51 protein-coding genes, 2 rRNA genes and 2 pseudogenes (1 of these 55 running past the window's edge) are annotated in these 56846 nt (G+C 63.1%); 39 read left to right on the top strand and 16 right to left on the bottom strand.

Annotated features, from left to right (window positions below):
- The 4 genes from V6943_RS12490 to speA all read left to right on the top strand — a co-directional run.
- Positions 1-112 (top strand): 23S ribosomal RNA (locus tag V6943_RS12490); the annotation flags it as partial.
- A 156-nt stretch (positions 113-268) separates the two neighbouring features.
- A 5S ribosomal RNA gene (gene rrf / locus V6943_RS12495) occupies positions 269-384 on the top strand.
- A 331-nt stretch (positions 385-715) separates the two neighbouring features.
- Positions 716-1087, top strand: a complete 372-nt coding sequence (locus V6943_RS12500; protein WP_340553753.1) for a translation initiation factor Sui1 — start codon at positions 716-718, stop codon at positions 1085-1087.
- Between the two features lie 116 nt (positions 1088-1203).
- Complete coding sequence (speA, locus tag V6943_RS12505; protein WP_131650938.1) at positions 1204-3117, top strand: arginine decarboxylase; 1914 nt, start codon at positions 1204-1206, stop codon at positions 3115-3117.
- A 143-nt stretch (positions 3118-3260) separates the two neighbouring features.
- Here the strand turns inward: speA and V6943_RS12510 are convergent, their stop codons facing one another.
- Positions 3261-3602: a zinc ribbon domain-containing protein YjdM gene (locus V6943_RS12510; protein ID WP_340553755.1), complete on the bottom strand. Its 342-nt coding sequence runs from the start codon at positions 3600-3602 to the stop codon at positions 3261-3263.
- Positions 3603-3757: 155 nt separating this feature from the next.
- The gene (locus V6943_RS12515) at positions 3758-4240 is read right to left on the bottom strand and encodes an acyl-CoA thioesterase (protein WP_131650936.1); all 483 of its coding nucleotides are present in this window, start codon (positions 4238-4240) and stop codon (positions 3758-3760) included.
- Positions 4241-4537: 297 nt separating this feature from the next.
- Between V6943_RS12515 and V6943_RS12520 the strand changes: the two genes are divergently transcribed.
- The 3 genes from V6943_RS12520 to V6943_RS12530 all read left to right on the top strand — a co-directional run bounded on the left by V6943_RS12520 (position 4538) and on the right by V6943_RS12530 (position 7553).
- A complete protein-coding gene (locus tag V6943_RS12520; protein ID WP_340553757.1) occupies positions 4538-5218 on the top strand; it encodes a c-type cytochrome in 681 nt (226 codons plus the stop codon).
- Positions 5219-5382: 164 nt separating this feature from the next.
- Positions 5383-6927 (top strand): catalase, encoded by a 1545-nt coding sequence (locus V6943_RS12525; RefSeq protein ID WP_340553759.1) that lies wholly within the window; start codon positions 5383-5385, stop codon positions 6925-6927.
- Positions 6928-7007: 80 nt separating this feature from the next.
- On the top strand, positions 7008-7553 hold the full coding sequence (locus V6943_RS12530; protein ID WP_340553761.1) for an ankyrin repeat domain-containing protein: 546 nt from the start codon (positions 7008-7010) through the stop codon (positions 7551-7553).
- A 106-nt stretch (positions 7554-7659) separates the two neighbouring features.
- Here the strand turns inward: V6943_RS12530 and V6943_RS12535 are convergent.
- Positions 7660-8426, bottom strand: a pseudogene (locus V6943_RS12535) (phytanoyl-CoA dioxygenase family protein).
- Positions 8427-8735: 309 nt separating this feature from the next.
- Here V6943_RS12535 and V6943_RS12540 point away from each other — a divergent pair.
- Positions 8736-9266 carry a cytochrome b gene (locus V6943_RS12540; RefSeq protein WP_340553762.1) on the top strand — a complete coding sequence of 177 codons (531 nt, stop codon included), beginning with the start codon at positions 8736-8738 and terminating at the stop codon, positions 9264-9266.
- A gap of 50 nt (positions 9267-9316) precedes the next feature.
- Here V6943_RS12540 and V6943_RS12545 read toward each other — a convergent pair whose 3' ends face one another.
- Positions 9317-12964, bottom strand: coding sequence for an AAA family ATPase (locus V6943_RS12545; protein WP_340553764.1), 3648 nt, complete (start codon positions 12962-12964; stop codon positions 9317-9319).
- Entirely contained in the window at positions 12961-14193 is a 1233-nt protein-coding gene (locus tag V6943_RS12550; RefSeq protein WP_340553765.1) for an exonuclease SbcCD subunit D C-terminal domain-containing protein, read from the bottom strand. Before V6943_RS12550 ends, V6943_RS12545 begins: the two co-directional genes overlap by 4 nt.
- A gap of 517 nt (positions 14194-14710) precedes the next feature.
- Here V6943_RS12550 and V6943_RS12555 point away from each other — a divergent pair.
- Both V6943_RS12555 and V6943_RS12560 read left to right on the top strand, forming a co-directional pair.
- Positions 14711-15025, top strand: coding sequence for a hypothetical protein (locus V6943_RS12555; protein ID WP_340553767.1), 315 nt, complete (start codon positions 14711-14713; stop codon positions 15023-15025).
- Between the two features lie 230 nt (positions 15026-15255).
- Positions 15256-15471 (top strand): hypothetical protein, encoded by a 216-nt coding sequence (locus tag V6943_RS12560; protein WP_131650928.1) that lies wholly within the window; start codon positions 15256-15258, stop codon positions 15469-15471.
- 34 nt (positions 15472-15505) lie between these two features.
- Here the strand turns inward: V6943_RS12560 and V6943_RS12565 are convergent, their stop codons facing one another.
- Genes V6943_RS12565 through V6943_RS12580 form a run of 4 tightly spaced genes read right to left on the bottom strand, consistent with a single transcriptional unit; the run spans position 15506 to position 18109 of the window.
- Entirely contained in the window at positions 15506-16834 is a 1329-nt protein-coding gene (locus V6943_RS12565) for a sensor histidine kinase (protein WP_340553769.1), read from the bottom strand.
- Positions 16831-17496, bottom strand: a complete 666-nt coding sequence (locus V6943_RS12570) for a response regulator transcription factor (protein ID WP_340553771.1) — start codon at positions 17494-17496, stop codon at positions 16831-16833. The genes V6943_RS12565 and V6943_RS12570 overlap by 4 nt, the downstream gene beginning before the upstream one ends.
- Positions 17496-17801 carry a PepSY domain-containing protein gene (locus V6943_RS12575; protein WP_340553772.1) on the bottom strand — a complete coding sequence of 102 codons (306 nt, stop codon included), beginning with the start codon at positions 17799-17801 and terminating at the stop codon, positions 17496-17498. The genes V6943_RS12570 and V6943_RS12575 overlap by 1 nt, the downstream gene beginning before the upstream one ends.
- Positions 17801-18109: a PepSY domain-containing protein gene (locus V6943_RS12580; protein WP_181105156.1), complete on the bottom strand. Its 309-nt coding sequence runs from the start codon at positions 18107-18109 to the stop codon at positions 17801-17803. Before V6943_RS12580 ends, V6943_RS12575 begins: the two co-directional genes overlap by 1 nt.
- Positions 18110-18268: 159 nt before the next feature.
- Between V6943_RS12580 and V6943_RS12585 the strand changes: the two genes are divergently transcribed.
- Positions 18269-18628, top strand: coding sequence for a copper-binding protein (locus tag V6943_RS12585; protein WP_181105154.1), 360 nt, complete (start codon positions 18269-18271; stop codon positions 18626-18628).
- A 162-nt stretch (positions 18629-18790) separates the two neighbouring features.
- Positions 18791-19057, top strand: coding sequence for a PepSY domain-containing protein (locus tag V6943_RS12590; protein WP_181105152.1), 267 nt, complete (start codon positions 18791-18793; stop codon positions 19055-19057).
- A 128-nt stretch (positions 19058-19185) separates the two neighbouring features.
- Here V6943_RS12590 and V6943_RS12595 read toward each other — a convergent pair whose 3' ends face one another.
- Complete coding sequence (locus V6943_RS12595; protein ID WP_340553775.1) at positions 19186-20985, bottom strand: thiamine pyrophosphate-requiring protein; 1800 nt, start codon at positions 20983-20985, stop codon at positions 19186-19188.
- 255 nt (positions 20986-21240) lie between these two features.
- Entirely contained in the window at positions 21241-22035 is a 795-nt protein-coding gene (locus V6943_RS12600; protein ID WP_197445871.1) for a DUF899 domain-containing protein, read from the bottom strand.
- A 183-nt stretch (positions 22036-22218) separates the two neighbouring features.
- Between V6943_RS12600 and V6943_RS12605 the strand changes: the two genes are divergently transcribed.
- The 18 genes from V6943_RS12605 to V6943_RS12690 all read left to right on the top strand — a co-directional run bounded on the left by V6943_RS12605 (position 22219) and on the right by V6943_RS12690 (position 38254).
- On the top strand, positions 22219-23106 hold the full coding sequence (locus V6943_RS12605; protein WP_177493059.1) for an RluA family pseudouridine synthase: 888 nt from the start codon (positions 22219-22221) through the stop codon (positions 23104-23106).
- 123 nt (positions 23107-23229) lie between these two features.
- A complete protein-coding gene (locus tag V6943_RS12610) occupies positions 23230-24012 on the top strand; it encodes a DNA-formamidopyrimidine glycosylase family protein (protein ID WP_197445869.1) in 783 nt (260 codons plus the stop codon).
- Between the two features lie 63 nt (positions 24013-24075).
- Positions 24076-25347, top strand: a complete 1272-nt coding sequence (locus tag V6943_RS12615) for a cation:proton antiporter (protein WP_340553777.1) — start codon at positions 24076-24078, stop codon at positions 25345-25347.
- Positions 25348-25367: 20 nt separating this feature from the next.
- Positions 25368-25778 carry a DUF192 domain-containing protein gene (locus tag V6943_RS12620; RefSeq protein WP_340553779.1) on the top strand — a complete coding sequence of 137 codons (411 nt, stop codon included), beginning with the start codon at positions 25368-25370 and terminating at the stop codon, positions 25776-25778.
- 205 nt (positions 25779-25983) lie between these two features.
- Positions 25984-26829, top strand: a complete 846-nt coding sequence (gene phnC / locus V6943_RS12625; protein ID WP_340553781.1) for a phosphonate ABC transporter ATP-binding protein — start codon at positions 25984-25986, stop codon at positions 26827-26829.
- A gap of 64 nt (positions 26830-26893) precedes the next feature.
- Positions 26894-27904 (top strand): phosphonate ABC transporter substrate-binding protein, encoded by a 1011-nt coding sequence (phnD, locus tag V6943_RS12630; protein ID WP_340553783.1) that lies wholly within the window; start codon positions 26894-26896, stop codon positions 27902-27904.
- A gap of 51 nt (positions 27905-27955) precedes the next feature.
- Positions 27956-28750, top strand: a complete 795-nt coding sequence (gene phnE / locus V6943_RS12635) for a phosphonate ABC transporter, permease protein PhnE (protein ID WP_131650912.1) — start codon at positions 27956-27958, stop codon at positions 28748-28750.
- Positions 28751-28784: 34 nt separating this feature from the next.
- Entirely contained in the window at positions 28785-29489 is a 705-nt protein-coding gene (phnF, locus tag V6943_RS12640; RefSeq protein ID WP_340553784.1) for a phosphonate metabolism transcriptional regulator PhnF, read from the top strand.
- A complete protein-coding gene (gene phnG, locus V6943_RS12645; protein ID WP_340553786.1) occupies positions 29489-29941 on the top strand; it encodes a phosphonate C-P lyase system protein PhnG in 453 nt (150 codons plus the stop codon). The genes phnF and phnG overlap by 1 nt, the downstream gene beginning before the upstream one ends.
- Positions 29941-30540, top strand: a complete 600-nt coding sequence (gene phnH / locus V6943_RS12650) for a phosphonate C-P lyase system protein PhnH (protein ID WP_340553787.1) — start codon at positions 29941-29943, stop codon at positions 30538-30540. Before phnG ends, phnH begins: the two co-directional genes overlap by 1 nt.
- A complete protein-coding gene (locus tag V6943_RS12655) occupies positions 30540-31652 on the top strand; it encodes a carbon-phosphorus lyase complex subunit PhnI (protein WP_340553788.1) in 1113 nt (370 codons plus the stop codon). Before phnH ends, V6943_RS12655 begins: the two co-directional genes overlap by 1 nt.
- Positions 31653-31654: 2 nt before the next feature.
- Positions 31655-32530, top strand: a complete 876-nt coding sequence (locus tag V6943_RS12660) for an alpha-D-ribose 1-methylphosphonate 5-phosphate C-P-lyase PhnJ (protein WP_340554691.1) — start codon at positions 31655-31657, stop codon at positions 32528-32530.
- Positions 32527-33339, top strand: coding sequence for a phosphonate C-P lyase system protein PhnK (gene phnK / locus V6943_RS12665; RefSeq protein WP_340553790.1), 813 nt, complete (start codon positions 32527-32529; stop codon positions 33337-33339). The genes V6943_RS12660 and phnK overlap by 4 nt, the downstream gene beginning before the upstream one ends.
- Positions 33340-33814: 475 nt before the next feature.
- Positions 33815-34516 carry a phosphonate C-P lyase system protein PhnL gene (phnL, locus tag V6943_RS12670; RefSeq protein ID WP_340553791.1) on the top strand — a complete coding sequence of 234 codons (702 nt, stop codon included), beginning with the start codon at positions 33815-33817 and terminating at the stop codon, positions 34514-34516.
- Positions 34506-35651 (top strand): alpha-D-ribose 1-methylphosphonate 5-triphosphate diphosphatase, encoded by a 1146-nt coding sequence (locus V6943_RS12675; protein WP_181105123.1) that lies wholly within the window; start codon positions 34506-34508, stop codon positions 35649-35651. The genes phnL and V6943_RS12675 overlap by 11 nt, the downstream gene beginning before the upstream one ends.
- 11 nt (positions 35652-35662) lie before the next feature.
- Complete coding sequence (gene phnN / locus V6943_RS12680; RefSeq protein ID WP_197445860.1) at positions 35663-36220, top strand: phosphonate metabolism protein/1,5-bisphosphokinase (PRPP-forming) PhnN; 558 nt, start codon at positions 35663-35665, stop codon at positions 36218-36220.
- Positions 36211-36957 carry a phosphonate metabolism protein PhnP gene (gene phnP / locus V6943_RS12685; RefSeq protein ID WP_340553793.1) on the top strand — a complete coding sequence of 249 codons (747 nt, stop codon included), beginning with the start codon at positions 36211-36213 and terminating at the stop codon, positions 36955-36957. The genes phnN and phnP overlap by 10 nt, the downstream gene beginning before the upstream one ends.
- Before the next feature lie 43 nt (positions 36958-37000).
- Positions 37001-38254, top strand: coding sequence for an MFS transporter (locus V6943_RS12690; RefSeq protein ID WP_340553794.1), 1254 nt, complete (start codon positions 37001-37003; stop codon positions 38252-38254).
- A 7-nt stretch (positions 38255-38261) separates the two neighbouring features.
- Here V6943_RS12690 and V6943_RS12695 read toward each other — a convergent pair whose 3' ends face one another.
- Positions 38262-38729: an Lrp/AsnC family transcriptional regulator gene (locus V6943_RS12695; RefSeq protein WP_128121983.1), complete on the bottom strand. Its 468-nt coding sequence runs from the start codon at positions 38727-38729 to the stop codon at positions 38262-38264.
- Between the two features lie 239 nt (positions 38730-38968).
- Here V6943_RS12695 and V6943_RS12700 point away from each other — a divergent pair, with 239 nt between their 5' ends.
- From V6943_RS12700 to V6943_RS20465, 8 genes and pseudogenes are all read left to right on the top strand, one after another.
- Positions 38969-42439 carry an indolepyruvate ferredoxin oxidoreductase family protein gene (locus V6943_RS12700; RefSeq protein ID WP_340553798.1) on the top strand — a complete coding sequence of 1157 codons (3471 nt, stop codon included), beginning with the start codon at positions 38969-38971 and terminating at the stop codon, positions 42437-42439.
- A gap of 305 nt (positions 42440-42744) precedes the next feature.
- Positions 42745-43839 (top strand): Glu/Leu/Phe/Val dehydrogenase dimerization domain-containing protein, encoded by a 1095-nt coding sequence (locus V6943_RS12705; protein ID WP_340553799.1) that lies wholly within the window; start codon positions 42745-42747, stop codon positions 43837-43839.
- Positions 43840-44002: 163 nt separating this feature from the next.
- Entirely contained in the window at positions 44003-45412 is a 1410-nt protein-coding gene (locus tag V6943_RS12710; protein ID WP_340553800.1) for a sodium-dependent transporter, read from the top strand.
- Positions 45413-45798: 386 nt separating this feature from the next.
- The gene (gene hppD, locus V6943_RS12715; RefSeq protein WP_340553802.1) at positions 45799-46896 is read left to right on the top strand and encodes a 4-hydroxyphenylpyruvate dioxygenase; all 1098 of its coding nucleotides are present in this window, start codon (positions 45799-45801) and stop codon (positions 46894-46896) included.
- 151 nt (positions 46897-47047) lie between these two features.
- Positions 47048-47737 carry a maleylacetoacetate isomerase gene (gene maiA, locus V6943_RS12720; RefSeq protein WP_340553803.1) on the top strand — a complete coding sequence of 230 codons (690 nt, stop codon included), beginning with the start codon at positions 47048-47050 and terminating at the stop codon, positions 47735-47737.
- Positions 47738-47821: 84 nt separating this feature from the next.
- Positions 47822-49282 (top strand): sodium-dependent transporter, encoded by a 1461-nt coding sequence (locus tag V6943_RS12725; RefSeq protein WP_181105108.1) that lies wholly within the window; start codon positions 47822-47824, stop codon positions 49280-49282.
- A gap of 280 nt (positions 49283-49562) precedes the next feature.
- Positions 49563-50549 (top strand): annotated as a pseudogene (locus tag V6943_RS20460) (cache domain-containing protein); the annotation flags it as partial.
- Between the two features lie 141 nt (positions 50550-50690).
- A complete protein-coding gene (locus V6943_RS20465) occupies positions 50691-51455 on the top strand; it encodes a methyl-accepting chemotaxis protein (protein ID WP_445324141.1) in 765 nt (254 codons plus the stop codon).
- Positions 51456-51494: 39 nt separating this feature from the next.
- Here V6943_RS20465 and V6943_RS12735 read toward each other — a convergent pair whose 3' ends face one another.
- The 3 genes from V6943_RS12735 to V6943_RS12745 are packed head-to-tail and all read right to left on the bottom strand — an operon-like array spanning position 51495 to position 54957.
- Complete coding sequence (locus tag V6943_RS12735) at positions 51495-52439, bottom strand: alpha/beta hydrolase (RefSeq protein WP_340553807.1); 945 nt, start codon at positions 52437-52439, stop codon at positions 51495-51497.
- The gene (locus V6943_RS12740) at positions 52436-52750 is read right to left on the bottom strand and encodes a DUF2218 domain-containing protein (protein WP_340553808.1); all 315 of its coding nucleotides are present in this window, start codon (positions 52748-52750) and stop codon (positions 52436-52438) included. The genes V6943_RS12735 and V6943_RS12740 overlap by 4 nt, the downstream gene beginning before the upstream one ends.
- 56 nt (positions 52751-52806) lie before the next feature.
- The gene (locus tag V6943_RS12745; RefSeq protein ID WP_340553810.1) at positions 52807-54957 is read right to left on the bottom strand and encodes a TonB-dependent siderophore receptor; all 2151 of its coding nucleotides are present in this window, start codon (positions 54955-54957) and stop codon (positions 52807-52809) included.
- A 174-nt stretch (positions 54958-55131) separates the two neighbouring features.
- Between V6943_RS12745 and V6943_RS12750 the strand changes: the two genes are divergently transcribed.
- Positions 55132-56085 (top strand): helix-turn-helix transcriptional regulator, encoded by a 954-nt coding sequence (locus tag V6943_RS12750; RefSeq protein WP_340553811.1) that lies wholly within the window; start codon positions 55132-55134, stop codon positions 56083-56085.
- Between the two features lie 39 nt (positions 56086-56124).
- Here the strand turns inward: V6943_RS12750 and rimA are convergent, their stop codons facing one another.
- Positions 56125-56846, bottom strand: partial view of a S6 modification regulatory phosphodiesterase RimA gene (gene rimA / locus V6943_RS12755; protein WP_131650890.1) — the 3' portion only. Its footprint extends 88 nt past the window's final position; 722 of the gene's 810 nt are visible here — the last part of the coding sequence; its start codon lies beyond the right edge, outside the window; its stop codon occupies positions 56125-56127.

Raw genomic sequence — 56846 nt, forward strand, 5'->3', positions numbered from 1 at the left:
AGCCTTGAGCTCCCTGAAGGGCCGTCGAAGACTACGACGTTGATAGGTGGGGTGTGTAAGCGTTGTGAGGCGTTGAGCTAACCCATACTAATTGCCCGTGAGGCTTGACCATATAACACCCAAACAATTTGATGTTTGCGTGTCAGACGGTTGAAGTCGACAAACAAACCGAAAAGACGCATCGCTCGCAAAGCGAACCAAAACACAGCAACACCATCACATGCCCGATTCGCTGCAGCGGCTAAATCCCGAGGCAGCAACCGAATTGCTTGACGACCATAGAGCGTTGGAACCACCTGATCCCATCCCGAACTCAGCAGTGAAACGACGCATCGCCGATGGTAGTGTGGGGTCTCCCCATGTGAGAGTAGGTCATCGTCAAGCTTCTACACCAAACCCCCGACCCTCGTAAGAAGGTCGGGGGTTTGTCTTTGCGCCAGAGAAATTATTAAGCTGTTAGACGCGGCTCTGTGCAAAGCCTGCGAAACGTCACCAGCCATGCCGACGCCCTAGGTCCAGCCCCAAGATCGAGTTTGAAAAGGTTCGCTTAGCAGGTACTGATCGTTCGGAATGCTTGAGAAATCGTTCCACTGTTTCAATCTGTTCACCGATAATGACGCGAGCAATCCTTCGAGAGAAATGCAATTACTGCTAAATTGACGAACTCTGGCGGTCTCGGTGTGTTGGGGCTGCGGTTTTTGTTCAAGAGGTTCGCGTGGCCAAGAAAACCACATCGTTCTCCGGTCTTGGCGGGCTGGTGTTTTCCACAGACGCAGGACGTCATTGCCCCGATTGCAATCAGCCGTTGGATGCCTGTATCTGCAAGCAGCAGACGATTCCTGAAGGTGATGGTATCGCCCGCGTGCGTCGGGAGATCAAAGGGCGCGGCGGCAAGACCGTGACGACTGTTGCTGGCGTGCCCCTTGCGGAAGCGGAGCTCAAGGAACTCGCCAGCGCGCTCAAGCGCCGTTGCGGTACTGGCGGCGCGCTCAAGGACGGGATCATCGAGATTCAGGGCGATCATGTTCAACTGCTGCTAGATGAGCTGATCAAGCGCGGATTCACGGCCAAAAAATCCGGCGGCTGAGTTCGATATCCGACTAATCAAATTTTGTGCTTATTACTTGGCGCACCGGCTGTCCAATCGGATAGCTTTCTGCCGTGCTCTACGCTCGGTAGGTAATCTCATATCAGGAGGCCTAGATGCCCGTACGACGCACACGTAAAGATGACGGCAGCCAATGGACCGCAGCGGATAGCCGTAGCGTTTACGGGATTCGTCACTGGGGTGCCGGTTACTTTTCGATCAGTGACGAGGGCCATGTCGAAGTACGTCCGCAGGGGCCAAGCGGAGAGCCCATCGAATTTACCGGCCTGATCGAGCAGTTACGTGACGCCGGTTTGACACTACCGCTGTTGGTGCGCTTCCCCGATATTCTGCAGGACCGTGTGCGTCGTTTGACTGGCGCCTTCGATGCCAACATCGAGCGCCTCGAATACCAGAGCAAGTACACCGCGCTGTATCCGATCAAGGTCAATCAGCAGGAGGCGGTAGTGGAGAACATTATCGCCACGCAGAACGTCGCTATCGGCCTGGAGGCCGGCTCCAAGCCTGAGCTGATGGCGGTACTAGCACTGGCGCCTAAAGGTGGCACCATCGTCTGCAACGGCTACAAGGACCGTGAATTCATTCGGCTGGCGCTGATGGGGCAGAAGCTGGGACACAACGTCTTCATCGTCATCGAGAAAATGTCCGAAGTAGGGCTGGTCATCGAAGAAGCCGCCGAGCTGAAGCTCGTTCCGCAGGTTGGTTTGCGCGTGCGGCTGTCCTCGCTGGCCTCAAGCAAGTGGGCCGACACTGGCGGTGAAAAGTCCAAGTTCGGTTTATCGGCGGCTCAGCTGTTGACTGTCATCGAGCGCTTCCGCGCCGCGGGCGTCGAGCAGGGAGTGCGGTTGCTGCATTTCCACATGGGCTCGCAGATCGCCAACCTAGCCGATTACCGCGAAGGTTTCCGGGAAGCCATTCGTTATTACGCCGAGCTGCGCGCGCTGGGCTTGCCGGTCGACCATATCGATGTCGGCGGCGGTTTGGGGGTCGATTACGACGGCACTCATTCGCGTAATGCCAGCTCGATCAACTACGACATCGACGAATACGCCGGCACCGTGGTCGGCATGCTCAAGGAGTTCTGCGACCGGCAGGAGCTGCCGCATCCGCATATCTTCTCCGAAAGTGGCCGGGCGATGACTGCGCACCACGCTGTGCTGGTGATGCAGGTGACCGACTTCGAGCGCCACAACGATGAGGCGCCGACCATCGAGAACTACGACGAGCTGCCCGATATCGTCCAGTCGTTGGCCGATCTGCTCGGGCCGACCGATCCGGAGATGGTTACCGAAACCTATTGGCGCGCCACTCACTACATTAGCGAGGCCGCAGCTCAGTATGCGTCCGGCAAGCTGTCGCTGGCGCAGAAGGCATTAGCCGAGCAGAGCTACTTCGCTATCTGCCGTCGCCTGTACAACCAGCTGAAGGCGCGCCAGCGTTCCCATCGTGCCGTACTCGACGAGCTGAACGACAAGCTGGCGGACAAGTACATCTGCAATTTTTCGGTATTCCAGAGCCTGCCGGATACCTGGGCGATCGACCAGATTCTGCCGATCGTGCCGCTACAGCGTCTGAGCGAGGAGCCGGTGCGCCGTGCCGTGCTGCAGGACCTGACCTGCGACTCGGACGGTAAAATCAAGCACTACGTCGACGAGCAGAGCATCGAGAACAGTATGCCGGTGCATGAGATCCAGGCGGGGGAGGAGTATTTCCTTGGCGTCTTCCTGGTCGGTGCCTACCAGGAAATTCTAGGCGACATGCACAACCTGTTCGGCGACACCGATTCGGTGAACGTCTACCAGCGCGAAGATGGCAGCTATTACCACGCCGGTATCGAGACCCACGACACCATCGAGGACATGCTGCGCTACGTGCACCTGTCGCCAGAGGAGCTGATGACTTACTACCGTGACAAGGTTTCCAGCGCCCGGCTCAGCGCCAAGGAGCGCACCCAGTACATCGACGCGCTGCGACTGGGGCTGACGCGCTCGTCTTATCTCACGCCTTGAGCTGTAGGGGCCCGCTTTGGCTTAAAGCGGGCCGTAGACCTGCCGGCAAGGCCCAAAGCATCGCGCCGAGAGCCAAAGCCAAAAGTGCATACCGCATCGATTTTAGAAGGCCCGCCCCTCACGGCGAAGCTTTCGGCTTTGCTCTAAACCTTACGAACAAATTCCGACTTCAGCTTCATCGCCCCGATGCCTTCGATCTTGCAATCGATATCATGATCGCCGTCGACCAGACGGATGTTCTTGACCTTGGTGCCGACCTTTACCACCAGCGATGAACCTTTGACCTTGAGGTCCTTGATGACGGTGATGGTATCGCCGTCCTGCAGGGGATTGCCCACCGAATCCTTGATTACCTTTTGGTCGTCGCTAGCGCTCTCCGCTGCGCCGGCCGACCACTCGTGCGCGCATTCTGGACAGACCAGCAACTGGCCGTCTTCATAGGTGTATTCAGAGCCGCATTGGGGGCAGGGTGGTAAAGCGCTCACGGCGAGTCCTCTACTGGCAAAGGGAAAGCCGCGAAGTGTATAAGGTTTATTCCATCAGGCGCGGACGCAGCACTGATCGCCAGGGTGGTATTTTGAAAGCGTGCCGACTCCGCCATCTGAGCGCGACGGAGTGGCCCTTATGAGGCGAACTGAACTCAGTAGTCGTCCTTGATCGCACGGTAGCGCTCTTCCAGCTCGCGGCGGATTTGCCGGCGTTGCTGGGCCTGGGCGAAGCGGCGCTTTTGGTCCGGCGTTTGCGGCTGTAGAGGGGGAACGCTGGCCGGGCGGCCATCCTCACCGACCGCGACCATGGTGAAGAAGCAGCTGTTGGTGTGGCGAACCGTCTTTTGCCGAATGTCTTCGGTGACGACCTTGATGCCGATTTCCATCGAAGTGGTACCGACGTAGTTGACCGAGGCGAGAAAAGTCACCAGCTCGCCGACATGTACAGGCTGGCGGAAATTGACCTGGTCCACCGACAGGGTCACCACATACTGCCCGGCGTAACGGCTGGCGCAGGCATAGGCGACTTCGTCGAGGTACTTCAGCAGCGTGCCGCCATGGACGTTGCCGGAGAAGTTGGCCTTGTCCGGGGTCATCAATACGGTCATGGTCAGTTCGGCATGTCCATCAAGCATGTGCGCGGCTCATCCTGGCGAAAAGGGGCGCTACTTTAGTCGAATACGAAGCGGCTGTGTGCATTGCTTGCTTTGTTGCCTCCAGTTTTTGTTCAAGGGGTCAATGTGGCAATAGCGCGCAGCATTAGATGCAGTTCCTGGTGGCTCTTTCGGTCGACTGGTGTTGTAGGCAATTTCAAAGTGCTCACGCTCCAGACTCGTAGTGTGATGCTTTATTGATTTGCGCCAGTATCGCGTCTGTTTTTCTCCTTATAGTCCCGGCATTCAAGTTTCTGTTCACCGTGCCGGACTTCTCGCATGCGCTTTATCGCCGTTCTGATGCTCAGCTGCTTCGCTTCATTTGCTCATTCCAACGAGACGGCGATGGAGCGCTTCAACTACCTGATGGCCGATACCGAGCGGCGCCAGCAGGCTTATGCAGCCGGTCAGGAGCGCGCCCTATTCTGCGGCTACTGCCACGGTGAGGACGGCAATAGCAAGCGGCCGCACATTCCGAATCTGGCCTCGCAGAACCCGGTTTACCTGTTCCAGTCGTTCGAGAAGTTCGCAAATGGTGAGCGTATCGATTACGTGATGTCGAAGCTGGCGAAGAATCTGACGCTCGAAGACCGGGTCAACATCGCCGTCTATTTCAGCCAGCAGAAGGTCGTACCTGCTGCGACTGCAGGCGATGCGGCGCTGGTTCAGCAGGGTGCGACACTTTTCCAGCGCACCTGTACCGGCTGCCATGGCGAACATGCCGAAGGTCGAGAGACCATGCCGCGCCTGGCCGGCCAGTCCGCCGAGTACATCCGCACCGCGCTGACGCGTTTTCGTAACCACGAGCCAAGCCGTGCGGGTTCGGTGATGATCGGCATCGCCGACAAACTGTCTGAGGCGGAAATAGAGTCCCTGGCTGCCTATCTGACGCAGCTGCAGCTGAGCGAAAGGCAAGAGCAGCAAGCCAGCGCGCAGCTACTGGGTATGGACGTGCATTGATCTTGTTTTACGTTGCGTTGCGAGCCTGAACCGCCTGCGCTTGCGAAACAACCAGAATTTCCCTATCGCGCCGCTTCGCTTATTCAATTTCGGCGGCGCAGCGCCTGCCACTAGTCTCCTCGCCGCGTCCCAGACGCAATCCAAAATGAGAAGAGGACGACTAGATGAATCGTTACCTGCCAGGCGCCTTGCCTGCCCGCGCGCTAGTGGGCGCGCTTTGCGCGAGCCTGCTGTCACTATCCGCCCATGCAGCTCCACTGACCCGCGACAACGGTGCGCAAGTTGGCAATAACCAGAACTCCCAGACTGCCGGCCCGAACGGTCCAGTGCTGCTGCAGGACGTGCAACTGCTGCAGAAATTGCAGCGCTTCGACCGCGAGCGCGTGCCGGAGCGTGTGGTCCATGCCCGCGGTACCGGCGCCCACGGTGAATTCACCTCCACCGCCGACATTTCCGACCTGACCATCGCCAAGGTCTTCGACAAAGGCGCCACCACGCCGGTATTTGTGCGCTTCTCCGCAGTGACCAACAACAGTCACTCGCCGGAAACCCTGCGCGACCCACGCGGCTTCGCCACCAAGTTCTACACCGCTGATGGCAACTGGGATCTGGTCGGCAACAACTTCCCGACCTTCTTCATCCGCGACGCCATCAAGTTCCCGGACATGGTCCACGCGTTCAAGACCGACCCGCGCACCAACCTGGACGACGACAGCCGTCGGATGGATTTCCTGTCCTACCACCCCGAATCCATCCAGACCCTGACCCGCCTGTACTCCAACTACGGTACGCCGGCCGGCTACCGCTTCATGGACGGCAGCAGCGTGCATTCCTACAAGCTGATCAACGACGAAGGCCAGGTGCACTACGTCAAGTTCGCCTGGAAATCGCAGCAGGGCATCAAGAACCTTGATCCCAAGCAGGTGCAGGAAACCCAGGGCCGTGACTACAGCCACATGACCCGCGACCTGATCACCGCCATCGACAACGGCGACTATCCGAAGTGGGACCTGTACCTGCAGGTAGTCAAGCCGGAAGAACTGGCCAAGTTCGAGTTCGATCCACTGGATGCCACCAAGATCTGGCCCGAGGCGCTGGTGCCCTCGAAGAAGATCGGCACCATGGTGCTGAACAAGAACCCGGACAACGTCTTCCAAGAGACCGAGCAGGTCGCCATGGCACCGTCCAACTTGGTTCCTGGCATCGAGCCCTCCGAGGACCGACTGCTGCAAGGCCGTCTGTTCGCCTATGCCGATACCCAGATGTACCGCATCGGTGCCAACCACATGAGCCTGCCGATCAACCAGCCCAAAGCGCCGGTCAACAACGGCAACCAGGATGGCCAGCTCAACGGCGGCAAGACCACCACCAGCGTGAACTACCAGCCGAGCCGTCGTCTGAGCCGTGAAGAAGAGTCGCGTGGCCTCTACAGCCAGCTGGAGCTCTCGGGTACCACTCAGCAGGCGCCGATCTACCGCACGCAAGACTTCAAGCAGACCGGTGAACTGTTCCGTTCCTTCACCCGCAAGGAGCAGAAAGACCTGATCGCTACCCTCGGTGGAGAACTGGCCAAGACCGACGAGGAAGCGCGCCATCACCTGCTGTCGTACTTCTACAAGGCTGATGCCGAGTACGGCGAAGGCCTGACCAAGGTGGCCAAGGGCGACCTGCAGAAGGTCAAGGCGCTGGCCGCCGAGCTGGAAGACTGATGCACCCGGCCGGCCCACGCAGCCGGCCATTCCCCGGCCCATGGCGTCTGCCGCGGGCTTCTCGTATGAAGAGAAACGCAATGAAAAACCTGATTCTGCTGGCTACCCTCTGGCTGGGCAGTGGATATGCACTGGCGCAGGGCGAGCCCGTCGCGGCGGACGCCGAACAGGTACACGCCCAGTTGCGCGATTATTTCTTCGATGCCGCGAGGCACGGCGATAGCCCGATCCTCGACGAATTCATCCAGGCGGGGCTCGACCTGAACACTGCCGACGAAAAGGGCTATACGGCCTTGATCCTCGCCGCCTATAACGGCCATGCGGACACCGTGGAGCAGCTGCTTGCGGCCGGTGCGGATGCCTGCGCCGAGGACGAACGCGGCAACACCGCCCTGATGGGCGCGATCTTCAAGGGCGAGCTGCGCATCGCCAAGCGCCTGCTGGCCACCGAGTGCAACCCGGACCAGCGCAACGCCGCCGGCCAGACGCCGGCCATGTACGCCGCGCTATTCCAGCGCGAGACGCTGCTCGACGCCTTGCGCGAACGCGGTGCTGATCTCGACGCTACAGACCCGCTTGGCAACAGCGTGGAGAGCCTGGCGCGCGGCGAGATTCGCACACGATGAGCGCCAGGCTTATTAGAGTGCGCAATTCGTAGGGCCGAATTTATTCGGCCGCAGATCGAGAAGGCCGAACAAGTTCGGCCCTACGGCTTTCGAGCGAAAGGGCGATTCAATCGTATTCAGAAGCCTCATGCTCGCCCAGCAGACGTCGCTGGCGTGGCGTCGCGGCGGCCAGCACCTCGGGGTTGAACGCGAAATGCAGGTAGGGCGAGAACTTTTGCGCCACCATTCGCCGGCCGTAGTGCACCTGCAGCAGGTAGCGGCTGCGGTCGGTGGTGCGGTTGCGGCTGCCGGCGTGCCAGAGATCGCTGCGAAAAAACAGCACGTCGCCGGCTTCGCACAGTACCGGCTCGGCGTTGCGTCCGTGCCAGTCGGTTTCGTTTCTCCTGGATGCGGCTTGTGTCCGGCGCGATGGCTGCCAGGGACGACCAGCGTTGGGCAGAGGTCGGCATTGATGTCGTCCAGGTACAGGTGTGCAGTGCAGACTTGCATCGGCAGCTCGAAGGCCGGGTCGGCCAGCAGGTTTTCCGGCAGTTCCATCGCCAGGTAATCGGCGTGCAGCTCGCCGCCGACGAAGCCTGGATGGCTGCGCCAGGCGGTCTGGCCGATCACATGGCAGTCCGCGCCGAGGCAGGCTTCGGCCAGCTCGATGACGTCCGGTAGATCTAGATAATCCAGCCAGAACGGATCGCGGTTGAACACACATTTGTAATGGTCGTCCACCAATCCCTGGTAATCCCAGTGGATCGGCTCCAGGCGGTCGATGGCGGCACGTACGTCTTCGATCTGCTGCGGTTGCAAAATGCCGCGCAGCAGCACGAAGCCTTGCACGTTCATGGCACACAGATGTTCGGCGGCGGGGCGGGTTCGCGGCATGGCGACGGATTCGGTGCTGTTTGGGCTATCGACAGTTTGCTGAAAGCTTGGGTTCGTATGCTGCTCCTGTTCGCGATGACCTGTCGTCGCGGCAGGTGTGCTGCCACAAGCGGCGCGCTGGCTACATCCTTTCTTGTGCGAACTTCGGGGCGTGGCCACAAGCGGCGTCCGCGGGTTCGCTTTAGCACAAAATCATTCTGGTTACATCGCGACACCGCTCTGGCTTGGGTCTTTCCGGCATTTGAGCGAAAATCGCCGCGCTTTTTCCCCGTCGCACATCGATGCGCTTGGCATGCTCACGAGGCCTGGATGACTACCGCACGTTTCACCCCCATACAGATCCTGTTCCATTGGTTCAGCGCCTTGCTGGTGCTAGCAATCATTGCGTTGCCTTACGGCGCGGATTATTTCGCATCGCTACTCGGCGGCAAGGGCAACGTATTTACTCTGCACAAGTCGCTGGGAGTGCTGGTGCTGGCGTTAACACTGCTGCGCTTGTTCTATCGCGGCCGCAAGGTTCCCCCGCAACAGCTCGAACCCCAGCAGTCTTCGGCGCAACAGTTCGCGGCCAAGGCCGGGCACGGCCTGCTTTATCTGTTGCTGTTAATAATGCCGATTTCCGGCCTGCTGTTCGGCAGCAAGCCGATCAACCTGTTCTGGCTGGTAGAGATCGGACCGCTACCGTTCTCATCGGACATTCGTAGCGTTGCGAAGGACGTTCATCTCCTCGGCCAATACGTACTCTTCGCGATGATCCTCGGCCATGCCGCCGTTGCCCTCTGGCATCACTACGTACGGCGCGATGATGTGCTCAAGGGCATGTTGCCGTTAGTGCGTTGACCGGCCGGGATCGGCACGCCGCCGATCCCGCTTCTTTACACGCAGGCTGCTCAGCCGGCCCCGCCCACGATCCGCAGCCCGCTCTGCCCGTTGCCGTGACGCTGCACCTGGATTTGCACCGGAATGCGTTCGTGCATTTCCGCGACGTGAGAGATCACTGCGACCTTACGCCCCAGGGCCTGCAACGAATCCAGCGCGTCCATGGCGATCTGCAGTGACTCGGGATCGAGGCTGCCGAAGCCTTCATCGATGAACAGCGACTCGATCCGGAGTTTGCTCGACGCCATCGAGGCGAGGCCCAGTGCCAGCGCCAGTGAAACGAGGAAGGTTTCCCCGCCCGAAAGCGAATGCACCGAGCGCAGCTCGTCGCCCATCTCGGTATCCATCACCAGCAGCCCCAGCGGACTACCGCCGCGCTTTAAGCGATAACGCCGGGCCAGTTGGCGCAGCTGGACGTTAGCGTGCTGCACCAGCAGGTCGAGGTTGTAGCCCTGGGCGATCTTGCGGAAGGCGCCGCCGTCGCTTGAGCCTATCAGCGCGGCGATGCGGCCCCAGCGCTGGTGTTCGGCCGTGGCCGCCTCTATCTGTTCGAGCAGGGCCAGGCTCTGATTGCGCCGCCGGTCGTCATCGAGCAGCGCGGCGCGGGTTTCGGCGCAGTGGCGTTCGGCCTGGTCGCAGCTGGCCTGCTGCGCAGCGAATTGCTGCTCCAGGGTATCGGCATCCAGCATCTCGGCGGGCTGCTGTTGATGCGCGGCGATTCGCTGCCCGCAGCCTTCCAGACGCTCGCGGCAGCGGGCGAGCTGTTCGCTGTTGTCGCGCAGGCGCTGGCGCGCTTCTTCGAGCAGGGCGTCATCCATGTGCAGCAGTTGGGCGAGAGCCGCGTCGTCCAGCTCGGGATGGGCGCTGCGCCAGGTTGCGAGTTCTTCGTCCAGTTCACGGCGTTCGGCCAGCAACTCGTCGCGGCGCTGGCGGCAGTTCTGCTGCTCGCCAGCCAGGCGGGTGAGTTCAAGTCGGGCCTCGTTCAGTTGCCGGTCGACCTCGGCCTGCTGCTGGCGAGCGTTCTGGATCGCCTGTTCCAGCTGCTGCTGCCAGGCCTGAGCGCTGGGTTGCAGGCCCAAGCTTTGGCGCAGGCTCCGGCTGCAGGCCTGTTCCCGTGTCTGTAGATCGGCCAGGCGTTCGGCGCAAGCCTGGTGCCGTTCGCGGCGATGGTGCTGTTGCAGCTGCTCGTGCTCCAGCGCGGTCTGGCATTGCTGCCGTACTTCGGTCAGCTCCGTTTGCTGCTCAAGTTGCTGTCGACGGGCCTCGACCTGGCCGTCGAGCTGCATGAAGGCTTCGGCGGGCGCCTCGCGCCAGCGCTCGAGCTGCGCGGCAGGCACCAGGCTGGCGAACTCGGCCAGCTCCTCGTTGAGCCTTGCGTCGTCACGGGCGATAGCGTCGCGCTGCTGGTCGCGCGCCTGGTTGGTCTGCGCGCAGATTTCCTGCGTGCGCTGCCAGTCCTGTCGCAGGGCTTCGCTGCGTTGCTGCAGTGAGAGCAGTTCGCGCTGTCGGGCGATGGCGGCGGCAGTATCCGTTTTGAGCGTGGCCAGCCGGGTGTCGAGCCAGGGCTGGCGATCCGTTTCCGCCAGGGTCAGCAGGTCGGCGTGGGCGGATAGGGCGGCCAGTTGCGGCTGGAGCTGGGCCAGTTCCTCGGTGATTTCCGTAAGGCGCTGCGCGTTCCGTTTGATCTCGCCAGTCAATGCAACGTGTTGGTCGCGCAACGTCTGTAGCCGTTCATCCTGGGCCTGCAGTTGCCGTTGGGCCTGCTCGGCTTCGCGCTCGTCCTGCTGATCCAGAGCGGCGAGCAGAGCCTGACCGTCGTGCCAGGGATGCTCGAGGCTGCCGCAGACGTTGCACGGCTCGCCCGGTACCAGCGCGGCGCGCAGGGCCTCGACATTGGCGCTACGGGCCAGACGCTGGCGTTCCAGCAGAGCCTGCACCAACTGCAGTGCCTTTTGCGCATCGTCGCGTTCGTTGCGGGCGACCTTGCCGGCCTGGGTCAGCGTCTCGAGTTCGCCTTGCTGGCGGCTCTGTTCGCTTTGCAGGCTGCGCTGCTGAGCGACGAGCTGCTGCTGGCGCGACCAGAGACGCTGCAGGGTTTCGAACTCGCGCTCGGCTGCGCGCCAGCCCTCAAGCTGCGTCGTAAGCTGAGCCAGTTGCTCGCTGGTCTCACCGCCGATCTGCGCCTGCAACGCATCGAGTGCCTGGCGCGTGGTCGCCTGGGCTGTTTCGGCGGTGCGGGCGGCGGCTTCCAGCGCCGGCAGTTCCGCGCGGCCCTGGCGCAAACGGGCGGCGATCTGCACGGCCTGTTGCAGGCGCGGGCGGTAGCCGTTCCAGGCCGCGCACAGTGGTTGCAGCTCGGCGCTGCGGGCGAGCTGTTCACCGAGGGCGTCGAGCTGCTGGGCGGCGTGTTTCTGCTGCTGGTGCAGCTGGGTGAGTTTCAGTGCCCCAGCCTGGGTGGCGGCTTCAGTCTGCTCGGCTTGCTCACGAGCTTCACGCAGATCATTACCGAGGTGGCTGAGCCGTTCTTCTTCACGCCGCGCCTGGGCGAGCGCTGGTTCGGCGGACTTGAGTGCCTGTTCGGCCACTTCAAGTGTCTCGGTCGCGACACGGCAGGTCTGCTCCAGCTCAGCGAGGCGGCGCTGTACTTCAGCGTGTTCGCGGTCGTGGTGGGCGAGGGTCCCGTCGGTCTTTGCCAGCAACGACGGGAGTTCGCTCGCGCGGATGAAACGGTGGCGCTGCGGCGCCAGCTGCTCGAACAAGGCGAGGATGCGCCGAGCGTCGGCGAGGCGCTCCTGCTCGTCTTCGGCCTCCTGCAACTGTGTGCGCGCGACGCTGTGTTCGTTTTCCAGGCGTCGCAGCTCAGTCAGCCACTGACGTTGCTGTTCCAGTGCCTTGAGCTGCTGCTGCAGGCTTTTCAGTTCCATCGTCTGCTGGCTGTGCTGGTTCTCCAGCGCCTGGCGTGCCTCGGGCTCCAGCGGCTGCACGCCGCCGGCTTGCTGTTGCAGCTGGGCCAGCGCTTCGCGGGCGCGCTTGGCCGCTTCGAAGGCGGCCTGGCCGAGGCGACTGTAGAGGCCGGTGTCGGTGAGCTTCTCCAGCAGGGTGCCGCGCTCGTTGTCGTCGGCCTTGAGGAAGGCGGCGAATTCGCTCTGTGCCAGCAGTACGGCGCGGGTGAATTGCGCCAGGTTCAAACCCAGGCGGGCTTCGAGCAGTTCACGGAATTCGCGCTTCTTGCCGCTGGCCAGCAACTGTCCGCTGTCCAGATCTGTAAGGCTCTGGCTGCTGGCCTGCAGGCGGCCGTCGACTTTCTCGCGTGCGCGCTTGACCTCCCAGCGCGCACGGTAGCGGTGGCCGTCGACGCCGATGAAATCCACCTCGGCATGGCCACTGCCGCAACCGCGGCGCAGCAGGTTGCGTTCGTCGCCACCGCCGATTTCGGCGTCGACATCAGGCACCTTGTTCAGCGGAGAGACGCTGTCCAAGCGCGGCGTGCTGCCGAACAGTGCCAGGCACAGGGCATCGAGAATGGTGCTCTTGCCCGCGCCGGTCGGCCCGGTGATGGCGAACAGACCCGCGCTGGCCAGCGGCTCGGCGGTGAAGTCAATGATCTGCTCGCCAGCGAGCGAGGCGAGATTCTTCAGGCGGATGGCGAGGATTTTCATCTGCCGTCTCCTTCGCCGAACTCCACGGTCTGTAGCAGGCTGGCAAAGTCGTCCAGCGCTTGTTCATCCGGCGGGTTGCCGAACTGTTCTTCCCAGGCGCGAGTGAAGAGTTCCTGCGGGGTGATCTGGTCGAGGCCGAGCAGCACTTCGGAATCCGCCTCGCCGCGCCTGCCGGCGTATTCGCTGGCGATGCGCACCAGCCGCGCGGCCTTGCCGGTGAGCGCGGCCTCGATGCGCACGCGCAGATCGGGCAGCGGCTCATCCAGCTGCACTCGGACTTCCAGCCAGGGCAGGTTTTCGCTGAACAGGCCGACCTGAGGCAGTGCCTCCAGCGCGGTGATCACTTCGGCCAGCGGCGCGCGACCGATGCGGATCATCTCCACGGCGCGCGGGACCGGCAGGCTTTCGATGTTTTCAAGGCGATCGCCCTCGAATTCAGCCAGCAGCACCTGATGCGGATAATTCACCTCGGCGAACGACAGCGGCAGCGGCGAGCCGCTGTAACGGATGCGCGCCTGGCCGGCGACCTGCTGCGGCTTGTGCAGATGGCCGAGTGCGACATAGGCGATGGCTTCTGGGAACAGGCTGGCCGGCAGCGCCTCGGCATTGCCGATGACGATGCTGCGCTCGGATTCCTCCGACACCGCGCCGCCCGCCATGTGCGCGTGGCTCATGGCGATCAGCGCCTGGCCGGGCTGGCGCGCGGCTTCGGCGGCGACGATCAGGTGTTGGTGGACATGGCGGATGCCGGCCATGTAGTCATCGCCGGTATCGAAGCCGGTGACTTCTGCCGGGCGCAGGAAGGGCAGGGTGAGGCACCAGGCGGCGACCTGGCCGTTGGTGTCGTGTAGCGGCACGCGCAGTCGTTCGTGATCGAGCTGGCCTTCTGCGACCCAACTGATTCGGCCGACGGCGTGGGCGTTCAAGCGCTTCATCAGCGGTGCCGGCAGTTCGATGCGCCCGCCGGAATCGTGGTTGCCGGCGATCATCACGATGTCCAGCTGCGGCAGCTTCTCATGGGCGCGAACGATGAAGTCGTACAGGCGCTCCTGGGCCTTGAGTGGCGGGTTGACCGTGTCGAAGACATCGCCGGCGATGAGCAGAGCGTCGATTTGGTGGGCGACGAGCTGGTCGAGCAGCCAGACGAGGAACTGGGTGTGTTCGTAGTCGCGGTCCTGGCCGTGGAGGGTCTGGCCGAGGTGCCAGTCGGAGGTGTGGATCAGGCGCATGGGCTTTGGGTTTCTTTTGATAGGTGACTTCGGACTTTCCGGTTTTGGCCCATTGCTGTTGGGGGCTTGAGCATTGGTTTCGCCCTGCTGGGCGACTCACTTTTTTCAAACGCGAAAAAAGTAAGCAAAAACGCTTGCCCCTGCATCCGGACTAGGCGTCCCCGGTTCGCTGCGCTCGACTTCCCTCATTCCGTCCTCGTTTCGGGCGCCGGCGTACATGGGCCATCCCTGGCCCATTACGCCTCTCGCGGCATCCATGCCGCTCGCTGCCCTGCACGAGAACTCTATTCGGCCTTCTGAAAGGGGCGGTTCGCGTCGTCTGTCAGGTTGTGTGGAAGGAAACAAAGCGAAGCTTTTGCTTGAAGGCTTACAGGCGACTCGGTCTCGAATCCCCTTCAGGAGGCCGAGCACAGGCGTTGCGTAGGCGCGCGCGAGGCATGGACGCCGAGCGAGGAGCGATGGGACAGGGACATCCCATCGTGACGACCCCCGGAGCAACGCCGGAGCGAGGGAAGTTTTGCGAAGCAAAACCCGGATGTCGGGGTGGCCTTCTTTTTGGTTACTTTTTCTTGGCCATTCAAGAAAAAGTGACGCGCCGTGCAAGGCGCAACCTGTAGGTCGTGCCGAGGAAAGCGCGGCGCCATATAAAGAAGCCCGCACCGCCATCACCATTTCGTCAGCAGCTTCATTCCTGCGAACACCCTCGCTACGGAGCGCGATGCTGTATGGCGGGCTCATCAATACATTCACCTTTAACTTAATGCAGATTCGGCAGCCGCTGCGCCGCTATAGCCTCAACCATAAAACAGCATCCGTGCGTCTCGATGCCTAACCCGACGTGCGCGCGAACCTACCGATATTCACGTCGCGCTTCAATCCAGCCGAGCCACATCGGTCATCGCCTCAAAGGAGGCCGTCCCGATGGCAGCGTAGTGGCAGAACCGCGCCTGAACGGCTGCTGAACGTTACAGTTTCTTGTCGACAGACGGTCATCCGATGAGCGGTCGGAATCTCCTCTCGCATTGCTGGGTCTTTGTGTCAGACCCAGCGCTTGAGGCATCCATGAAAACCCTGTCCCGTCACCTTGCCGATCATTTCCCTCCCGACTACAAAACCCGTGTAGAACCGCAGGACGATGGCTATCTGGTCGTCCGCATCGGCTATCCCATCAACGGCACCGAAGCCATTCGAATGGTCTCGGGTCGGCAGGTACAAAACGGTCTATTGGTCGAAACCATTCTGGAAGACATGCGCAACGAGCTGGCCCGCGCGCAGTGATTCCCCGATTCATCGGCTGTTCTTAAATTCCCGGTTAGCCTCGCCCACGCTGCTGCGTCGGCAGATGGATGCATGCACGCAACCCACCTAGCTCGCTCTGCTCCAACGATAGCCGGCCGTTCCAGGCCGTCAGAATATCCCGCACGATACCAAGCCCCAGACCATGCCCTTCGGCACGCTCATCCAGGCGAGTGCCGCGCTCCAGTACCGCTTCGCGGCGGTCGGCAGGGATTCCAGGCCCGTCGTCCTCCACCTGAATGAGATAGCCATCCGGCATCTGATCGATGCTCAGCAGCACCTCCGAGCGAGCGAATTTGCAGGCGTTGTCCAAGAGGTTGCCGAGCAATTCGAGCATGTCCTCGCGGTCCCAGGGAAGGCGGCAATCCGGATGTGTTTGCCAATGCAGATTGAGATCACGGCGGTGGATCATCTTCAGCGTTTCGAATAGCGGCGCGAGTTCTTCGCGGCAATCGAAGTAGGCGCCGGGTAACACCTCGCCGGCCAGACGGGCGCGGCCCAGCTCGCGGGAGACGCGCTGCTGGATCTGCGCCAATTGTTCCGTCAGGTCCTGTTGCAGTCGCGGATGGGCTGCCAGCTCCTCGCGCTGGGTGAGGCTGCCGAGCACCGCCAGCGGTGTCTTCAACGCGTGGCCCAGATTGCCCAGGGCGTGCCGGGAGCGCTTGAGGGTGTCGTCGGTGTGTGCCAGCAGGTGATTGATCTGTTCCACCAGCGGCTGCAGTTCGATTGGCGCCTGGATATCCAGTTGCTGGCGCTGGCCCTGCTGCAGCTGCGCGATCTGCTGGCGCGCCCGTTCCAGCGGACGCATGGCGTGCTTCACGGCGTAGCGTTGCAACAGCAAGAACGCCAGCAGCGCCACGACGATCAGCCCCAGCCCGCCCAGCCGAACCTGAGCGAAGCTTTTGAGGATCGGCGTGTAGTCGCGCGCGACGCTGATGACGATGCGTTGGCCGTCGCGGCGATATTCGGCGCGGTAGGCCAGCAGCCGCTGCTCCTGCGGGCCATCCACCAGGTCGCTGGCTAAGCCGTTGCGCGTCGGCCAGGCCGGTTCGGCGTCCCACAGCGAGCGCGATCGCCAGCTGCGCTCGGGCAGTTCGATGCGGAAATAGTGACCGGAAAACGCCCGCTGATAACGTGGGTTCAGCCTACTCGAGTCCAGCTTGAAGCCCTCGGTGCCCTGGACTACCGCGATCAGCAGGCCTTCGGTTTCTTCGCGCAGATCGGTCGCCAGGTTGCGCCGCAAACCCGCCTCGAACAGCCACAGACTGCTTTGCACCAGCAGCAGGCCGACTAGCAGCAGGGCGCAAACCAGCCCGAGGCTGAGGCTGCGCTGAATCGACTTCAAGACGCGCCGCCGAAGCGATAGCCCTGTCCACGACGGGTTTCGATCAGCTCGCGGCCGAGCTTGCCGCGCAGGCGGTTGACGTGCACCTCGATGACATTGGAGTCGCGCTCGGTTTCACCGTCGTACAAATGCTCGGCCAGTTGGGTTTTGGACAACAGCTGACCGGGATGCAGCATGAAATAGCGCAACAGGCGAAACTCGCCGGCGGTCAGGTCGATGTCCTCGCCGTTCTTGCTGCAGCGCTGGCGTGCTTCGTCCAACGCCAGCCCACCCACCTGCAACAGCGGCTGGTTGGCCACACCGTGGGCGCGGCGCAACAGCGCCTGGATGCGCAGCAGCAATTCTTCGGGGTGGAAGGGCTTGGTCAGGTAATCGTCGGCGCCGGCTTTCAGCCCCTCGATGCGTTCGGCCCAGGAATCGCGGGCGGTGAGGATCAGCACTGGCGTCGCCAAGCCGCACGCGCGCCAGGCACGCAAGACTTCGAGCCCCGGCTTGCCGGGCAGGCCGAGGTCCAGAACGATCAGGTCATAGGGTTCGCTGCTGCCTTGGTAATCGGCGTCGCGGCCATCGGCCAGCCAGTCGGTGGCATAGCCCTGGCGGGTGAGGCTGGCGATCAGTTCGTCTGCCAGTGGCACACTGTCTTCAACCAGTAGCAGGCGCATCAGTCCTCTTCATCCTTGATCAGACGGCCATCGCGCGCGTCGATTTCCAACTCGCGAGCGATGCCGTTGGTGGTCAGCAATTCGATTTCATAAATATAGATGCCGTCATCTTCCTCCAGCTCGGCTTCCAGCAGCCGGGCTCCCGGATAGCGCTCCATGGCGCGCTGCAAGAGCGCTTCGAGCGGCATGATCAGCCCCTCGCGGCGTAGCCGCAGGGCTTCGTCCTGATCGAGGTCGCGACTCGCCGCCGGGGTGGCGGCGAGCAGCAGAGCCAAGGGAGTCGCTAGGAAGAGGGTGGCACGCATTAGTCGTCCTGATGGTCCTTGAGTACTTCGCCGGTCTTGGCGTCGAGTTCCATGTCCCATTGCACACCTTTGTCGTCGCGCAATTCAAGCTGATAGATGTGGCGGCCGTATTCCTCTTCCAGCTCGGTTTCTTCGATGGTAGAGCCGGGGTGCTTGGCCAGTGCGGCTTCGTTGAGCTTCTCGAACGACTGGATGGTGCCGGCATCGCGCAGCTTGAGCGCTTCGTCCGGGCCGAGGTCGCGGGCCATGGCCAGGTTGGCGCCGAGGGCGAGGGTGGCGGCAGTGATCAGCGTAGTCAGTGTTTTCATGTTTCGTTTTCCTGTGTGGGTTTTGACGATTCACAGGTTACGAGCCGCGGCTTACGCCAAGCTGAACGAGCGCGCCCGGCGAAAACACATTCGCTAGCAGCAATAGATGCGGGCCGATTGTCCAATGCGCGTACGTCCACCTGTTTCGGGAGGTCTGTCATGAAGCCGCTTCATTGCGTCACGCTAAGCCTGGCGCTGCTCGTCCAGCCGGCGCTGGCGGAGGATTTGCTCAAACCCGCAACGCCGGCGCAATCGCCGGATATTGACGCCGGACCCGCCACCGAAATGGTCTCAGAACCGGTCATGCGCGCCACCGGCACGATCGAGGCCATGGATCGCGAGCGAGGCGTGGTGACCATCGCCCATGGTCCGGTCCCGGCGCTGAAGTGGCCGGCTTCGACTATGGGTTTTCAAGTCAGGCCGGAACAGCTCGAGGGTCTGGCTGTGGGCGATGCGGTCCGGATCGGCTTTCAAAGCGAGGGCGACGAGGCAGCTATCGTCTCCATCGACAAGCGCTGACACAGTCTCGTCGCCCATGGCAGACGGGCTGTAAGGAACCCTTTGCTGACTGCGGACCTCGTATTCAACAGGGGCCGCGTTACCAGCTGTGTGAAAGCGCAGTAGCTTTCACACAGCTTTGGTTGCGGCTCGCATCGATGAATCATCACGAGGATCACGCTCATGTATCACAAGAAACTGACCGCAGCTCTTGCCATCGCCATTCTCGGAGGCGCCAGCGGGGTCGCGCTGGCGGACAAGCCGGGCGCTGACTGGATCACGCTCGAACAGGCCGTGGAAAAAGCCAAGGCTGCCGGCTACACCATGCTCCATTCGATCGATGCCGATAACAATTCCTGGGAAGGCGAAGGCACCAAGGCCGACGGCAAAACCTGGGAATTCAAGATGGATGGCAAGACTGGGGAAATGACCCACGACAGGGAAGATTGATCGCAGCGGCCCGCTGCGCCCGGCGGCGGGCCGATTGACCAAGGGAACGGCGAGCGGTACAGCTCCTTCTGATCAGTATCCATTTGCCGTGCCGCATTGCTCAGCGCCATGCGGCGTCCAGCATAGGTTCACTCCTTATCCTTGTCCTGCCCCGGCATCACCTTGCTCAGCACCTGCTTGACCGACTGTTTGATGATGCCGCGCTGGTTCGGGTCGCCATGCAGCAGCGTGGTGACGAATTTCTTCGCCTGCTCCAGCTTGATGTGCGGAGGTAACGGCGGCACGTCGGGGTCGGTCTTGAATTCGATCAGCACCGGCCTGTCAGCAGCGAAGGCTTCATCCCAGGCGGCGGCGACCTGGTCCTCACGGTCGACGTAGATCCCCTTCAGGCCGATCGATTCGGCGAAGCGGTAGTACGGCACGTTGGGGATGTTCTGCGAGGCTTCGAATTTCGGATCGCCTTCCATTGCCCGCTGTTCCCAAGTCACCTGATTGAGATCTTCGTTGTTGAACACGCAGCAGATCCATTGCGGGTTCTGCCATTCCTTCCAGTATTTGGCGACGGTGATCAGTTCGGCCATGTTGTTCATCTGCATCGCGCCATCGCCCACCATGGCCACTACCGAACGGTCCGGATGGCAGAACTTGGCCGCAATGGCGTAGGGCACCGCCGCGCCCATTGAGGCCAGCCCGCCGGACAGCGAACCCATCATGCCGCGCCGCAGCTTGACGTCACGCGCGTACCAGTTAGCGCAGGAGCCCGAGTCGCTGGTGACGATAGCCGCGTCTGGTAGGCGCGGCGATAGCTCGAAGGCGACGCGCTGCGGGTTGATCGGGTCGGCCGCGACCATGGCGCGTTTTTTCAGGGTTTCGTCCCAGTCGGCGCGCCATTTCTCGATCTCGTCTCGCCATGTGCGCTCGGCCTTTTGTTGAAGCAGCGGCAACAGCGCACGCAAGGTTTCGGCCGAGTCGCCATGCAGGTTCACTTCCATTGGATAGCGAATGCTCAGCATGTCGGCCTTGAGGTCGATCTGCACTCCGCGCGCTTGGCCTTCCTCGGGCAGGAACTCGGAATAGGGGAAGCCCGAACCGATCATCAGCAAGGTGTCGCATTCGGTCATCAGCTTGTAGCTCGGCTCGGTGCCGAGCAGGCCGATGGAGCCGGTGACCCAGGGCAGATCGTCCGGTATCGCCGCCTTGCCCAGCAGCGCCTTGGCAACGCCGGCACCGAGCTTTTCCGCTACCGCAATGACTTCATCGGTGGCATTCAGCGCACCGGCACCAACCAGGATCGCTACTTTCTCGCCGGCGTTGAGCACTTCAGCGGCATGTATGAGATCAACCTCGTAGGGCACCACCTTGGGCCGCGTATAGCCGATGCCGGAATGCACTGCGCCGTGAGCCCGTGGCGGCTCGCTGTACTCCATCTCTTGCAGGTCGTTGGGCAGGATGATCGCAGTGACCGTGCGCTGACCTACCGCTGTGCGAATCGCCCGGTCGACCAGATGTCTGACCTGAGCCGGTGCGCTGGCCTGCTGCACGAATGCGCCGGCGACGTCCTTGAACATCGACGCCAGATCGACTTCTTGCTGATAGTGCGCGCCCATGGCCGTGCGCGCCTGTTGCCCGGCGATCGCCAACACCGGCATGTGGTCCATGCGCGCATCGTAGAGCCCTGTCAGCAGATGCGTCGCGCCCGGACCAGAGGTGGCGATGCAAACCCCGAGACCGCCATTGAACTTTGCGTCAGCCGAGGCCATGAATGCGGCCATCTCTTCGTGCCGCGCCTGGAGGAAACGGATCTTCCCGTTGGCACGGTTGAGCGCGCCGAATACGCCGTTGATGCCATCGCCGGGATAGCCATAGATGCGACGAACGCCCCATTGGTAGAGACGTTCGATCAGATAGTCGCCAACTGTCATTGCCATGGGTATCTCGCCTGATTTGACTGGAAACGGCCGGGCAGCCGGGACGGGGCCTCGGCGCTGGGTGTTCTTGTCTGGACAGGGCGACCCCGCCAGGGTTCGCCGGCTTCAGCGTTGCAGGGCGGGCCGGCCACCATGCCTCAGCTTGTCATGCATCGCCGTAGGGTGGGCTTCAGCCCACCGGTGTTGCTTCGGCGTCGCTCTCTGTGAGATTGAAGCGGAGCACCGTCCGGCCCGGTCCACGATGCTTCCACTGGCTCACTGAGGGTCTACCTGATGGCAACAGCCGGCAGAGGCGGTGGCATCACCTGGTCGGGCTCGTCCGGTAATATCGACGGTGTCGCCGCTGCCGTAGCGATCATGATGGCGAACCCAATCGGTCAGATTGTGTTGCGGCCCGTTCTCGCTGCGGCCATTGGGTGTCATGTCGAGTAGCACATAGCTACCCAGCAACTCCTCCGCACCGCGCCCGTAAGCCGAAAAGGTATGGAAGATGCGCCCATCCTCGTCGCGATAGAACACACTGAAACCCGACAGCTCCTCACAGACGAACGGCTCCCATCTGTAGTTGTAAAAGACCTTGCCGTCGACGATGTCCTCGGGATCGAACGAGACGTGGAAGTCGCGATTGAAATCGCTGCCGGCAGACGATACCCAACGGATCGGCCAGCCCATCCGTTGGCGGAACGCGTCGAGCGTGGCAAAAGGCGCCCGCGACACGGCGACGACGCTGACATCGTGGTTGGCCAGGTGCACCAGCGTGCCCTGCAGGTGATCCATCTCGAACGAGCAACCCACACAGCCTTCCTGCCAGTCGGGGCCGAACATGAAGTGCTTGATGATCAGTTGGCTGCGACCCTCGAATAGTTCGTCCAAACCTACCGGGCCGCTTGCGTCCTGAAACGCGTAGTGCTTGTCCACCAGCGCCCAGGGCAATTCGCGACGGGCGGCGGCGAGCGCCTCGCGTTGATGAGTGACCTGCTTTTCCTTGAGCAGATGCGCGGTATGGGCGGCCAGCCACTGCTGGCGGGAAACGATCGGATGGTTGTGCATCGTGGGCCTCCGGTTGCGGGACGAGTGAACTGGCCATCGATGATTTCGATGCGCTCTCGAATGGTCGACTGGTAGCGATACAAATCGACAGCTGTGGCTAATCAAGTTGGTCGGACATCGATGTCGGAGCCGCTCGCGGCGGTCGGGTATCATCGTTGGCCTTTTCCGCTCGTACGCACCGTCATGTCCGCTACTGCCCCTAATGCCCGCAGCACCCTTCATCTGCCCCAAGGTGATTGGGCCACCGTGCTCGACTGCTTGTGCGCGCATTTCCCGGCGATCGATCGTGACATCTGGTCAGATCGCTTCGCCAGAGGGCGTGTGCTGGGCGCGGATGGACAACCATTGGCGGTGACGCATCCCTATCGAGCCGGGCTAAAGATTCATTACTTTCGCGAAGTGCCGAATGAAAAGCCGATCCCCTTCGAGGAGCAGGTGCTGCATCTTGACGAGCACTTGCTGGTGGCCGACAAACCGCACTTCCTGCCGGTGATGCCGGCCGGCGAATACGTCAACGAAACGCTGCTGGCGCGCCTGAGCAAGCGCGTGGGTAATCCCGATCTGGTGCCTATCCACCGCATCGACCGGCTGACCGCCGGGCTGGTGCTGTTCTCCACCAATCCGGAAAGCCGTGGCCGCTACCAGGCGTTGTTTCGCGAGCGGAAGATAGACAAGCGTTACGAAGCGATCTGCCCGGCGCTGCCCGATCTGAATTTCCCGCGTCAGGAGCGGCTGCACATGGTCGATGGCGAGCCGTTCTTCTTGATGAAAAAGGGCGCCGGAGAGCCCAACAGCGAGACGCGTATCGAGGTGCTCGAGCGGCGTGGCGAGCTCTGGCGCTACGCGTTGTATCCGGTCACCGGACGCAAGCATCAGCTGCGCCTGCAGATGGCGACGCTGGGCGCCGGTATTTGCAATGATCCCTTCTATCCCGAGCTGATCGAGCGTGGGCGCCGAGATCAAGACGACTATTCCAAGCCGCTCAAACTGCTGGCGCGCGGGTTGGAATTTCGCGATCCGCTGACTGGCGAGCCGCGCCGGTTCGAAAGCCGTCTGCAGCTGGATTGGTGACGCCGCTGGACCCCGTGCGCCTTTATATAGAGCGAGCTTGCTCACGAAGCCCCGATGACCGGCCGCACCTTCGCGACTGATCCAAGTCGATATCCATAACGCCCCTGCCGAAGCGATATCGCCATGCCCGAAGGTCCATCGATCGTCATTCTTCGCGAACAGGCCGACGTGTTCACCGGCCAGGTCATCGAACGTGCCGAGGGCAATTCCAAGCTCGATAAGGTGCGGCTGGTCGGCCAAACGGTGCGATCGTTTCGCAGCTGGGGCAAGCACTTTCTGATCGAGCTGGACGACGTTTCTCTGCGCATCCATTTGCTGTTGTTCGGCAGTTATCGAATCAACGAGCGCAAGGAATCCGCGCCGCGCCTGAGTCTGGGGTTCGCCAACGGCGAGCTGAATTTCTACGGATGCTCGGTGCAGCCCATCGAAGGCCTGTTGGACGACGCCTACGACTGGAGTGCAGATGTCATGAGCGACGCCTGGGATGGACGCGCGGCCCTGAAGAAGTTGCGTGGGCGGCCCCAACTACTGGCTTGCGATGCGCTGTTGGATCAAACGCTGTTCTCGGGCTCGGGCAACATCATCAAAAACGAAGTGCTTTTTCGCACCCGCATTCATCCGCTGTCGCTGATCGGCGATCTGCCGGCGGCGAAGCTGCGAGAACTGGCGCGAGAGGTTCGGACTTACAGCTTCGAATTTCTCCAGTGGAAGCGCGAGGGCACGCTCAAAGCGCACTGGCTAGCACATACGAAAACGACCTGTCCGCGCTGCAAAATCCCTTTCGTCAAAGCCAAGGAGCTGGGGCGAAGCAAGCGCCGCGCCTTCTATTGTGAGCGTTGTCAGAAGCGCTACGGGACCGACGCTGGCACTCAGCAAGCCGAGCAGCCGATTGTCGAAATCGACTGACGCCCGCGTAACTGCCCGGCGAATCGCTAAGATGGCCCGCTACGAACTGGCTGGAGTTTTCCGATGCTCGACCTAGCGGCGGCGTTCATTGCGCTGACGACCTTCTTTACTTACGTCAATTACCGCTTCATCAAGCTGCCGCCAACCATCGGGGTGATGCTGACAGCGCTAGTCCTGTCGCTTATCGCGCTGGGTTTCTCGGCGTTGGGCTATCCGGTGCTTGAAACCGAAATGCAGCAGATCGTCAAGCAGATCGATTTCTCCGCCGTACTGATGACCTGGTTTCTGCCGGCACTGCTGTTCGCCGGCGCCTTGCACGTCAACCTCGACGACCTGCGCAGCTACAAATGGCCCATTGGCATCCTGGCCACCGGTGGCGTGCTGTTTTCCACCCTGGTGGTGGGTTGGCTCGCGTTCAATATTTTCGGGCTGTTCGGCTGGCACATCGAGTTCATCTATTGCCTGCTGTTCGGTGCGCTTATCTCCCCGACCGATCCGATCGCGGCGATGGGCATCCTCAAGACTAGCGGCGCGCCGAAACCGCTACAGACCACCATAGTTGGCGAATCGCTGTTCAATGACGGCACCGCGGTGGTGCTGTTCAGCATTCTGCTGGGCGTGTTGAGCCTTGGCCAGGAACCGAGCCTTGCCGACTTCGGCCTGCTCTTCGCCAAGGAGGCGGTCGGCGGCATCGTGCTGGGGGTCGTGCTGGGCTTCGGTGTGTTCTATCTGCTGAGCAAGGTCGATGAGCATCAGCCATCCGTGATGCTGACCCTGGCGCTGGTGTTCGGCGGCTCGGCGCTGGCGACTCATCTGCACGTTTCGGCGCCTATCGTCATGGCGGTGGCCGGCCTGATCATTGGTAATCAGGGCCGCAAGAAGGCGATGACCGACAGCACGCGACGTTACGTCGATGGCTTCTGGGAGCTGATTGACGAAATCCTCAATGCGCTGCTGTTCGCGCTTATCGGTCTCGAACTGCTGATCCTGCCGTTTGGCTGGCTGCACGCGGTGGCGGCGATGCTGCTGGGCGGCGCGGTGCTGCTATCGCGCGTGCTAACCGTGGCACCGATGATCGTCACGCTGCGTAAAATTTACGGCATCACGGATCGGCAGATCACCCGCGGCACCATCCGCATCCTGTCCTGGGGCGGCCTGCGTGGTGGCGTCTCGGTTGCGCTCGCGCTGTCGTTGCCGCTGGGAGAGGAACGGGATCTGCTGCTGAGCCTCACCTATATCGTCGTATTGGTCTCGATTCTTTTGCAGGGCCTGACGGTCGGGCCGCTGGTGCGTTCGCTGCATGGCTCGCAGCCAGCTGCGACTGACCAGCACTGAGCGGCTTGGAGCCTATCTATATGCGCGCCGCCTTGCTGTCGTTGATGCTGTTGCCCTCGTTTGCCAGTGCCGAACCTCTACTTGATCTGCGCGTGGGCGACGTGCAGCTGCAGGCCGAGTACGCCCGCTCTCCCGCCGAGCGCGAACGCGGTCTGATGGAGCGCACCGAGCTTGCGGCGGATCGCGGCATGCTGTTTCGCTTCGACGACTTTCGCCGTCACTGCCTGTGGATGAAGAACACGTCGCTGCCGCTGTCGGCGGCATTTATGGATGAGCAGGGGCGCATCGTCGATGTGATCGACCTGGAACCGCTGAGCACCGCGATCCGCTGCTCGCGCGAGCCGGCGCGTTATGCGCTTGAGGTCAATCAGGGTTGGTTTAGTCAGCACCGGGCTGGTATCGGCGATCAGGTGAATGGCATCCCGAAATAGGCGGCGAACGGCCAGTCGACGCCGCGCCGCGGGCTAGACGGCGTGCTTCGGCAGGCGAGTTCCGAAGCCCGTCTCGCCTGTTTAGACAAGTCATCAAACCGTCATAGACCGTTCACCGAAGCGACATTAGCCGGCCCTAAGGTCATGCCTCATCAGACGGCGGCCAACAAGGGGCTGCCGTCGTTCTCGATGAGGGAGGCGGTCCATGAGTGCAGTTATCCGTGTCGACAGTCTGAACAAGACTTTCGCAGGCAAGCGTGCCCTGCATGATCTGGCGCTGTCCGTGCAGCCGGGCGAGATGGTGGCGCTGATCGGCGCGTCCGGTTCCGGCAAGTCCACACTGCTGCGGCACATCGCCGGCCTGGCCTGCTGTGATCGCAGCGGCGGCAACATCCAGGTGCTCGGTCGCGAAGTGCAGTCAGCGGGACGCTTGAACGGCGACGTGAGGCGGTTGCGCGCAGACATCGGCTATATCTTCCAGCAATTCAATCTGGTCAACCGCCTCAGCGTACTGGACAACGTGCTGCTGGGCTTTCTTGGCCGCATGCCGCGCTGGCGCGGCTCTCTGGGCATGTTCACCGCCGAGCAGAAGCAGCAGGCGCTAGCAGCGCTGGAGCGTGTGGGGCTAGCCCATCGTGCCGAGCAGCGCGCTTCGACACTCTCAGGCGGTCAGCAGCAGCGGGTCGCCATCGCCCGTGCGCTCACCCAACAAGCCGAAGTGATCCTTGCCGACGAGCCGATCGCCTCGCTCGACCCCGAGTCCGCGCGCAAGGTCATGGACATCCTGGCTGACATCAACCGACGCGACGGCAAGACGGTGGTGGTGACCTTGCATCAAGTCGATTACGCCCTGCGTTACTGCCGCCGGGCGGTGGCACTCAAGGACGGTCGCATCCATTACGACGGCGCTTGTGCCGACCTAGATGGCCGCTTTCTCAACGATCTCTACGGCGCCGATCTCGACGCCAATCTTCTGTTTTCCGATCAGGCCCGCTCGCCTGCCGCAGCGTCGCTGGCGCCGGTCCGCGCGCTGAGCCTGGCCAAGGCCTGAACACCATTTCCCTTGATCCCACGTCATGCCAACCAAAGCGTCTATCTCTGACAGGAGCTTTTCCATGTTCAATCGTATTGGCCGCGTCCTTGCCGCCTCTGCCTTGCTGACCGGCTCGCTGCTGGGCGGCGCCCACGCGGATGATGGCAAGGAACTGAACTTCGGCATCATTTCCACCGAGTCGTCGCAGAATCTGCGAGCTGTCTGGGACCCGTTCCTCGCCGCCATGAGCGAGCGCACCGGGATGAAGATCAACGCGTTCTTCGCCCCGGATTACGCCGGCATCATTCAGGGCATGCGCTTCGATAAGGTCGATCTGGCCTGGTATGGCAACAAATCGGCGATGGAAGCCGTGGACCGCGCCGGCGGCGAGATCTTTGCCCAAACCGTCGCCGCCAATGGCGCTCAGGGCTATTACAGCCTGCTGGTGGCCCACAAGGACAGCCCGATCGACTCCGTCGAAGAAATGCTTAACGACGCGTCCAATCTGACCTTCGCTAACGGCGATCCGAACTCCACCTCGGGCTATCTGGTGCCGGGCTATTACGTCTTTGCCAAGAACAAGGTGGACGCCAACAAGATTTTCAAGCGCTCGCTCAACGGCAGCCACGAAGTGAACGCCCTGTCGGTGGCCAACAAGCAGGTCGACGTCGGCACCTTCAACAACGAAGGCATGGAGCGCCTGGAATTGACCGCGCCGGAGAAGGCCGCTCAGCTCAAGGTGATCTGGACGTCGCCGCTGATTCCCGCCGACCCCATGGTCTGGCGCAAGAATCTGCCGGAAGCGACCAAGGCCGGCATCCGCGAATTCTTCATGACCTATGGCGATCAGCCGAGCGAGATGAAGGTGCTGGCTGACCTGCAGTGGGGCAAGTTCCGCGCCTCCGATGACGATCAGCTGCTACCGATTCGCCAACTGGAGCTGTTCAAACAGCGCAGCGAAGTCGCCAACAACGCCAAGCTCGATGAAAGCGACAAGCAGGCTCAGCTAAAGGAGCTGGACGCCCAGCTTGCGGCGCTTGAGCAGCGCATGGCCGAGATCGAGCAGAAAACCGCCGCCGCTACGGCGGGCTGATCCGCTGGCCGCCGCGTAAGCGGCGGCCGACCTCTGTTTGCCGGAGCATCCATGACTTCTCTGACCGCACCTACCCCCGTTGCCGCATCGCAGAAACATTCGTGGTTCAAGCTGATCGGTTGGGGTCTTTTCCTGGCAGTGCTGGGCTGGTCTTGGCAAGGCGCCGAGATGAATCCGCTGGCGCTGATCCGCGACGGCGGCAATATGGCGACCTTCGCCGCTGACTTCTTTCCGCCGGACTTCAGCAACTGGGAGCTGTACCTCAAGGAAATGATCGTCACCGTGCAGATCGCCCTCTGGGGCACGGTGCTGGCGATCCTCTGCGCGATCCCGCTGGGCATTCTCTGCGCCGAGAACATCGTGCCCTGGTGGGTCTATCAGCCGGTCCGACGCGTGATGGACGCCTGCCGTTCGATCAATGAAATGGTCTTCGCCATGCTCTTCGTCGTAGCGGTTGGCCTCGGGCCTTTTGCCGGCGTGCTGGCGCTGTTCGTCGGCACCACCGGCGTGCTCGCCAAGCTCTTCGCCGAAGCGGTTGAAGCCATCGAACCGGGCCCAGTGGAAGGCGTCCGCGCTACCGGCGCCAGCGCCCTGCAAGAGGTCATATTCGGCGTCATTCCTCAGGTGCTGCCGCTGTGGATTTCCTACGCGCTGTATCGCTTCGAATCCAACGTGCGCTCGGCAACAGTGGTGGGGATGGTCGGTGCCGGCGGCATCGGCGTGATTCTTTGGGAGGCCATTCGCGGCTTCCAGTTCGGCCAGACCTGCGCCTTGCTGATCGTCATCGTGGCGGTGGTGAGCGTGATCGACATCGTTTCTCAGCGCTTGCGCAAATTGTTCATCTGACCGGAGAGGGACGCCGCGCGCGTCTTTTTTAGCCATGCACATGTCTAGACAACCGCAGCCGCGTTACCTGCAACTGGCCGCCCAGCTGCGTGAGGAATTGCGCCATTTGCAGCCTGGCGACCAGCTGCCCGGCGAGGTTCAGCTGGCGACACGTTTCGCGGTGAATCGTCACACGCTGCGCCGCGCCATCGACGAACTGGTCAGCGAGGGCCGGGTGCTGCGCCAGCAGGGCAGAAGCACACGGGTACTGGAGCGACCGCTGATTTATCCGCTGGCCGCGGGCAGTGCTTACAGCGAGTCGCTTTCGGCGCAGGGTCTCGGCGTCCAGGCGCGCCTGCTGCAGCGGCAGCTGCGTCCGGCCACCGTCGAGGAGGCCGGATACCTGCAACTGGGCGAAGGCGCGCCGGTGGTCGAGCTGCACACCTTGCGTCTGTTGGACGAACAACCGGTGAGCCTGATCCGCCACCGTTTCTGTGCCGGCCGCCAGTCGCTGCTGGGCGATTACAACGGCGGTTCGCTGCGCCAGTACCTGTCCGACCGTGATTTGCCACTGCACCGCGCTTTCAGCCTGATCGGCGCGCGGTTGCCCACGCACGATGAGGCCGATCAATTGCTGATGCCGCGTCACGCGCCGTTGCTGACCGTGCTCACCCTTTCCCATGACCTGGCCGGCCGGCCGGTGGAGCTGTCGTTGTCGACCAGCCGAGCCGACCGTTTCCAGTACCAGGTCGCTACCTGATGGAGACGCGCATGACCCCTGAAATTGCCACCCGCCAGCGCTGGATGGGCGTGCTCGCCCGTGCCGGCAATGAGCTGGCGCCTTACGAGGCCGAGCTCAAGGACATCGAGTACCAAATGGTGCGGGCGCCGGAGATCGGCATGACCCTGGTCCGCGGTCGCATGGGCGGAACCGGCGCCGCGTTCAACCTTGGCGAGATGAGTGTGACCCGCTGCGTCGTGCGTCTGGGCGACGGCCGCACCGGTTACAGCTACGTGGCCGGGCGCGACAAGCGTCACGCCGAACTGGCCGCGCTGGCCGACGCGCATTTGCAGGGGCGCGATCAGGCGCGCTGGCAGCAGCAACTGATCGCACCGCTGGCGGCTGCACAGGCAACCCGCCGCGCCGCGCAGGACGCCGAGACGGCCAGTAGCAAAGTGGAATTCTTCACCCTGGTGAGAGGAGAGGACTGATGAGCGCAAACCTGTTGCACGCGGCACTCGATGATCAGGTGCTGGACAGCCAGCGTATTTTCCGCGCCGCGCTCAAGGCCCTCGCCGAGCCCGGCCTGGCGCAGCCGCTGATTGCTGTTCCGGCCCTCGATCCGCTGGCGTCGGCGACTTACGCCTTGTGCCTGAGCCTGCTCGATGGCGAGACGCGGTTGTGGCTGGCGCCCGCCTTCGATACGCCGACGGTGCGCACCAACCTGGCATTTCATTGTGGGTGCCCGATCGTTGCTGAGCGCGAAACGGCCGATTTCGCATTGCTCGACGCGCAGGCGCTGGATGACCTGTCCGGTTTCTGCACGGGTAGCGAACGTTTCCCCGACCAGTCCTGCACGCTGCTGGTCCAGCTCGATGGCCTCGACAGTGGCCCGACGTTGAGCTGGAGCGGCCCCGGCATTCTCGGCCAGCGCGAGGTGAGCCTGCCGGTGCCCACCACGTTCTGGCAGCAGCGCGCCGCCCGCAATGATTTCCCCCGCGGGCTGGACCTGTTCTTCGCCGCCGACCAGACCGTGCTCGGCTTGCCCCGCAGCACCCGCATCGCGCCATCGATAGAGGAGGTAGCCTGATGTATGTAGCCGTCAAAGGTGGCGAACAGGCCATCGACAATGCCCACCGACTATTGGCGAAGAAGCGCCGTGGCGACACCGCCTTGCCCGAATTGAGCGTCAGTCAGATTCGCCAGCAGCTGCCGCTGGCGGTGGCGCGGGTCATGGCCGAAGGCTCGCTGTTTGACGAGGAGCTGGCTGCGCTGGCAATCAAGCAGGCGGCTGGCGATCTGCTCGAAGCCATCTTCCTGCTGCGCGCCTATCGCACCACGCTGCCGCGCTTTGGCAACAGCGTGCCGCTGGAAACCGCGCAGATGCGCCCGACGCGACGGATCTCGGCGACCTTCAAGGATCTGCCCGGCGGTCAGCTGCTCGGCCCGACCTTCGACTACAGCCATCGCCTGCTGGACTTCAGCCTGCTGGCCGAAGGCGAACATCCCGGTCCGGAGCTTGATCCTCAAGCCGAGCTGGCGGCCTGTCCGCGCGTGCTCGACCTCCTTGCCCAGGAAGGCTTGATGAAACCGGAACGCGGCGACGACCACGGCGTGCCGGATATCACCCGCGAACCCCTGGAGTTTCCCAGCGACCGCGCCCAGCGCTTGCAGGCGCTGGCTCGTGGTGATGAGGGCTTTCTGCTGGCGCTGGGCTACTCGACCCAGCGCGGCTATGGCCGCAATCACCCCTTCGCGGGAGAAATCCGCATCGGCCAGGTTGAGGTCTGGATGGAACCGCCGGAATTGGGCTTCGCCGTGCCGCTGGGCGATATCGAGGTGACCGAGTGCGAGATGGTCAACCAGTTCGTTGGCGGGCAGGGCATCGACCCGCAGTTCACCCGCGGCTACGGGCTGGCCTTCGGCTACGCCGAGCGCAAGGCGATGGGCATGGCCCTGGTCGACCGTGCGCTGCGCGGCGCCGAATATGGCGAGACGGTGCAAGGCCCGGCGCAGCAGGAGGAATTCGTGCTGATGCACTGCGACAACGTCGAGGCTGGTGGCTTCGTCTCGCACCTCAAGCTGCCCCATTACGTCGACTTCCAGTCCGAACTGGAACTGATCCGCAAGCTGCGCCGTGCACCGGTCGAGGAGACCGTTACGGCCCAGCCTGAACCCAACGCCGAGGAGCGCCGCGCATGAACATGACTGTCACTGAACGTCAGCCCGGCGCGACGGAGCAGGGCTATAACTTCGCCTATCTCGACGAACAGACCAAACGCATGATCCGCCGTGGCCTGCTCAAGGCCGTGGCGATTCCGGGTTACCAGGTGCCCTTCGGTGGTCGCGAAATGCCGCTGCCCTATGGCTGGGGCACCGGTGGCATGCAGCTGACCGCCGCCATTCTCGGCGCCGAGGATGTGCTCAAGGTGATCGACCAGGGCGCCGACGACACCACCAATGCGGTGTCGATCCGCCGCTTCTTTGCACATACGGCGGGCGTCGCCACCACCACCCGCACGCCTGACGCGACGCTGATTCAGACCCGCCACCGAATCCCGGAAACGCCGCTGCGCAACGACCAGATCATGGTCTTCCAGGTGCCGATTCCCGAGCCGCTGCGCTTCATCGAACCCTCGGAGAGCGAGACCCGGACCATGCACGCCCTTGAGGACTACGGGGTCATGCACGTCAAGCTCTACGAGGACATCGCCACCTTCGGCCATATCGCCACCAGCTACGCCTATCCGGTGACGGTGGACGGTCGCTACGTGATGGATCCCTCGCCGATTCCCAAATTCGACAATCCCAAGCTGGACATGAGCCCGGCGCTGATGCTGTTCGGTGCCGGGCGCGAGAAGCGCCTTTATGCGCTGCCGCCTTACACCGACGTGCGCAGCCTGGACTTCGAGGATCACCCCTTCGCGATTCAGGCCTGGGATCAGTGCTGCGCCTTCTGCGGCAGTGACAGTTCCTACCTCGACGAGCTCATCGTCGACGACGCCGGCACCAAGCAATTCGTCTGCTCCGATACCGACTACTGCACGCAACGCCGCGACGCCCAGGAGGCCGCCGAATGAACGCCGCGCTCGATCTGCAACAACCTGCCAGCCGCCTCGATCAGCCGTTGCTTTCGGTACGCGGGCTGACTCGCCTGTACGGGCCGGATACCGGCTGCCAGGGCGTCGACTTCGACCTCTATCCGGGTGAGGTGCTGGGGATCGTCGGTGAGTCCGGCTCCGGCAAATCCACGCTGCTCAGCCTGCTCTCCGGGCGCTGCCAGCCTGATCGGGGTTCGGTGAGCTACCGCGGCCGGGATGGCGCCTGGCTCGATCTGTATGCCGCCAGCGAGGCCGAGCGTCGCAGCCTGCTGCGCACCGAGTGGGGCTTCGTCGAACAGAATCCGCGCGACGGCCTGCGCATGGGCGTATCGGCAGGTGCCAACATCGGCGAGCGGCTGATGGCCCAGGGGCAGCGCCATTACGGCCAGCTGCGCCAGGCCGGGCTGGACTGGCTGAGCCAGGTGGAGATTGACCCAGCGCGTATCGATGATCTGCCGCGCACCTTCTCCGGCGGTATGCAGCAGCGTCTGCAGATCGCCCGCAACCTGGTTTCCGGGCCGCGCCTGGTGTTCATGGACGAGCCCACCGGCGGCCTCGACGTCTCGGTGCAGGCCCGCCTGCTCGATCTGCTGCGCGGGTTGGTGCACGAGCTGGACCTGGCGGTGGTGATCGTTACCCACGACCTCGCCGTGGCGCGGCTGCTGGCTGATCGGCTGATGGTCATGCGCCGCTCGCGGGTGGTGGAAACCGGGCTGACCGACCAGATTCTCGACGACCCGCAGCACCCTTATTCGCAGCTGCTGGTGTCTTCGGTGCTGCAGCCATGAGTGCGTTCGATCCGCAACTCCGCATCCCGCACCCCAGCCCTCTCCCAGAGGGAGAGGGGGCGGTTATGTGCAGGGCCGTAGCCTCGATTGTTGGGCTGGGCGCCGCGAGGCCGCAATTCGCAGCTGCAGGTATCGACGATACCTCAGCCTTAAGTGGCCTCCCGCAACTCCGCATCCCTCACCCCAGCCCTCTCCCAGAGGGAGATGGGGCGGTTATGTGTAGGGCCGTAGCCTCGATTGTTGGGCTGGACGCCGCGAGATCACATCAGACACCAAGGCCCGCGTCGACCAACCCCTTCACTCTGCTGAGGACATCCGGGGCGAAACAGACCGGGTCCGTCTGTACGCAGGTCCTTGCGCCCACGGCGATCTGCCCCCTCTCCCTCCGGGAGAGGGTTGGGGTGAGGGCAAGCCGGCCCACGCCAATGCTGGCCAATTCACCGCTATCCATTCAGCCCATCTTCGGGGATCGCCCATGAACAACCCGATCGAAGTCCGCAACCTGCGCAAGTCCTTCACGCTTCACCAGCAGCACGGCGTAACCCTCGATGTGCTGCGCGAGGTCAGTTTTGCCGTCGCGCCCGGCGAATGCCTGGTGCTCCACGGACGCTCCGGTGCCGGTAAATCCACCCTGCTGCGCTGCCTGTACGGCAATTACCTGGCCACCGGCAGCATCCGTCTGCGCCATCGTGGCGAACCGCTAGAACTGGTCGGCGCCGAGCCACGACAGATGCTGGCGGTCCGTCGCGAAAGCCTCGGCTATGTCAGCCAGTTTTTGCGTGTGATTCCACGCGTGCCGTGCCTTGAGGTGGTCATGGCGCCGGCGCTGGCGCGGGGTTGGAGTCGACAGGACGCGCAGGCCCGTGCGGAGAGCCTACTGACCCGGCTGAACATCCCCAAGCGGCTCTGGCAACTGGCACCCGGCACCTTTTCCGGTGGTGAGCAGCAGCGCGTGAATCTGGCGCGCGGCTTCATGGTGCAGTGGCCGGTGCTGTTGCTGGACGAACCCACCGCCTCGCTCGACGAGGCGAACTGCCGAGTGGTGCTGGAACTGATCGCCGAAGCCAAGGCCGCCGGGGCAGCGCTGATCGGCATCTTCCATGACCGTGCCATACGCGAGGCAGTCGCCGATCGCTATCTGGACATGACTGCCGAGGAGCATCGCCATGCCTGCTGAACTGATACTGAGCAACGCGCGGATCGTCATGGCCGACCGGGTGATCGACGGCACGCTGGTGATCCGTGACGGCCTGATCGCAGATGTGAGCGAGGGCCGCAGCCAGCTGCCACAGGCTCAGGACCTGAACGGTGACTACCTGATGCCAGGGCTGGTCGAGCTGCACACCGACAATCTGGAAAAGCACATGACGCCGCGTCCCGGTGTCGACTGGCCTTCGGCCTCGGCGGTGCTGACCCACGACGCGCAGATTGTTGCCGCAGGGATCACCACGGTGTTCGATGCCTTGTCCATCGGCGACATCAACCCGCGCGGCAAGCGCATGCAGCAGCTGCCCGCCATGCTCGACGCCATCGCCCAGGCCGAGGCAGCCGGAGACACCCGCGCCGATCATCGGCTACATCTACGTTGTGAGGTTTGCCATCCGGATGCGCTGCCGGTGTTTCGCGACCTGGTGGAACATCCGCTGGTGCAGTTGGTATCGGTGATGGACCACTCGCCCGGCCAGCGCCAGTTCGCCCAGACGGAGAAGTACCGCGAGTACTACATGGGCAAGTACCACCTCAACGAGGCGGAGATGGATGCGTTTAGCGATCAGCAGACTGCCAATTCCCGCCAGTACAGCGACCGCCAGCGCCGTGCCATCGTCGAAATCTGCCAAGCGCGTGGCCTGGCGTTGGCCAGCCACGACGACGCGACGCTCGCGCACGTCGAGGAGTCGGCCGGCTTCGGCATGGCCATCGCCGAGTTTCCCACGACCTTCGAAGCGGCGCATGCCAGCCATACCCGTGGGCTGAAGGTGCTGATGGGCGCACCGAACATCGTTCGCGGTGGTTCGCATTCGGGCAACATTGCAGCGGCTGATCTGGCACGCCACGGTGTGCTGGACATACTCTCCAGCGATTACTATCCGGCCAGTCTGTTGCAGGCGGCGTTTATGCTCTCGGCGCTGGGCAACGACTATGACTTGCCGAAGGCCATCGCCGCGGTCAGCCTGGCGCCGGCTCAGGCAGCGGGCCTGGACGACCGTGGCGAAATCCGCGTCGGTCTGCGTGCGGATCTGCTGCAGGCGAGCGACAGGCATGGCCAGCCGGTGGTCCGACAGGTATGGCGGCAAGGCAGAAGGGTCTTTTAATGAAGGGACGGATGACGGGACGACTGATCTATCTGATGGGGCCTTCCGGCTCAGGCAAGGACAGCCTGTTACAAGCGGCCAGCGAGCCGCTGCAGGCGCGTGGGTGCCGGATCGCCCGGCGCGTCATCACCCGATCCGCCGAGGCGGTGGGGGAGGATGCCCTGGCGGTGAGCGAGGCGGAGTTCGAGCAGTTGCGAGCGACCGGCGCCTTCGCCCTGCACTGGCGGGCCAATGGCTTGCACTACGGCATTTCCCGGGAGATCGACGATTGGCTGTCGGCGGGACAGGATGTTCTGGTCAATGGCTCACGCGCCTATCTGGCCGAGGCGCGCCGGCGTTATCCGCAACTGCAGGCGGTCCTGCTCACGGTGTCGCTGCCGGTGCTGCGTCAGCGGTTGCTGGCACGGGGGCGTGAATCGCTCGAGGAAATAGACGCACGGCTGGCCCGCAACGACCAGTTTCAGACAGCGGGGCAGGGCGAGGCGCTGGTATTGGACAACTCCGGGCCGCTGGAAGAAACCATGCAGCGCCTGCTGCAGCTGATCGAACGGGGTCGCGCATGCGCCTGATCATTCTCGGCAGCGGCAACGCCCGTCAGGTACCGGTATACAACTGCGATTGCGTCGCCTGTTGCCGGGCTCGCGCCGATTCGACCTGGCGTCGCGGACCCTGCTGCGCATTGATCGAATGCGGCTCGCAGCGCTGGCTGGTCGACAGCGGCCTCACCGATCTGACCGAGCGTTTCGCGCCGGGCAGCCTCAGCGGCATTCTGCAAACCCATTACCACGCCGATCACGCCCAGGGCCTGTTGCACCTGCGCTGGGGGCTCGGGCTGCGGATTCCAGTGCATGGCCCGCAGGACCCCGAGGGGCTGGCCGATCTCTACAAGCACCCCGGTATCCTGGATTTTTCCCAGCCGTTCGCGGCGCTGGAACGACGTGAGCTGGGTGAGCTGAGCGTTACCGCGTTGCCGCTCAATCATTCAAAGCCGACCCTGGGCTACCTGTTCGAAGGAATGGGACGGCGCATCGCCTATCTCACCGACACCCTTGGCGTACCCGACGCCAGCCTGAGCGTGTTGCGCCAGCGCTCGCTCGATTTGCTGGTGCTGGACTGTTCGAGCCCACCCCAGGAGGCGCCGCAGAACCATAACGATTTGACCCGCGCGCTGATGGTCATAGCCGAGCTGCAACCGCGCCAGGCGGTGCTGACTCACATTGGCCACAATCTGGACGCCTGGTTGCTGGAGCATCCCGACGCGCTGCCAGCCGGAGTCAGCCTGGCCGGTGACGGCCAGTCTCTCTGAGCACGCTGGACCCGCAGGACGTCGCCACCAAGATGGATGCCGAATGAATTCGACCGATGCTTCACCGGCGCCAGCTTCGCAGCCGAGCCAGGCCGCGCGCCGCCTGACCCTGGTCATGTGCATCGCAGAAACCCTGGGAATGGCAGGCTTCGCGCTGTTCGCCGCGTTGCTGCCCGAGTTTCAGTCACTCTGGCACCTGGACAACACCGAAGCGGGCTGGATCGGTGGTGGTTTCTTTCTGGGCTACATGCTCGCGGTGCCGGTCCTGACCGGGTTGACTGATCGTCACGACGCGCGGCTGATCTATCTCTGGGCGATGCTGCTGACCGCGTTCGCCAGCGCCGGCTTCGTGCTGGCCGATGACTTCTGGTCGGCGCTGCTCTGGCGCGTAGTGGCAGGGATCGGCTTGGCCGGCACCTACATGCCCGGGCTAAAGGCCTTGTCCGAACGGATCGAGGGGCCGGCGCAATCGCGCGCTATCGCGTTTTACACGGCGAGCTTCGGGCTCGGCACGGCATTGTCCTTCCTGCTTTCCGGCGAGCTGGCGAAGCTCGGCGGCTGGCAACTGCCGGCGCTGCTCAGCGGGGGCTGCGCGCTGTTGGCCTGGGTGATGGTCTGGCGCGGCCTGCCGCCCAAGCCGGTTACCGCGCACGAGCCGCGTCGCCTGCTGGACCTGGCGCCGTTGACGAGCCGTCCCGTCATCGCCTATTGCCTGGCCTATGCCATGCACAACCTGGAGCTGTTCGCCTTCCGCGCCTGGCTGGTGGCGTTCATCGTGTTTGCCGGCGATTGGCAGGGTCAGTCGCCCTGGCTGAGCGGCACCTGGGTGGCGATGATCGCGACCCTGATCGGCATGCCAGCGAGCATCATCGGTAACGAAATGGCGATCCGCTTTGGTCGGCAGCGCTGGCTGGTCGCAGTAATGCTGTTTTCGGCGGTGCTCGCCTGCCTGCTCGGGCTCGGCGCGGCGCTACCGTTCTGGGCGCTGCTGGTGCTCATCGTGTGCTACAGCGTTACGGTCACGGCCGACTCGGCGGCGCTGACTGCCGGGCTGGTGGCGGTTGCGCCGGTCAGCCACCGCGGCGCTGTCATGGCGCTGTATTCCTGCACCGGCTTTACCGGCGCGTTCCTCGGCCCGCTGCTGTTCGGCATGGTGCTCGATGCGCTGGGCGACGAACAGCTGGTGGGCTGGTGGGCGGCGTTCGCTTTAATGGGACTCCTGCTGGTGATCGGCCCGCTGGCGCTGCGCTGGGCGAGTCGCCGTTCCGAGCCACGGCGCGAGCCGCAACAGGCCTGATCTCGCGTTAATCCAACGGCAACTCCGTCGTCCGCTTCACTTCACTCATGGCGATATGCGAGTGCGCTTCCTGCACATGCGGTCGCTGCAGCAGCTGATCACGCAGGAAGCGTTCGTAGCTGTCGATATCCTTGGCCACGACCTTGAGCAGATAATCCGACTCGCCGGCCATGGTGTGGCACTCCAGCACTTCGGGGTAGCCGACCACCGCGCGCTCGAATTCGTCGAGGTTGCTGCGTCCGTGGGCGGACAGCTTGATGTTGACGAACACCGTCATGTTCAGCCCGAGCTTCTTGGGGTTGAGCAGGGCGACCTTGCGTTCGATCAGCCCTTCTTCCTGCATCCGATGGATGCGTCGCCAGCAGGGCGATTGCGATAGCTCGACCTTTTCTGCGATCTCGGCGGCGGAGAGGTCGGCGTTGTGTTGCAGCAGCAGCAGAATCTTGCGGTCGATGCTGCTCAGCGGGGTCTGCATGGTTGTTCCTGTTTTGTTGTTGTTAGTGGATGGATCATGCACGCGAAGGCGCTTACACCGCAAAAGTAGAAAGAAAATCTCTCTTCGTCACGGCCAGACTCTTATCCAACGCGCAACGGTGGGGTGATCCCCCGCTGGACGCTGGCGTGGGGCGGCTTACCGTGCAGCTGCCCACGACTTTTTAGGCGGACAGTGAACAGCACTGTCCAGACTCCGATAAAAACAAACAGGAGCGCCACATGTCATTGGCCGAGATCCGCCTGGATGACAAGTACCGGCTCGCAACCGGACATCTGTACCTCACCGGCACCCAGGCGCTGACCCGCCTGCCGATGCTGCAGCATCAGCGCGACCAGGCTCAGAACCTGAATACCGGTTGCTTCATCTCCGGCTATCGCGGCTCGCCGTTGGGCGGGTTGGACAAGAGCCTCTGGGAAGCGCGCGACTATCTCAAGCAGAACGCCATTCACTTCCAGCCGGGCCTCAACGAGGAACTGGCGGCGACGGCGGTCTGGGGCAGTCAGCAAACCAATCTGTTCCCCGGCGCGAAATACGACGGTGTCTTCGCCATGTGGTACGGCAAGGGGCCGGGCGTCGACCGCGCGGGCGACGTGTTCAAGCATGCCAACGCCGCCGGTGTCTCGCCCCATGGCGGCGTGCTGCTGCTGGCCGGCGATGACCACGGCTGCAAATCCTCGACGCTGCCGCACCAGAGCGAGCATGCCTTCATCGCGGCCTCGATTCCGGTGCTTAACCCGGCTAACGTTCAGGAAATCCTCGATTACGGCATCCTCGGCTGGGAGCTGTCGCGCTATTCGGGCTGCTGGGTGGCGCTCAAGACCATCGCCGAAAACGTCGATTCGTCCGCCGTGGTGGAAGTCGATCCGTTGCGCGTCAGCGTGACCATTCCGGACGATTTCGAACTGCCCGAAGACGGCGTGCACATCCGCTGGCCGGACCCGCCACTGGCGCAGGAAAAACGCCTCAACCTGTACAAGATCTACGCCGCGCGCGCCTTCGCCCGTGCGAACAACCTCAACCCGATCATGCTCGATTCGCCCAACCCGCGCCTGGGCATCATCACTACCGGCAAGAGCTATCTCGACGTGCGCCAGGCCCTGGATGACCTCGGGCTGGACGAAGCGCTGTGCGTCCAGGTCGGCCTGCGGGTGCTCAAGGTGGGCATGAGCTGGCCGCTGGAACCGGTCTCGGTGCACGAATTCGCCCAAGGCCTGGACGAAATTCTGGTGGTCGAGGAAAAGCGCAGCATCATCGAAGACCAGCTCACTGGGCAGCTCTACAACTGGCCATTGGACAAGCGCCCGCGCGTAGTGGGCGAGTTCGACGAGCACGGCACATCGCTGCTGCCGAACCTCAGCGAGCTGACCCCGGCGATGATCGCGCGGGTAATCGCCAAGCGCCTCGCGCCGATCTACACCAGCGACAGCATCCAGGCACGGCTCGCGTTTCTTTCCGCCAAGGAGAAGGCCCTGGCCGCGCATAGCTACAACACCGTGCGCACCCCGCATTACTGCTCCGGCTGCCCGCACAACACCTCGACCAAAGTCCCCGAGGGCAGCCGCGCCTCCGCCGGCATCGGTTGTCATTACATGGTGCAGTGGATGGATCGGCGCACCGAGACCTTCACCCAGATGGGGGGCGAGGGCGTCAACTGGATCGGCCAGGCGCCGTTCACCGACACCCCGCATGTGTTTCAGAATCTCGGCGACGGCACCTATTTCCACTCCGGCAGCCTTGCCGTGCGTGCAGCGGTGGCATCGGGCGTCAACATTACTTACAAGATTCTCTACAACGACGCGGTGGCCATGACCGGCGGCCAGCCCATCGACGGCGAGCTGCGTGTGGATCAGCTCAGCCGGCAGATCGCCGACGAAGGCGTCAAACGCATCGCTTTGGTCAGCGACGAGCCGGACAAGTACCCGAGCCGCGATGGCTTCGCGCCGATCACCAGCTTCCATCATCGCCGCGACCTGGACGCCGTGCAGCGCGAGCTGCGCGAGTTCAAGGGCGTCTCGGTGATCATCTACGACCAGACCTGCGCCACCGAAAAGCGTCGTCGGCGCAAGCGCGGCAAGCTGGAGGACCCGGCCAAGCGTGCCTTCATCAACCCCGCCGTGTGTGAGGGTTGCGGGGACTGTGGCGAGAAGTCCAACTGCCTCGCCGTGCTGCCGCTGGAAACCGAGCTGGGGCGCAAGCGCGAGATCGACCAGAACGCCTGCAACAAGGACTTCTCCTGCGTCGAAGGCTTCTGCCCGAGTTTCGTTACCGTGCATGGCGGCGGGTTGCGCAAGCCGGAAGCGGTGGGTGCCAGCCTCGATCCGGCAAAGTTGCCGGAGCCGCAACATCCGACCCTCGAACGTCCATGGAACGTACTGATTCCCGGCGTCGGCGGCAGCGGTGTGACGACCCTCGGCGCGCTACTGGGCATGGCGGCGCATCTGGAAGGCAAGGGTTGCACCGTGCTCGACCAGGCCGGCCTGGCGCAGAAGTTCGGCCCGGTGGTCACCCACGTACGCATCGCCGCCAAGCAGGATGACATCTATGCCGTGCGCATCGCAGCGGGCGAAACCGATCTGCTGCTGGGGTGCGATCTGGTGGTGGCGGCCGGTGACGATTCGCTGACTCGCCTCAACGATCAGATCAGCCACGCGGTGATCAACAGCCATGAGGCGGCGACGGCGGAATTCACCCGCAACCCCGACGCCCAGGTGCCGGGCAAGGCCATGCGCGAAGCGCTGATGGATGCGGTGGGTGCCGAGAAGACGCACTTCATCGACGCGACTCGGCTGGCGACCCGGCTGATGGGCGACAGCATCGCCACCAACCTGTTCCTGCTCGGCTTTGCCTATCAGCAGGGGCTACTGCCGCTATCGGCCGAAGCCATCGAAAAGGCCATCAGCATCAACGGCGTGTCCACCGAGCTGAACCTGCAGGCGTTCCGCTGGGGGCGGCGTGCGGTGCTGGAGCGCGAGGCGGTGGAACGGCTGGCGCGTCCGGCCGAGCAGGTCGAACCAATTCGCCAGACCCTGGAAGAAATCGTCGACTGGCGTGTGGATTTCCTCACCAAGTACCAGAGCGCGGCCTATGCCAAGCGTTACCGGGCGATGGTCGAGCGTGTGCGCAAAATCGATACGGCCGACGATGTGGCCCTGTCCAAGGCGGTGGCGCGGTACTACTTCAAGCTCTTGGCTTACAAGGACGAGTATGAAGTGGCGCGGCTGTACAGCGAGCCGGAATTCCGCGAGCAGCTGGAAGCGCAGTTCGAAGGCGACTACAAGCTGCAATTCCATCTGGCGCCGGCCTGGCTGGCCAAGCGCGACAGCGCCACTGGCGAGCCGCGCAAGCGCGAACTTGGGCCTTGGGTGCTGAACGCCTTCAACGTGCTGGCGAAGCTGAAATTCCTGCGCGGGACGCCGCTGGATGTGTTCGGTTACGGCCATGACCGTCGTGTCGAGCGCGAGCTGATCGGCGAGTACGAGCGCAACCTCGATCAGCTCCTGGCCCAGCTCAAGCCGACCAACTACCGCACCGCCGTGGCCATCGCCGCGCTGCCGGAACAGATCCGCGGCTACGGCCCGGTGAAGGAGCGCTCCATCACCAAGGCACGTCAGCAAGAGAAGGTGCTCAAGGAGCAACTGAGTCGCGGCGACGAGGTGCAGAGCGTGCGGTTGTTCGAGCCGGCGGCGTAAGGGCTTCAGCGTAGGGGGGGCGGGCGGCGCTCTTCAACGTAGGGTGGGCTTTAGCCCACCAGCGGAGTTCAGCGTACTGGTGGGCTAAAGCCCACCCTACAGGGCCTACCTGCGCGGCGACGAGGTGCAGCTTCGTAGGGTGGGCCGGGCGGCGTTCCGCTTCAGCCCACCAGAGTCATTGGCGCCCGTAGCCGGTGGGCTAAAGCCCACCCTACGGTTTGGCTCTATGCACATGCTGTTCATTACAAATTTTCAACGGCCTCGATGAACCGGGCCCGAATCAAACAATAACAGAGGAATCCTCAATGTCCGTCTTCACCCATCCCGATTTCGATAACCACGAACAGGTGGTCTTCTGCCACGACAAGGCGTCGGGTCTGCGCGCCATCATCGCCATTCACGACACCACGCTCGGCCCGGCGCTGGGCGGTTGCCGGATGTTCCCTTACGCCAGTGACGACGACGCCGTGCGCGATGTGCTGCGCCTGTCCCGTGGCATGACGCTCAAATCGTCGCTGGCGGGCCTCAAGCTCGGCGGCGGCAAGGCGGTGATCATCGGCGATCCGCATATCGGCAAGAGCCAGGCGCTGCTGCATGCCATGGGCGATTTCGTTGACAGCCTCGGCGGGCGCTACATCACGGCGGCGGATTCGGGCACTGGCGACGCCGAGATGCAGGCCTTCGCCCAGCGCACCCGTCATGTGATGGGCGCATCGCCGCGCACGCTGCTCGACGGCAGCATCGCCAGTGGCGATCCATCGCCGTCCACCGCGCTCGGCGTTTTCGTCGGCCTTAAGGCAGCCGTGCAGCATCGGCTGGGACGCGATGATCTGACTGGTATCAAGGTGGCGATCCAGGGTGTCGGCCATGTCGGTCTGGGCCTGGCCCGGCATCTCAAACAGGCCGGAGCCGAGCTGTGGGTCTGCGACATCTTCGATGCAAACGTACAGCGCGCCATGGAAGAGCTCGGCGCCAACGCGGTACGCCCGCACGACATTTATGGCCTGGATGTGGATGTCTTCGCGCCCTGCGCCATGGGCGGCATCCTCAACGCCGAGACCTTGCAAAGTCTGCGCGCGTCAGTGATCGCCGGTGCGGCGAACAACCAGTTGGCGAGCCCGGAGATTGGCGTCGAGCTGCAGCGCCGTAATCAACTCTACGCGCCGGATTACGCCATCAATGCCGGCGGCATCATCGACGTCTACTACCAGCGCATCGGTGGCAGCGCGGCGCAGACCGATGCGCACGTCAAAGGTATCGGTGACACCCTGCGTGAGATCTTCAGCCGGGCCGCCGTCAGTGGCGAACCAACCTCGGTCATCGCCGACCGCCTGGCCCTCGAGCGGCTGCAGACCGGTGAGACCCTGGCACATCCGAGCGAGCAGCGCCTGCACGCTTAGCGATCTCCGACGGCCCCGTGCCGTCTGTCCGTACTGCCGAGCCATTCGTGAAAGACGCAGACAAGCGCGGCGCCCATGGGCGCCCCTTGTCGTCGAGCGCCCGCACGCCGCGTGTCGTCTCGTCCGTGTACATCCCTGACAAAAACAACAAGCAGGAATCCGCATGACTGAAAAAAGCAGCCTCGCCGCCGGTACGCTCGGTGGCGCCTCCGTTCGTACTCAGCAAAGCGCGGCGCGTGGGCTCTGGTCCTCGCGCTGGGTGTTCTTCCTGGCCGCCACCGGCTCGGCCGTCGGCCTCGGCAATATCTGGAAATTTCCCTACATCACCGGCGAAAACGGCGGCGGTGCCTTCGTACTGGTCTATCTCGGTTGCATCCTCACCATCGGCATTCCGTTGCTGATGGCCGAGGTGCTGATCGGCCGGCGCGGGCGGCAGAATCCGGCCGGTGCGGTCGCCAACCTGGCCCGCGAGGCCGGCGCCAGTCTGCATTGGCGTACAGTCGGCTGGCTTGGCGGATTCACAGGTTTTCTCATTCTGAGCTTTTATGTCGTGGTGGCTGGCTGGGCGCTGGCCTATGTGCCGACAACACTCAGCGGCAGCTTCACCGGCGCGGATGCGGCGGCCAGCGCCGCACTGTTCGATGCGCTGTTGACCGACCCGCTGCGGCTGGTGCTGTACGGCTCGGCGGTGCTGGCGGTGACCATGCTGATCGTCGGGCTCGGCGTGCGCGACGGGCTGGAGCGTGCGTTGCGTTTCATGATGCCGGGGCTGTTCATTCTGCTGCTAGGGCTGGTCGGCTATGCCGCTGTGGCCGGTGATTTCGCCCGGGCCGTCGAGTTCCTGTTCGTACCGGACTTCTCCGCACTGAGCGCAGAGAGCATGCTGCTGGCCCTCGGGCATGCGTTCTTTACCCTGAGCCTCGGCTGCGGCGCCATGATGGCCTACGGCTCGTACCTGCCCAAGGGTGTCTCGATCGCCAAGACCTCGCTGCTGGTGGCCTTGGCCGACACCTCGGTGGCGCTGTTGGCCGGGCTTGCGATCTTTCCGCTGGTATTCGCCAACGGTCTCGAGCCGGGCTCCGGTCCGGGGCTGATCTTCGTCACGTTGCCGATTGCCTTTGGCCAGATGCCGCTGGGCCAGCTGTTCGGTGGGCTGTTCTTCGTCATGCTGGTGCTGGCTGCGGTGAGCTCGACCATCTCCCTAAGCGAACCAGGCATCGCATGGCTCAACGAACGCTTCGGCATCAGCCGCGCCAAGGCCGTGCTGACCACCGGCGCTGTGCTCTGGCTGCTCAGCCTTGCCAGCGTGTTCTCCTTCAATCATTGGGCCGATTATCAGCTGTTCGGACGCACCTTCTTCGACAGCATGGACTACCTCACCGCCAACTGGCTGATGCCGCTGGGCGGGCTGGGGACGGTGCTGTTCACCGGCTGGGTGCTCAAGGAGAAGGTAGTGCGCGAGGCGGTTGGTATCGTTCATCCCGGCTGGTTCCGTGTGTGGTGGAACCTGCTGCGCTTCGGCACGCCGGTGGCGATCGGGTTGGTGTTCTTCAGTCTGATTGGGGTGATCTAGGCATCGGCGTTGCCCAGGCTAGGTCGCGGGGCGCTTGGTTGAGTGCCAACTCAATGCCGCGCTTTGGTGGGCTGAAGCGGAGCGCCGCCCGGCCCACCCTACCGGGGATTCAGCTGTAGGGTGGGCTTCAGCCCACCCCCCCCTACGTGAAGACCTTGAACACCCGCTGCGGCGCCTTGTCGCACTGGCTCGTCAACTTTTCGTTACGCATGGAAAGTTGGAGGACCAGCATCTGCGGCACGTCTGGTGCTGTAACGAAAAGCTGACGGACAACCTGTGTCGCCGCCAGGTCGGGAACTTGAAACGGGATTGTCCGGCGTGCTGCGCTGGGGTGTGATGGGAGCCGCCATGTCCGTGCGACACCAGAACAATAAGCAGGAGGCGCAATGAACGCTGTGACCAAGATCGAGCAGCACAACCCCATCGGCACCGACGGTTTCGAGTTCGTCGAATTCACCGCGCCGAATGCCGAGGGCATCGAGCAGCTGCGTCAGTTGTTCACCCAGATGGGCTTTACCGAAACGGCCAAGCATCGCTCCAAAGAGGTTCGGCTGTTCCAGCAGAACGACATCAATATCGTGCTCAACGGCAGCCCCAGCGGCCATGTCCGCGAGTTTGCCGAGAAGCACGGGCCGAGCGCCTGTGCCATGGCGTTCCGGGTTAAGAACGCCGCTCAGGCCGCCACCTATGTCGAATCCCAAGGCGCCAAGCTGGTGGGCAGCCACGCCAACTTCGGCGAGCTGAATATTCCCTGCGTCGAAGGTATTGGCGGCTCGCTGCTGTATCTCGTTGATCGTTACGGTGACAGGTCGATCTATGACGTCGACTTCGAGTACATCGAAGGCCGCACGCCGAACGACAATGCCGTCGGGCTGATGTGCATCGATCACCTGACCCACAATGTCATGCGCGGGCAGATGGACGTCTGGTCCGGCTTCTACGAGCGCATCGCCAACTTCCGCGAGATTCGCTACTTCGATATCGAAGGCAAGCTCACCGGCCTGTTCTCCCGCGCGATGACCGCGCCGTGCGGCAAGATCCGTATCCCGATCAACGAGTCGGCGGACGACAAGTCGCAGATCGAGGAATTCATCCGCGAGTACCACGGCGAGGGCATCCAGCACATCGCCCTGTCCACCGGCGACATCTACGCGACCGTGCGCCAGCTGCGCGCCAATGGCGTGGACTTCATGAGCACGCCGGATACTTACTACGAGAAGGTCGACACCCGCGTCGCCGGACATGGCGAGCCCACCGAGGTGCTGCGCGAGCTGAACCTGCTGATCGACGGGGCGCCTGGGACCGGAAAATCAGGTGACGACGGCATCCTGCTGCAAATCTTCACCAACACGGTGATCGGCCCGATCTTCTTCGAAATCATCCAGCGCAAGGGCAATCAGGGCTTCGGCGAAGGCAACTTCAAGGCGCTGTTCGAATCCATCGAGGAAGACCAGGTTCGTCGCGGCGTGATTGGGGGCGAGTAAAACGGTCGGAACGTCGCCTGGGCCAGCATGTAGGGTGGGCCGGGCGGCGTTCCGCTTCAGCCCACCACTTCCAAGTCCGCCGATTCGGTATCGGTGGGCTAAAGCCCACCCTACATCGGTTCCGCGCCGCCCTTTTAACTCAGGGATATCCATGGATAGCAATCAAGCGATAACAGCTGACCCATCAAGCGCGCCAGCAACGCTCAAGCTCTACGGCTACTGGCGCTCCAGCGCGGCCTATCGAGTGCGCATCGCTCTGAATCTCAAGGGGCTGGCGTTCGAGAATCTGCCGGTGCATCTGGTCAAGGATGGCGGCCAGCAGCATTCAGCTGACTATCGGGCCCTCAATCCACAAGGCCTGGTGCCGTTGCTGGTCGATGGTGACGAGCGCATCGGCCAGTCGCTGGCGATCTTCGAATACCTGGAAGAAATCTTCCCGCTACCGCCGCTGCTGCCGGACGATCCCGCCGATCGCGCGCGGGTGCGCTCGCTGGCGTTGCATATCGCTTGTGATGTGCATCCGCTGAACAACACACGCGTGCTGCAGTACCTGAGCGGCACGCTGGGCGTGGAGGCCGAGGTCAAGAACGAGTGGGTCCGTCATTGGATCGCTACCGGCCTGGCGAGCGTCGAGCAGGGGCTAACCCCGTTCGAGGGCAGGTTGTCACTCGGCAGGCGTCCGGGTTACCTGGAGGCATGTCTGATTCCACAGGTATACAATGCGCGCCGTTTTGCCTGTGACCTCACTGCGTACCCGCGCATCCTCGAGATGGTCGAACGCTGCGAAACCCTCGAAGCCTTTGCCAAAGCAGCTCCGGAGGTGCAGCCCGACGCTCAATAAAGGTTTATCCGCCTTGCACATTCCGTCGCGCTACGAGCGTGGCGGGTTCGATTTTCGTCACAGATAAAAACAAACAGGTGACGCATGACCCGTGAAAAACCCAAGAACCTCTGGCTGTCCCGCTGGGGCTTCATTCTCGCCGCGACCGGTTCCGCAGTCGGCCTCGGCAATATCTGGAAATTCCCCTACATCACCGGCGAATACGGTGGTGGCGCCTTCGTGTTGATGTACCTGGCGTGCATCCTGGCCATCGGCATTCCGGTGATGATGACCGAGATCGCCATCGGCCGGCGTGGCCGCGGCAGCCCCATCGATGCGATTGGCCGCGCGGCGCGTGAAAACGGCAGCAGTCCATTGTGGAAGGGCGTCGGCGGCATGGCCATGGCGGCCGGCTTCTTGATCCTCTGCTTCTACGTAGTGGTCGCCGGCTGGGCCTTCGCCTATACCCTGAAAATGCTCGACGGCTCTTTAGCCGCCACCTCGGTCGACGGTATGGCGCAGGTATTCGAGGCGCACAACGGCAACCCCTGGCAGCTCGGCGGCTGGAGCCTGCTGGTAGCACTGCTGACACTGTGGATCGTCGCCAAGGGCGTGCAGAAGGGCATCGAGAATGCGGTGCGCTGGATGATGCCGGGACTCGCCGTGCTGCTGCTAGTCCTGGTCGGCTACGCTTTCACAAGTGGCGGCTTCGATCAGGGCTTCGCTTTCCTGTTCAGCTTCGACACCTCGAAAATTACTGGCGAAGCCTTGCTGGCCGCCCTCGGTCACGCTTTCTTCACGCTTAGCCTGGCGTCCGGCGCGATCCTCACTTATGGCTCGTACCTGCCCGATGACAAGTCCATTGCCCGTACGACTTTCACGGTCGCCATCATCGATACCTGCGTGGCATTGCTGGCGGGCCTGGCGATTTTCCCGATCATATTCGCCAACGGCATGGACCCTACCGCCGGACCGGGGCTGATCTTCATGAGTCTGCCGCTGGCCTTCCAGCAGATGCCGTTCGGCACCGCCTTCGGCGTGCTGTTCTTCGCCATGGTTTCCCTCGCCGCGCTGACTTCGGCCATTTCGATGATCGAGGCCACTGTCGCCTACCTCAACGAAAAACATGGCATCAGCCGCCTCAAGGCGGCCATCGGCTCCGGCGCGGTCTTGCTGGTGATTAGCCTGCTGGCGATGCTCTCGTTCAACCTGCTGTCGGGCTGGACGCCGCTGGGCAAGAACTTCTTCGACTGGCTGGACTACCTGACCTCGCGCTGGATGATGCCGCTGGGCGGGATTTTCATCGTGGTCTTTGCCGGATACGCGCTGCGCAGCGACATCATGCGCGACGAGCTGGACCTGCCACCGCTGGGCTATGCGCTGTGGCTGTTCATGGTGCGCTATGTCTGCCCCGTGCTGATCCTGATGGTATTTCTGCATGCCCTCGGTTGGCTGGGCTTCGACCCGCTGGTGCGCTGGTACTGGATCGTCGGCGCCATCGGCGTACTGACCATCCTTGGCGAAGGCCTGCGGCCACGGGTGATGCCGGCGCTCGCAGGACGCTGAGTTCGCCAGCCCATCTGGTGCGTTAACGGAACGGCACGCTCGGCATGAGCGTGCCGTTTTTGCTTGTGCATGGGCGCTTTTCTAAATTGCCACAAGATATATCGCTGGTCCGTCAGTGAGGCATCGAAAGCCCCTGTTCATGGAGGCTGTAGCCCGTTTCGACCGAAATTCGATGGATTAAAGATTCATCGGCAGACGCCGACAGATCGGTAATGCAACGGATGCTCAGCCAGGCCCGGGATTGCCGCCTTGATCCAGAACAAAACAAATGGTTGCTCTCATGTCTAGCCGTCTCAAGTTCAGCCACAAGATATTGCTGGCCGCGTCACTCGTAGTGATCGCGACCTTCGCCCTGTTCACGCTCTACAACGATTACCTGCAGCGCAACGCCATTCGCGACAATCTCCAGGGCTACCTGAGCGAGATGGGCGATAGCACCGCGCACAACATCCAGAGCTGGCTTGCCGGCCGTCTGGTGCTGCTGGAAAGCGTGGCGCAGACCATCACCCATGACAGCTCCGGCGGGGCGGTCAATTCGCTGGTCGCGCAGCCGGCGCTCAGCTCCACGTTCGCCTTTACCTATCTGGGTCGCGCCGACGACGGCGAGTTCATCGTTTATCCCCGCCTCGAATTGCCGGCAGACTTCGATCCGCGCCAAAGGCCCTGGTACAAGGACGCCATCAGCGCGGCAAGTACGACGCTGACCGAGCCCTATCTGGACACCGCTACCAAAGAGTTGGTCATTTCCGCGGCAACGCCAGCCAAACGTGGTGGCCAAAACCTCGGCGTGGTCGGTGGTGACCTGAGCCTGCGCATGCTGGTGGACAGCATCAACGCGCTGGACTTCGACGGCATGGGTTATGCCTTCCTGGTCAGCGGCGACGGTAAGATATTGGTGCACCCGGACAAGACCAAGGTGATGAAGACCCTGGCCGAGCTCTACCCGCAAAACACCCCCGCGCTCACCAGCAACTACAGCGAAGCCGAGCTCGACGGCGAGACGCGGATCGTCAGCTTCAGCCCGGTCCCTGGCCTGCCCTCGGTGACTTGGTACGTCGGCATCTCGGTAGACAAGGCCAAGGCCTACGCGGCGCTGTCGAGCTTCCGCACTACGGCTGTGCTGGCCACCGTTATCGCCGTTGCCTTCATCATGCTGCTGCTGGGCATGCTGATTCGCGTGCTTATGCGCCCGCTCACCGAAATGGGGCGGGCCATGGAGAACATCGCGGCGGGCGAGGGCGACCTCACCCGGCGGCTGAAGGTCGAGTCGAATGATGAATTCGGCACCCTGGCGTTGGCCTTCAACCGCTTCGTCGAGCGTATTCACGGCTCGATCCGCGATGTGGCATCGGCGACCGAGCAGGTTAACGAAGTGGCGCAGCGCGTGCTGACGGCTTCCAACTCCTCCATGGTCAACTCCGATGAGCAGGCCAGCCGCACCAACAGCGTGGCCGCCGCGATCAATGAGCTCGGCGCCGCCGCTCAGGAGATCGCCCGCAACGCCGCCGATGCCTCGCAGCAAGCCAGCGGCGCCAGCCATCAGGCCGAAGACGGACGCAAGGTGGTCGAGCGGAACATCGTGGCGATGAAGCAGCTGTCGAGCAACATCAGCGCGTCCTGCGAGCAGATCGAAGCGCTCAACAGCCAGACCGTCGGCATCGGCCAGATTCTCGATGTGATCAAGGGCATTTCCGAACAGACCAACCTGCTGGCGCTCAACGCCGCCATCGAAGCGGCCCGCGCCGGTGAAGCTGGCCGTGGCTTCGCGGTGGTGGCCGACGAGGTGCGCAGCCTGGCCCATCGGACCCAGACCTCCGCGCAGGAGATCCACGGCATGATCGAGAAGCTGCAGGTCGGCGCACGTGATTCGGTGACCACCATGACCGAAAGCCAGCGCCAAAGCGAGGCCAGCGTCGACATCGCCAACCAGGCCGGCGAGCGGCTCGGCAGCGTGACCCAGAGCATCGGCGAGATCGACGCGATGAACCAGTCGGTCGCCACCGCCACCGAGGAGCAGACCTCAGTGATCGAGTCGCTGAACATGGATATCACCGAGATCAATACCCTCAACCAGGAAGGCGTGGAGAACCTGCAGTCAACCTTGCGTGCTTGTGGCGACCTCGAACAACAGGCCGCTCGCCTCAAGCAGTTGGTCGGCAGCTTCCGTATCTGACCCGAGCAGGCGCACCGCCAGAGGCGAAGCTCGGGCCTGTCAGTGGCCCGTCTTCGTCGTGGCTGGCATGTTGGTCGAGGTTGCCAGCTCCAGCGCCTGCACCGTGCTGTACTGCGCATTGGTGCCATGATTGGCCCCTTCGTTGATGCGCAGGTCGATCGTCAGTCCGGACACGGCTGACAGGCGTTCGGCCAGCTCCCGCGCATTGCCCACCATACGCCGCTCGGCCATGTGGCGCTGGCGTGGATCGGTCAGCGGATCGTCGGCGGCGGGTTCTTCCGCGCTGCCGGCGGTGACCAGCAGGCGCGCCTGCACGGGATGCTGTTTCACCCCCTTCTCGAACGTCGCCAGGCTGCGCTCGATATAGCCGTTGTGCCACCAGATCGACGGGCTGGCGGCGACATAGCCGCTGAACGCCTGCGGTCGGTTGAGCAGCGTGTAGAGGGTGAACAGCCCGCCATAGGAATGCCCGAACAGCGTCTGCCGCGCCGGATCGACCGGATAGCGCTCGGAGATCATCGGTTTGAGCTCGGTTTCGAGAAACTCCAGGAAGCGCTCGGCGCCGCCGGAGGGTGGCGGTTCGCGGCCGGGCAGCCGCTGACGGTCCTCAGCGTCGGGTGTGTAGTCCTCGGCGCGCGCCTTGAATTCGTAGAGTCCCTCGCCCGGATAGCCGATGCCGACGATCAGAACGGAGTTGCGCAAGGTCGGATCGGGGCGGGCTTCTAGCGCCTGGGCCTGGATCGCCAGCGAAGGGAACAGTGCATTACCGTCGAGCACGTAGAGCACCGGATAGCCACCGGGTGGCGGTTCGTGCTGTGGCTGCGAGACGAAGATGCGGTAGTCGCGGTCGGTGTGCTGCGAATGCAAAAGGCGCTGCTCGGCCTGCGGCAGTGTCACGGCTTGCCACTCTTGGGCAGTGGACGCCGCTGCCGGCACTAGGTACGCACTGAGGCTGGCAGCCAGGGCCAATACGAGCCGCTTCATGGCAGTGTTCCATCGCTTGACGGCAAGGCACCCTCCTGCCAATCGACCTGCAGCGCTTCCTCGCCGGAGAAGCGCTGGAGGTGATCGGCGATGACGAAGCGCAGGCGTTTTTCGGCATCGCCGGGCTCGGCCTGACAATCGATCAGCAGGCGGTCGGCTTCGGCGCGCATCTGGCAGTTGCCGAAGGCGAAATCGATCTCTGCGCGGGCCTCGTCGAAGCGCACGTCACCCTTGTGGGCGAAGTGTTTGCACAGGCGGGTCATATTGCGCGCGGCGCGTGGTGTGGGGACTACGGCGTGAAACTGAGACATGGCGTTCTCCATGGCGAAGCCGCCAACATCCATAGGACGCCGACGGCTCGGGCGGATTAAAACTCGTAGCGGGCACCGACGACGAAATTGCGTGACGGGCCGTAGAAGTTGAAGGTGCCGACGCTGCCGACCCGCGAATAATATTTGCGGTCCAGCAGGTTGTTGGCGTCGAAGGTGGCGGTCAGCTTCTCGGTGATCGGGTAGGACAGCTTGGCATCGACCACCGCATAGCCGGGTGCGCTCAACCGAGGGCTGCCGGCGCGTTCGATGTGAAAGTCGCTCATGGCGCTGACTCCGGCGCCGATGCCCAGGCCGCGCAGAGTGCCGCCGGGTAGCGTGTACTTGGTCCATAGTGAGGCCTGGTGGCGCGGCATCAGAGCGAACAGCGCATTCTCGTCGCCGGACAGATTCTCGGTCTTCATGTAGGTGTAGCCGGCCAGCACCTCCCAATCAGGCGTCAGGTAACCGCTGACTTCGAATTCGCCGCCGCGGATGCGGGTCTTGCCGCTGGCCTCGTACACGCCGCCGATGGGCACGCCGAAGTCGTCGACGGCACCAGTGGCGCGATTCTCGTCGGTGAGCTGGAAGGCGGTGATCCGCGCGTTCAGGTCGCCACCGTAGTAGCTGCCCTTGATGCCTACCTCGTATTGCTCACCTTCGCGTGGCTCGATGATGCGTCCGCCGGCATCGGTCTCGGTCTGCGGCTTGAACACTTGCGAATAGCTGGCGTACAGCGAGTGTTGCGCATCGAGGTCGAACACCAGACCGCCGTAGGGGGTGACATTGCCGCTTTCCTTGGCGTCGTGATCGGCCGTGCTGTTCTCGCCCGTGAAGCTGCTCACGCGAGCGCCGCCAATCAGCGCCAGGCGCTCGACGGGGCGGAAGGTCAGCTTGGCGTAGAGCCCGGCTTCGCGTTCCTCGGTCTCGGTCGGCGTGCCGAAGGTGATGTTCGGCCTCGGCTTGTCGCTTGGGTGATAGGTGTCGACGTCGATACCGCCAAGGTTGCCGCGGGCATCGGCGTATTCGGTCTCGTAGCGTTTGAAATCGGTGCCGACGACGAATTCTGAGACCTGGCCCAGCAGTTCGAACGGCTGGCTGTAGTTGGCGTCCACCGCGAGGGTGTCCTGCTCCAAGTCGCGTGCGGTGTAGGCGAGGTTGGTCACACCTGTGGTGGCGTTGCGTCCGGTGAAGGCATAGAGGTAGTCGGTGGCCCGTTTGGATCCGCGCACGGCGATGCGGCCGTAACCGCCGGTGTCGAAGCGGTGGGTCAGCTCGGCGATGGCATCGGTGCTGCGGCTATCGAAATCGCCCCAGTCGGCACCGAAGTAGGTGGAGCGACTGAAGTTCTGGAGACTGCCGTCGGTGGCGGCGGGGTAGCCGTTGTGCGGCAGGATGTCCTTGGTTTGGTGGATCAGCCCGAGGGACAGCGTGGTGGCATCGGAGAGATCTACATCCAGCGCGCCATAGAAGCTCTCGCTGGTGTTCTCGTTGTAGTCCACCTCGCCGTTGGTATCGGCGCGCGAGGCGACCACGCGGCCACGTACGCGGCCTTCCTCATCGAGCGGTCCGGCGAAGTCGGCTTCCTGATAGTTCTGGTCCCAGGTCCCGTAGCGTCCGGTCAGGCTGCCCTGGAATTCGGCGGTCGGGCGCTTGCGGACCATGTTGACGATGCCGCCCATCTCGCTGGTGCTGCTGAACAGCCCGGACGGGCCGCGCATGATCTCGACCCGGTCGAACGGCGACAGCGACGGCAGCGTGCCGTTGATGCTGGCCATGGGCGCGGGCAGGCCGTCGATGTTGAATTCGTCGTACTCGTAGCCGCGTGCGTAGATCGAGGAGCGGCCGCTGTCGTTGGTCAGGGTGCGCAGGCCGGCGGTGTACTTGGCCAGATCATCAAGGTTCACGAACTGACGGTCGCGGATGTAATCGCTGGTGTAGACGGTGATCGACTGCGGAATGTCGCGCAGTTCGGCTGGCGTCTTGGTGCCGACGGTCGCCGCCGGCACCGTGTAGCCGCCGCTCTGCTCCGAGGACGGCATGTCATACAAGCGGTTGCCCTCGACCGTGATGCTCTCCAGCTGGACCGGCTCGTCCTGCGGCGCGACGCCTTGGGCCAGAGCGCTCAGCGGAAAGGGCGCGAGCAGGCCGACCAGCAGCCAGCGCCGAGAATGATGGGTAAGACGGAAGGGGCGGGTGGTTCTGTCCATGCGGCGGCTCCTGTCGCGAGCGGTGGGCAGATTGGCGTCTGCCCCTTGGCTTCACTTAATGATAATGATTTGCATCAAGATGTAACGGCGCGTAGTCTGCCACCGCGCTGTGGACAGAACCTTTGCGCGAACGAACATTTGCTTTGCGATCTGCCATTGCCGGGGATATGCGCCATGCAGCAGCCTGATCACCTCATCCGACGCGACGAGTTGCCACTCACGAGCCAGCCGGGCTTGCGTCTGGCGAGGCCTGACGACGATCGCCTGTTCTATGGTCGGGTGGGCTGGCTGCAGTTGCGCGACGGGCTGTCGCTGCACTGGTCCGACTACGAGGAGCTGCAGGACTTCGTCACCGAAAATGTCGTCGGCCCGCGCCTGTCGTTCGTGCTCTTTCTCGACGGGCAGAGCGAGGTGAATTACGGCGGCCTGTCGCTCACCTTTGGCCAGCCGGGCCGGTGTCGCAGGCCCGAGGGGATCGCATTGGCGATGAACGAGCCGGTGCTGTTCCGTCGCCAGGCCCGGCGCGGCCGGCATATCCGCAAGCTGGTGGTCAGCCTGTCGCCCGAGTGGTTCGAGGCTGCCGGCGGCGAGGCTGGGAGCTCGGTGCATCGCTTCATGCAAAGCCACTTGGCGCCGCAGGTGTGGCAGCCCTCGGCGCGCCTGCTGACCCTGGCCGAGCAGATGCTCAATCCGCCCGACTACGATCCGCTGCTGCAACGTCTGTATCTGGAAAGCCGCGCGCTGGATATCGCCTGCGAGGCGTTGGGCAGTCTTGACGAGCGAGCACCTAGCGTCGGTCTGCGCCCACATGAGCATGTGCGCGTGCAGCGGCTTACCGAGCTGCTCGATAGCGGTGCGGCAGATGACTGGACGCTGGAGCGCATCGCGCGGGAAATCGGTGTTAACGCCAATACCCTGCAACGTCAGTTCCGCACGCTGCATGGCATGACCGTGTTTGAATACCAACGCGCACGGCGGCTGCTGCAGGCGCGTCAAGCGCTGGAGCGCGACGGCGTCAGTGTCAACGAAGCCGCCTGGCGCGCGGGTTACAACAGCCCGGCCAACTTCGCCACGGCGTTCAAGCGACAGTTCGGCATCAGCCCGAGGCAGGTGCGCGCGAGGATTTGAGGCAGCGAACTAGGTGGGGCGGGGCGAGCGGCGTTCCCGTCAGCCCGGCCACGCCAGCGTTTCGGCCTGGCCGCATGCCTCGAATAGCGGTTTGCTGAACAGATACCCCTGCATCAAGTTGATGCCCAGATCGTGCAGAGCGCTGCATTCATCAAGGGTTTCCACGCCTTCGGCGATCACGGCGATGCTCAGCTCCTGACACATCCCGACTGTTGCTCTGACGATCGCCTGACGCGCACGGCTCTGGTCGATGCCACGAATCAGATCCATGTCCAGCTTGATGATGTCCGGCTGGAAGTCTGCGAGCAGGTTGAGCCCGGCGAAGCCGGCGCCGAAATCGTCGATGGCGGTGAGAAAGCCGATGCGTTGATATTCACGAAACACTTCGGCCAGCCATTTCGCGTCGCTGATGCGCTCGCCCTCAATGGTTTCGAAGATGATCCGCTCCACCGGGAAGTCATGTACGCGCGCCGCTTCGAGCGTCGAGCGGATGCACAGCTCCGGGCGATAGATGGCGTTGGGCATGAAATTGATCGATAGCCGGCTGCGCATGTCGAGCTTGGCGGCGGTCTTGATCGCTTTCACGCGACAGGCCTGATCGAAGCGGAAGCGATTTTCGTCGGTGACCTGCGACAGCACGCTGGGTGCCGGTTCGCCGTTGACACCTCGGACCAGCGCTTCATGGGCAAAGATTTCGCGCGCCTGGAGATCGACGATCGGCTGATAGGCGTAGCTGAAGCGAAAGCCAAGGCGCTCGCCGC

This window comes from Pseudomonas sp. CBC3 (genome assembly GCF_037967085.1).
Lineage (GTDB): Bacteria > Pseudomonadota > Gammaproteobacteria > Pseudomonadales > Pseudomonadaceae > Stutzerimonas.

What these genes read in the sequence shown, in the direction of transcription:
- speA (WP_131650938.1), top strand. Translation starts at nt 1,204, where the DNA reads ATGCCCGTACGACGCACACGTAAAGATGACGGCAGCCAATGGACCGCA.
- V6943_RS12515 (WP_131650936.1), bottom strand. Translation starts at nt 4,240, where the DNA reads ATGCTTGATGGACATGCCGAACTGACCATGACCGTATTGATGACCCCG.
- V6943_RS12520 (WP_340553757.1), top strand. Translation starts at nt 4,538, where the DNA reads ATGCGCTTTATCGCCGTTCTGATGCTCAGCTGCTTCGCTTCATTTGCT.
- V6943_RS12525 (WP_340553759.1), top strand. Translation starts at nt 5,383, where the DNA reads ATGAATCGTTACCTGCCAGGCGCCTTGCCTGCCCGCGCGCTAGTGGGC.
- V6943_RS12530 (WP_340553761.1), top strand. Translation starts at nt 7,008, where the DNA reads ATGAAAAACCTGATTCTGCTGGCTACCCTCTGGCTGGGCAGTGGATAT.
- V6943_RS12540 (WP_340553762.1), top strand. Translation starts at nt 8,736, where the DNA reads ATGACTACCGCACGTTTCACCCCCATACAGATCCTGTTCCATTGGTTC.
- V6943_RS12545 (WP_340553764.1), bottom strand. Translation starts at nt 12,964, where the DNA reads ATGAAAATCCTCGCCATCCGCCTGAAGAATCTCGCCTCGCTCGCTGGC.
- V6943_RS12550 (WP_340553765.1), bottom strand. Translation starts at nt 14,193, where the DNA reads ATGCGCCTGATCCACACCTCCGACTGGCACCTCGGCCAGACCCTCCAC.
- V6943_RS12560 (WP_131650928.1), top strand. Translation starts at nt 15,256, where the DNA reads ATGAAAACCCTGTCCCGTCACCTTGCCGATCATTTCCCTCCCGACTAC.
- V6943_RS12570 (WP_340553771.1), bottom strand. Translation starts at nt 17,496, where the DNA reads ATGCGCCTGCTACTGGTTGAAGACAGTGTGCCACTGGCAGACGAACTG.
- V6943_RS12575 (WP_340553772.1), bottom strand. Translation starts at nt 17,801, where the DNA reads ATGCGTGCCACCCTCTTCCTAGCGACTCCCTTGGCTCTGCTGCTCGCC.
- V6943_RS12580 (WP_181105156.1), bottom strand. Translation starts at nt 18,109, where the DNA reads ATGAAAACACTGACTACGCTGATCACTGCCGCCACCCTCGCCCTCGGC.
- V6943_RS12585 (WP_181105154.1), top strand. Translation starts at nt 18,269, where the DNA reads ATGAAGCCGCTTCATTGCGTCACGCTAAGCCTGGCGCTGCTCGTCCAG.
- V6943_RS12590 (WP_181105152.1), top strand. Translation starts at nt 18,791, where the DNA reads ATGTATCACAAGAAACTGACCGCAGCTCTTGCCATCGCCATTCTCGGA.
- V6943_RS12595 (WP_340553775.1), bottom strand. Translation starts at nt 20,985, where the DNA reads ATGGCAATGACAGTTGGCGACTATCTGATCGAACGTCTCTACCAATGG.
- V6943_RS12600 (WP_197445871.1), bottom strand. Translation starts at nt 22,035, where the DNA reads ATGCACAACCATCCGATCGTTTCCCGCCAGCAGTGGCTGGCCGCCCAT.
- V6943_RS12605 (WP_177493059.1), top strand. Translation starts at nt 22,219, where the DNA reads ATGTCCGCTACTGCCCCTAATGCCCGCAGCACCCTTCATCTGCCCCAA.
- V6943_RS12610 (WP_197445869.1), top strand. Translation starts at nt 23,230, where the DNA reads ATGCCCGAAGGTCCATCGATCGTCATTCTTCGCGAACAGGCCGACGTG.
- V6943_RS12615 (WP_340553777.1), top strand. Translation starts at nt 24,076, where the DNA reads ATGCTCGACCTAGCGGCGGCGTTCATTGCGCTGACGACCTTCTTTACT.
- V6943_RS12620 (WP_340553779.1), top strand. Translation starts at nt 25,368, where the DNA reads ATGCGCGCCGCCTTGCTGTCGTTGATGCTGTTGCCCTCGTTTGCCAGT.
- phnC (WP_340553781.1), top strand. Translation starts at nt 25,984, where the DNA reads ATGAGTGCAGTTATCCGTGTCGACAGTCTGAACAAGACTTTCGCAGGC.
- phnD (WP_340553783.1), top strand. Translation starts at nt 26,894, where the DNA reads ATGTTCAATCGTATTGGCCGCGTCCTTGCCGCCTCTGCCTTGCTGACC.
- phnE (WP_131650912.1), top strand. Translation starts at nt 27,956, where the DNA reads ATGACTTCTCTGACCGCACCTACCCCCGTTGCCGCATCGCAGAAACAT.
- phnF (WP_340553784.1), top strand. Translation starts at nt 28,785, where the DNA reads ATGCACATGTCTAGACAACCGCAGCCGCGTTACCTGCAACTGGCCGCC.
- phnG (WP_340553786.1), top strand. Translation starts at nt 29,489, where the DNA reads ATGGAGACGCGCATGACCCCTGAAATTGCCACCCGCCAGCGCTGGATG.
- phnH (WP_340553787.1), top strand. Translation starts at nt 29,941, where the DNA reads ATGAGCGCAAACCTGTTGCACGCGGCACTCGATGATCAGGTGCTGGAC.
- V6943_RS12655 (WP_340553788.1), top strand. Translation starts at nt 30,540, where the DNA reads ATGTATGTAGCCGTCAAAGGTGGCGAACAGGCCATCGACAATGCCCAC.
- V6943_RS12660 (WP_340554691.1), top strand. Translation starts at nt 31,655, where the DNA reads ATGACTGTCACTGAACGTCAGCCCGGCGCGACGGAGCAGGGCTATAAC.
- phnK (WP_340553790.1), top strand. Translation starts at nt 32,527, where the DNA reads ATGAACGCCGCGCTCGATCTGCAACAACCTGCCAGCCGCCTCGATCAG.
- phnL (WP_340553791.1), top strand. Translation starts at nt 33,815, where the DNA reads ATGAACAACCCGATCGAAGTCCGCAACCTGCGCAAGTCCTTCACGCTT.
- V6943_RS12675 (WP_181105123.1), top strand. Translation starts at nt 34,506, where the DNA reads ATGCCTGCTGAACTGATACTGAGCAACGCGCGGATCGTCATGGCCGAC.
- phnN (WP_197445860.1), top strand. Translation starts at nt 35,663, where the DNA reads ATGACGGGACGACTGATCTATCTGATGGGGCCTTCCGGCTCAGGCAAG.
- phnP (WP_340553793.1), top strand. Translation starts at nt 36,211, where the DNA reads ATGCGCCTGATCATTCTCGGCAGCGGCAACGCCCGTCAGGTACCGGTA.
- V6943_RS12690 (WP_340553794.1), top strand. Translation starts at nt 37,001, where the DNA reads ATGAATTCGACCGATGCTTCACCGGCGCCAGCTTCGCAGCCGAGCCAG.
- V6943_RS12695 (WP_128121983.1), bottom strand. Translation starts at nt 38,729, where the DNA reads ATGCAGACCCCGCTGAGCAGCATCGACCGCAAGATTCTGCTGCTGCTG.
- V6943_RS12700 (WP_340553798.1), top strand. Translation starts at nt 38,969, where the DNA reads ATGTCATTGGCCGAGATCCGCCTGGATGACAAGTACCGGCTCGCAACC.
- V6943_RS12705 (WP_340553799.1), top strand. Translation starts at nt 42,745, where the DNA reads ATGTCCGTCTTCACCCATCCCGATTTCGATAACCACGAACAGGTGGTC.
- V6943_RS12710 (WP_340553800.1), top strand. Translation starts at nt 44,003, where the DNA reads ATGACTGAAAAAAGCAGCCTCGCCGCCGGTACGCTCGGTGGCGCCTCC.
- hppD (WP_340553802.1), top strand. Translation starts at nt 45,799, where the DNA reads ATGAACGCTGTGACCAAGATCGAGCAGCACAACCCCATCGGCACCGAC.
- maiA (WP_340553803.1), top strand. Translation starts at nt 47,048, where the DNA reads ATGGATAGCAATCAAGCGATAACAGCTGACCCATCAAGCGCGCCAGCA.
- V6943_RS12725 (WP_181105108.1), top strand. Translation starts at nt 47,822, where the DNA reads ATGACCCGTGAAAAACCCAAGAACCTCTGGCTGTCCCGCTGGGGCTTC.
- V6943_RS20465 (WP_445324141.1), top strand. Translation starts at nt 50,691, where the DNA reads ATGGTCAACTCCGATGAGCAGGCCAGCCGCACCAACAGCGTGGCCGCC.
- V6943_RS12735 (WP_340553807.1), bottom strand. Translation starts at nt 52,439, where the DNA reads ATGAAGCGGCTCGTATTGGCCCTGGCTGCCAGCCTCAGTGCGTACCTA.
- V6943_RS12740 (WP_340553808.1), bottom strand. Translation starts at nt 52,750, where the DNA reads ATGTCTCAGTTTCACGCCGTAGTCCCCACACCACGCGCCGCGCGCAAT.
- V6943_RS12745 (WP_340553810.1), bottom strand. Translation starts at nt 54,957, where the DNA reads ATGGACAGAACCACCCGCCCCTTCCGTCTTACCCATCATTCTCGGCGC.
- V6943_RS12750 (WP_340553811.1), top strand. Translation starts at nt 55,132, where the DNA reads ATGCAGCAGCCTGATCACCTCATCCGACGCGACGAGTTGCCACTCACG.